Here is a 56,250-nt window from a genome sequence, read left to right on the forward strand (position 1 = left end):
ACGATCCCGCGCCAGTTGGTGAACTCCAGCTCGATCCCAGCGGACTTGAGCGTCGGCACCCCGGGGAGCGCCGCGACCGGCGAGGCCCCGGTCACCGCGAGGACCCGTAGCTGTCCGGCCTCGATCTGGTCGAGGAACTCCCCGAACCCGCTCGTACCGAACGCCACTTTCCCGTCGAGCAGCGCGGGCAGCAGCTCGCCGCCTCCCCCGTCGTACGACACGTACCGCACGTCCCGGGGCACGATCCCGACCGCTTTCGCGAGCCGCATCGGCAGCAGATGGTCGGGCCCGCCGGGCGAGGAACCGCCGCCCACGGTGACCCGCGCGGGGTCGGCCCGCCAGGCGTCGACGAGTTCCCCGACCGTCCGGTAGGGCGAGTTCTTCGGTACGACGACGGCGCCGGCCTCCTCGATCAGCCGGGCCAGCGGTGTCGTGTCGGCGACGGTCGCCTCGGGCCGCGCGAGGTGGGAGGCGCCGACGACGCCGAGGCCCATCTGGAGGGCGAGCCGCCCGTTGCCGCGTTCGTTGACGGTGCGCCGCAGGCCGACGGTGCCGCCCGCGCCGGGCAGGTTGAAGACCTGGACGTCGGACGCGATGCCGGCCCTGTCCATGACGCGGGCCATGACGCGGGCGGTGGTGTCGTAGCCGCCGCCGGGCGTGTTGGGGACCATGATGCGCAGCCCGTCGCGGGAGCCGTCCCCGCACGCGCCGGCCAGCAGGAGCGCGGGCAGGGCCAGGCGCAGGCGATTCCTCATGGCACCTCTCTTCCGCAACCCGCCGGGCGAGCGCCATGATTGTGCGCCACAGCAGCCGGTGAGATCGAGTGGGCGGTGGGTACCACGTTTCGTCGCCAGACCCTCGCGGGCGAGATGCTGGTGCTCCAGACGGCGATCGTGGTGGTCGTCCTGCTGGCGGTCGCCGCGATCTCGCTCACCCAGTCGGAGGCGACGTTCCACCGGGTGGAGGGCCGCCGGGTCGGCGCGCTCGCCGAGCAGCTCGGTGCGAACCCCCTGGTCCGCAGCCGCCTCGCGCGCCCCGCGCCGCAGGAGGCGCTCGCTCCGCTGGTCCACTCGACGCAGGCGCAGTCCGGGGTGACGTCGGTGACGGTGGCCGACGCGGGCGGCCGGATCGTCGCCGCGACGGACCCGACGCTGGTCGGCAGGCTCCTGCCGAAGGCCCGGCCGGGCCGGGGCTGGTCCGGTTCGCTGGCCCTGGACGGCAGCCGTGAACTGGTCGCCCAGGTCCCGGTGCTGGCGGAGACGCGGAGCACCGTCGGCGAGCACCTGGGGACGGTGATGGTCGGCGAGGCGTCCCCGACGGCGTGGCAGCGCCTGAGCGGCGCGTCCTCGTACCTGCTGGCCTACCTCGGCGTCGCCGGGGTCCTCGGTCTCGCCGGTTCCTGGCTGCTGGCCCGGCGCGTGAAGCGGCAGACGCTGGGCCTGGAGCCCCGCGAGATCGCCGGTCTCGCCGAGCACCGGGAGGCCATGCTGTACGGCATCGCCGAGGGCGTCGTCGCGCTGGACCCGCAGGCCCGGCTGACCCTCGTCAACGAGGTGGGGCGGCGGCTGCTCGACCTCCCCGAGGACTGCGTGGGCCAGAGCCTCGCCGAACTGGGCGTGGAAGGGCGGCTCCGGGACGTGCTCGCGGAGGGCGCCGACCGGCGGGACGAGGTCGTCGTACGGCGTGGCCGGGTGCTGGTGCTGAACCGGATGGCCGTGTCGAAGGACGGGCGGCTGCTGGGGTCGGTGACAACGCTCAGGGACCGTACGGAACTTGCCCGACTGGAGCGGGAGATCGGGGCGTTCCGCAGTTCGTCGGAGCTTCTGCGGGCGCAGGCCCACGAGTTCGCGAACCAGTTGCACACCATCTCCGGGCTGATCCAGATCGGGGAGCAGGAGGAAGTCGTCGACTACATCCGGGCGTTGAACCAGCGCCGCCAGGAGCTGGACGTGACGCTGAGCCGCCGGGTGCGGGACACGGCCGTCGCCGCGCTGCTCACGGCGAAGGCGTCGCTGGCGGCCGAACGGCGGGTCGGTCTGCGGGTGTCGGAGCGGACCTCGCTGGAGCGGCTGGCGCCCGAGGACGCCGCCGACGTCGCCACCGTGGTGGGGAACCTCGTAGACAATGCGGTCGACGCGGTCGACGCGGCGGCCTCGGGCGGCGACGATCCGTGGGTGGAGGTCGAGGTGCGGCAGGACGCGACCGGGGTGGAGATCGTGGTGCGCGACTCGGGTCCCGGGGTGGCGCCGGAGCTGGCGCGGGAGGTGTTCACGCACGGGTTCACGACCAAGGCAGCCGAGGGCGGCGAGCGCGGCATCGGGCTGGCGCTGACGCGGCTCGTGTGCGAGCGGCACGGCGGGGAGATCCAGGTCGACGGGTCGGTGTTCACGGCCCGGCTGACGGTCAGAGCGGCACAGGGAGCGAGCCGGTGATAGACGTCCTCGTGGTCGACGACGACTTCATGGTGGCCAAGGTCCACCGCACGTTCGTCGAGCGCGTCGAGCCGTTCCGGGTCGTCGGCGCGGTCGGCACCGGCGAGGAGGCGGTGCGGGCCGTCGAGGCGCTCCGCCCCGACCTGGTCCTACTCGACCTGTATCTGCCGGACGTCTTCGGCCTGGACGTCGTCTCCCGGCTGCGCGCCGCCGGTCACGACTGCGACGTGATGGTCATCAGCGCGGCCCGCGAGGCCGACACGGTGCGCGGGGCGGTGCGGCAGGGGGTCGTCGACTATCTGCTGAAACCGTTCGAGTACGAGGACCTGCGCCCGCGTCTGGAGCGGTACGCGGCGCGGCGGTCCCGTCTCCTGACGGCCGTCGTACGCGGTCAGGCGGACGTCGACCGCGTTCTCGCCGGGTCCTCCGTGCCGAACAGTGCGCTGCCCAAGGGGATGAGCGTGGAGACCGCCGAGCTGGTCGAACGCACGCTGCGGGACGCCGACGGGGTGCTGTCGGCCACCGAGTGCGCCGCGCTGACGGGGATCTCGCGGGTGAGTGCGCGGCGGTATCTGGAGTACTTCCACACGGTGGGGAGTGCGGACGTGACGCTGCGGTACGGGGTGACGGGGCGGCCGGAGCGGCGGTACGGGTGGCGGGTGTGAGCGCTACCGGCGCGGCCTGGGCGTCTCGGCCGACAGGTCGCGCCGGGACTGGGGGGCCTGGTCCACGCGTTCCGTGGGCACGCCCTCGAAGAGGCCGGTCTGGACGGCCTCTCCGACGGCGGTGACGGCGCGTCCGGCGATGTCGATCCCCTCGGGGGTGAGGTGGATCCAGGCGCTGCGGGCGTCCTCGGGGTCGGCCTCGCGGACGGCGTAGCCCCGGGCCGCCAGGCGGTGGGCGACGTTGGTGGTGCCGCCGGTGGAAAGCATGAGGAGGCGGGCGAGGTGGTTCGGCTTCATGCGGTACGGCTCGCCCGAGCGGCACAGGGCGGTCAGGACGTCGAACTCGGCGGGGTGAGCGGGAAGTCGGCGAGCGCCCGGCGCATCGCGGCGTCCGGCCCGGCGGAGAGGAACAGGATCCGTTTGGTCAGTTCCGTGGAGGCGAACACGGACTCGGGGAGTTCGGCGCGCCTGGAGTCGATCCAGGTGTCCACGCGGTCGGGTTCGGTCGTCACGTCCGGCACTGCATACGACGATCGCTGTTGATGGCTTTCTCGACAGCGATTGGCCGGGGCGCGGGCCCGTCAGGCCTCGGCGGCCAGTCCGGCGTCGTGTGCGAGGACGGCCGCCTGGACGCGGTTCGCGCAGTCGGTGCGGGTGAGGATGCGGCTGATGTGTGCCTTGACCGTGCCCGCGCTGAGGTAGAGGCGGTCGGCGATCTCGGCGTTGGAGAGTCCGGCGGCGAGCAGGCGCAGGACGTCGAGTTCGGCGGGGGTGAGGCCGGCGAGGCGGGCCTGGGCGGCCTCGGTGTCGCGGCCCGACCGGACGTGCCGGTCGAGGAGTTGGCGGGTGATGCGCGGCGCGAGGACGGGCTCACCGCGCGCCGCGAGCTGCACGGCGCGGATCAGGTCGGTGGGCCCGGTGTCCTTGAGGAGGAATCCGCTCGCGCCGGCTCGCAGCGCGCGGGTGACACCGGCCTCCTCCCCGAACGCGGTCAGCATGACGACACACGTACGCGGCGACAGCCGGGTGATGTCCTCGGCGGCTGCGATGCCGTCGCGGCCCGGCATCTGGATGTCGAGGAGGGCCACGTCGATCTCCTGGCCGCGGCACACCTCGGCGGCCTCGCGGCCGTCCCCCGCCTCGGCGACCACCTTGATGTCGTCGGCGTTCTCGAGGATCAGCCGGATCCCGGCCCGCATCAGCGCTTCGTCGTCGGCGACCAGGACTCGGATCATCGACTCAGTCTATGAGATGCCGCTCGGCTCACGAGACAGCCTGTACCCGCTCATCTGACGAACTCCGCGACCGCCAGGACCAGCAGGAACGCCACCGTCGGCAGCACGATCGTCACCGCGAGGCATCCCGATCCGAGCACGCGGGGCCAGGTCAGGATCTCGTCCGCCGCCGGGGTCCAGGCCGCTCGGCCGCCCGGGTCGAAAGCCGTCCCCGTGCCCTCCCCCGGCAGCCAGGCCGCGATGCGGAAGCCGCCGTCGGGCAGTGTTCCCGCCTCGAACTTTCCGCCGAGCAGCGAGACCCGTTCCTCGCAGCCGACCAGTCCGCTGTTGTTCCCGCCCCGGGACCGGACCCCGGTGCCCGGTGCCGCGTTCGTCACCGACACCTCGACCGCGCCGGCCGCGTCCCTGACGACCACTCCGGCCGGCGCTCCAGCCGCGTGTTTCAGCGCGTTCGTCAGTCCTTCCCGGACGACGCGGTGGATCGCCTGCCGGGTCCGGAATCCGATGTCGGCCGTGTCGGGGACGGACCAGTCCAGGTCGACGGTGCTGCCCGCTCGCCGGGACTCGGTGACGAGTGCGGTGATGTCCTCGCGTGTTCCGCGTTCCTCTCCCGCGAGGTCGGTGTGGCGCAGGACGCCGAGGATCTCGCGGAGTTCCCGCATCGCCGTACCGGCCGTGGTGCGCAGGAGTTCGGCCTGGCCGGACAGCGCGGGTGCCTGGCGGCCGGCGGCGAGTTCGAGGGCTCCGGCGTGGACGGAGATGAGGCTGAGGCGGTGGCCCAGGAGGTCGTGCATCTCGCCGGCTATCCGGTTGCGCTCCTGCATGCGCGCCGCCTCGTCGGTGAGGACGCGGGCCTGTTCCAGGTAGGCGTTGCGTTCCTTGAGGAGTCGCACCAGGGGGCGCCGTCTGCCGAGCAGCGTCCCCGCGAGAGCGGGGAGCACCAGGAGGATCACCGCCGAGGCCGCGCCGCCGCCGAGGTTCATCAGCAGGTCGCCGGACCAGATCAGCGACTTGGTGACGGTGAGCACCAGGACGAGAGCGCAGGAGATCCCGACGGTCCGCCACGGCCGTGCGACCCGGCGCGCGGCGGCGAGGACGACGAGGGGGGCGACCGCCATCGTCCACACGTTCTCGCCGACGACCAGCACCGAGGCGCCCAGGACGGCGGCGGTGGGCCGGAGCCGCCGGGCGGGGACGAGCAGGACCGCCACCGCCGCTTCGAGGACGGCCGACACCCGATGGACCGGGGGTGCGAGCAGCAGGGGCAGCAGGGAGAAGAGGGCGGCGAGCAGGCAGAGGAGCAGTTCGCGGCGGACCGTGCGCCGGTCGGCGCCGCGTACGGCCGACCTGATCGCCTCGGCTTCGTCGCGCAGCCTCGACACCCGTGCGTCCGCGAGCAGGTGACGCATGTTCTCCCTTCCGCCGCCGTTCTCCCAGGAGGAACGGTAGCCGTCGGGTGTCACGCGCCCAGCAGGGGAGTCAGGTCGGCGCGCAGGGCGGCGACGTCCAGGTCCAGGAGTCCTGCGGCGGTCTCGTCGTCGAGGAGGGCGGCCAGCATGTGGACCGTGCCGGTCGTGAGGGCGCCGTGCTCGGCGGCGGCCAGGCGGGCGACGTCGGTGACGCGCTGGGCTGCGGGGGTCAGCTCGACGGCGCCGTCCTCGGGAGCCGGCTCCTCGTCCTTGCCCGAGGTGCCGGAGGCGGGCGGGAGGGTGAGGGCGGAGGCGGTCAGGGTGTCCTGGCGTACGCCGTGCCGGCGCAGCAGGTCCACGGCGGAGTTGACGGCCTGGAGGTCATCGGGGAGTGCGAGGCCGGCGACGTGCAGGGCACGGTCGAGGGCGAGGATGCCCAGCAGTTGGTCCACCGGTCCCGCGAAGCCCCGGCCGTGCCGGGCCGCCTGCCGCTGGGCCTCGGCGTTGACCGCGCCCATGATCGGTGAGCCGTTCACACCGCTGCCCGAGACCAGGGAGCCCAGCACGCGCATCACGGGGTTCCTCCGCCTGCCGAACGCCCCGCCCATCCGCAGCACGTGGATACCGGCCGGCTCCGGGGCCTCGTCATCCGTGAGGGCGGCGAGCCTCTCCAGCGCGGCGGCCGTGTCGACGCGCTCCAGTGTCATCGCCTCCCGCGCACGGGTGCCGGGCACCTCCACCAGGGACCGGGCCACATCGCTCCGGCGCACCGCGGGCGCCCCTTCGGTGCGGGCCGACTCCAGGGCGCGGAGCAGGCAGGCACGCAACGCCCCTGTCATGCCGGGCAGTTCGGCGGGTTCGCGCTTCGCGAGGCGGTACCGCCAGCGCACCTCGCGCCAGACGGCGTCCACCTCACGGTCCTCGACGGCCTCGGCGTCGTCCTCGCTCACCCACCTTCCGCTCCCGGCGAGCGCCCGGATGTGCCCGCCGAGCGAACCGGCCTTCCGCATCCCCGAGACGATCGCCTCACCGGCGTCCGTCTCCCCCACCAGGGCCTCCAGCACCGTGTCCGTCCCCACTGCCGTCAGCTCGATCCGCACCGCCACCTTCAGTGCCCGCCCCAGCAGCTCCACGACGTCCGTGCCGAACTCCGTCGCCATTCCGTCGACCCGCTGCACCATCTGCGTCTCCCGTCCCTCGCGTCCTCATCCACCTCGAACGCTACGGACCACGCCCCGCCCCCCGCATCGGCCGAACGGCCAAGCCCCCGAGCCGATCGGCCCGAACGGGCTAGTGCCGTGTCAGGCGACGTTTGCCCGTCAAGGAGCGGCGTCCGGTGTGTGCTCTCGGCGTGCCGGCCGGAAGTCCTCGTACTGGACGTACGTGGGCTTTCGGCCGGTGCGGCGAGAGTGCGTGCCAGGCGTCGCGACGCCGCGGAGATCCATCAGAAGCGCCCTAGTCCTTCCGGCCGAGTCGGCCGGCGCAGGGTGTCCGACGCCGGTGGTCGCGGGTCACCCCTGCTGTCCGCCTTGCCGCCGGGTACGCAGCGCCCACAGATCCCGGCAGCCGTCGACGAACAGTCCCGTGCCCACCAGAGGCGCCAAGGCCGGGTACGGCTCTTTCGTGATCGCCCCGGACAGGCTGAGGATCACGATGGTCAGGCCGGACACGACCTGCGCCCCGGCGATCAGCGGCTTCCTCACCCCCGCACCAGCCTCGCCGTAACCGTCTTCGGCCGCTGATACTCATGCAGCGCCAGCACGCTCAGGTCCGTCCCGTGCCCCGACGCCCCCCGCCCGCCGTGCGGCAGCTCAGCCGTCTGTGCGAGGTGGCAGTTGAGCCACGTCTCCCCCGCGTTCAGCCGGCCGGCCAGCTCCAGCCCTGTCGTCAGGTCCCGTGTCCACACGCTCGCCGCGAGTGCCTGCGGAACTCCGTTCGCGAGGGCCACCGCCGCGTCGACGTCCTCCGCCTGCTGGACCGTCAGCAGTGGTCCGAACACCTCCTCCACGATCGCCGGGTCGTCGTCGGGAAGGTCGGCGAGGATCCGTACGGGACGCCAGTAGCCGTTCTCCTCGCCTGAGCCGAGGGCGAGTTCACCCGCGAGGGACCGTCCGGCCGCCGAGGACTTCACGATTCCGTCGTAACGAGCCGCCTGGTCCGCGTTGTTGAGAGGACCGAAGTCGCGGCCCGCTGCGCATTGCCGGGCCGCTTCGGCGAGTTCGGCGACCGTCTGTTCGTAGTTCTCGGGGAGCGTGATGATCCGTGCGGGTGCGGCGCAGCTCTGGCCGGCGTTGTAGGCGCAGGCGGCGACGAGCTGGGTCCAGGTGTCGGAGGGGGCGTCGGGAAGGACCAACGCGGGTGCGTTGCCGCCGAGTTCGAGGCTGACCCGGCGTCCGCCGGCCCGCGCGGCGACGTCGGTACCGGCGCGGGCGCTGCCGGTGAACGCGACCATGTCGACGTCCGCCGCGACGAGCAGCCGCCCCGTCTCACGGTCACCGGGAACCGTCGTCAGGACCCCCGGCCCCAGTGCCTGAGAAGCGTGTTCGGCGAGCAGCTCCAACGTGTCCGGCGTCGTCTCGGCGGGCTTGGCCACGACGACGTTCCCGGCGGCGAGGGCGGGCGCGCACCGCCAAGTGGCCATCATCAGCGGGTAGTTCCAGGGCACGACGACCCCGACGACCCCGAGCGGCTCCCAACGCACCCAGCTCTCATGCCCGTCGATCAACTGCCCGGCGGCAGGCGCGGTTTGGGCCCGCACGGCGGACGCGTAGAACCGGAACAGGTCGGCGGCCTGCGCCACTTCACCGGCGGTCTCGCTCGACGGTTTCCCGGTCCCGGCGTTCTCGCGGGCGACGTACTCGGCCGCGTTCTCCTCCACGAGCGCGGCGAGCCGCTCCAGCCGACGCGAGCGTTCCTTGGGAGTGAGCCCCCGCCAACTCGCCAGAGCCGTAAGGGCGTTGACGACCGCCTCGCGGACTTCAGACTCGCGCCCGATGGGCGAGGTGCCTCGGGTGCGGCCGGTGCGGGGGTCTATGAGGGTGGTGTTCACGTGCGCTGGTCTCCCTTTACAGGTCGTAGGCCCGGAGCCACAGCTCCAGGGTGAGGACGAGCCACAACTTGCCGCCCTGCCGGGGCAGCAGCGTGCCTTCGCCGCGCAGCCAGGTCCGTACGGTGTCGGTGCGGAACAGTCCCCGTTGCCGGGCCGCGCGTCCGAGCAGCAGGTCGCCGCCGAGGTCGCGCAGGGGTCCGCTCAGCCACTGCTGCACGGGCACCCGCATGCCGCTCTTCGGCCGGTCCACGACCGTCTCCGGCAGCAGGTCCCGTACGGCCTCCTTGAGGACCCATTTCTCCGCCGTGCCACGGAGTTTGAGGGTGGGCGGGACCGCGAAGGCGTGGTCGATCACACGACGGTCGAAGAGGGGGGCGCGGCCCTGGAGCCCTTGGGAGGCGCTGAGGCGTTCGACCTTGGTGAGGATGTGGTGGGCGCCCTTGGTGCGGAGGTTGCAGTGCAGGAGCTGGTTGAGGAGGTGCGGCATGCGGTCGGGGCCGGTGAGGTAGGGCTCGACGAACCGCTGTGGAGGCGGGGCGAGTTCGAGGGCGGCCAGCGCGTCGGCGGTGAGCAGGTCCGGGAGGTCGGTCCAGCACTTGCGGTACGAGCGCAGGTAGGCGGTGGCGCGGTCCTCCGACCAGGGCGCGCGCGAGTGCATCTCCTGGACCAGCATCGGGAGGTTCTTCGGCCCGCCGAACACCGGGTCCCCGCCCTCCCCGTTGAGGACGACCGTGTGCCCGTCCCCGGCGACCGCCTCGGCGAGCAGCAGGTTCGGGACGGTGAGCGGGTCGCCGACCGGGCTGTCGAGGAGGGCGGCGGTGTCGGCGAGCCGTGCCGCCACGGCCGTACCGGAGACCGACAGCACCCGGTGCCGGGTGTGGCAGTGGGCGGCGACGAGGCCCGAGTAGCCCAGTTCGTTGGGGAGTTCGTCGCCGAAGCTGATCGAGTACGTGTGTACGGGGTGGCTGTGCAGCTTCGCGGCGAGCGCGGTGACGAGCGAGCTGTCGACGCCGCCCGACAACAGGACGGCGACGGCCTCGGCCTCGGGCAGCCGCCGCGCGGTGGCCTCCTCCAGGAGCGTCCGCAGGGTGAGGACGGGGTCTCCGTCGGAGTCGATCCGCTCCTGCGGCTCCCAGTACACCGTCTCCGTCGTCCTCCCGTCGGCCGCGAGCCGCAGCACCCGCCCGGGCAGCACCTCCCGCACGCCCTCCAGGAGCGTCTCGTCGCCCGGCAGGTAGGCGAAGGTGAGGAAGGAGCGTACGGCGGAGAGGTTCACGCGGGTGCCGAGCGCGGGCCAGCGGCGCAGGGCGCGCAGGGAGGTCGCGGCGGCCCACGTCCCGTCTGCGCGGGCGTAGAAGAGGGTGCGGGCGCCGACGTGGTCGCGGATCAGGACGATGTCGTCGCCGTCCAGGACCGCCAGCGCGAACATGCCCTCGGCGAGCGCGACGCCCCGGGGGCCGAGGCGGGTCCAGCAGCGCAGGAGGAGTTCGCCGTCGGTGATGTCGGGCGGGACGGGGGCGTTGCCGGTGGCAAGGGCGGCTCGGAGTTCGGCGCGGTTGTGGAGGGTGACCTCGCCGACGGCCCGGCGTCCGTCCGCCTCGAACGGGCCGTCCGCGTGGCCCGGTTCGCCGGGGACGAGGCCGAGGCCCGGGGCGAGGGGGGTCACGCCCATCGCGGTGAGGTGCGCGGTGCCGGGTGCCGCGCAGACGCAGAAGCGTGCCATCGGGTGGGTGTCCTTTCCTGGGGGGAGTACGACCGGTGCGGTGGGCCCGTCACCCGAAGTCGTCGTCGCTCCAGCTCCCGTCGTCGTCCCCCCAGTCCCCGCCGTCCCACCCGCCGTCGCCGCCACCGCCGTCCCCGCCTCCGGACGACGAACTCTGCGCCTGCTGCCGCAACTCCTCTTCCTCCTCCGGCGTGAGCGACACCGGCGGCAGGTGCGCGGCCGTCACCGCGAGCCCCGCGATACCGATCCCGGCGAGCACCGCGCCCATCCGCCCGCCGAACGACGTCCGGTTGACGGTGAGCCGCTCGCCGCGTCCCCACAAGGTGCGGCCGTAGCCGATGTCCCGCCCGTACATGACCGTCCCGTCGGCGAGGACCCGCTTCACGATCCTGTCGCCGAGGAGTTCGTCGGTGCCGGTACCGCCCCGCTCGTCGCGCCACCGCACGACGCCGTCCGGCCGGCGGCGACGCCACTCCTGGCCGCCGTCCTCGTAGGTACGGTGGACGGTCCCGTCGGCCAGCAGTTCGTCGCGGTAGCCGGTCTCGCGTGGGCGGATCATGCGTGTGGGTCCTCGGTTCGGGGTCGGGTCAGGCATCGGGCCAGGTCATGAACCCGGCGGTACGCAGGTCGCGCAGCTCGCTCCAGGCGGAGGCGCGGGCGGGGCGGGGGCCCCGGGTCAGGCGCAGCACCGCCCGTACGAGCCGTGCCGGGGGTACGGCCGCGACCTCCGCGAAGCGGCCCGCCGCCAGCCAGTCCACTTCCGCCGCCTTCAGGCCGTGCGGGAGCGGGCCGATCGGGGGTACGCGGCCCGGCCTTCTGCCGGAGACGAGGTGCAGGGTCTGTGCGTGGCGGGGGACGAGGCCGAGGGAGACCACCCTCACGCCGGGGACCTGGCCGAGGGAGTCGCGCACCTTCGCGGGGAGGGTGATGCCGGTGGGGCTCGCGTCGTGCAGGACGTGCACGGTCGCCGCGCCCGCTCGGGCCAGGGCTCCTGTGAGGCGGGGGTACAGGGGGAGGTCGTCGGGTGCGGCGAGGATCGGGCAGGCCGCTTCCAGGTGGACGTGGTTGGCCAGCAGCATGCCGGCGATCTCGCGGTTCTGGCAGATCAGCAGGCGGGGTACGCCGTAGTCGTACAGGTCGGGTTCCCGTGCGGGGGCGCCGGTCGTCGGGGCGGGTTCCGCTGCGGGGAGGAGGCCCGGGAGGTCGAGGTCGTGCAGGGCTTCGGTGAAGTGGGGGAGGCGGACGGGTGGGGGCGGGCTGTACGGAACTCTGCGCAACGGGGCCGGGCGCGGGCGCAGTACCCGGCACGTCTCGTAGTACAGCTGGCGTTCCGTGAAGCGCAGGTCCCCGGGGGCGGCGGCCCGGCGCGCGGCCACGGTGATCGCGCGGCTCAGGAGTGGCCTCGGCATGTCAGTTCCCGTCCTTCTCTGAGGTCGGCCAGCTCATGAATCCCAGGGGGAGGAGGGTGGCCTGGCGTACGGCTCGTACCACTGCCGACTCCAGCAGGGCGGGTGGGACGGCGGCGAGGGGGCTGTACCAGCCTTGGCTGAGCCACTGGACCTCTTCGGTGGTCAGGTGGCTGAGCCGATCCGGGGTGGGGGTGGGCATGGGGGTGGGGGTGGCCGAGTGGCTGAGCCTCTCGGCCACTTCAGCGGCTGAGTGGCTGGACCTCTCGGCCTGCGCGGTGGACGAGTGGCTGAGCCTCTCCCCCTCGCCGGTGGCTGAGTGGCTCAGCCACTGCTCCACACCAGCGGCACCAGTGGTCGAGTGGCTCAGCCTCTCATCCACTCCCCCGCCCAACCGGCTCAGCCTCTCACTGGCCAAGTGGCTGAACCACTCATCCACCGCACCATGCAGCACCACCGCCCGCCGATTCCCCCTCACCGCCCGCACCGGCATCCCCGCGTCCACCACCACCTGCCCCGGCCACCGCTCCCGCACCTCGGCGACGAGCCGCACCCCCGACGCGCCGGCATCGTGCAGCACGACGACCGGCACCCGCCCCGACACCCCGTCGGGCCCGGCGACAAGGCGGAATTCCCAGCGGCCGGGCATCCCGTTCGCGGCGAGGAAGACGCGCGTCGCCAGGTCGGGGCAGAGGAGTTCGACCTTGCCGGCGATGCCCTCGCGGCGGGCCGCGTACGTCCGTTCGTCCACGATCCCGGGCGGCAGCCTGCCGTACGTCTGGACCCACCGGTGCCGCATCATCGACCCGAAGGCGGCCGGCGTGGGCGAGATGCTGGCGCCCGCGCCGACGGCGGGCCGGTACGGCTGCCCCCGCGCGATCCGGTAGCCGAGGACGACGAGCCCGAGGCCCGCGAGCCAGACAAGGCCCCCGGCGGGTACGTCCTTCACGGCGATACCGAGGGGGACGAGTCCGAGGGCCAGGAAGAATCCGGTGCCGCAGCCGATCCAGCCCTTGCGTCCCCGTTCCGGGGAGCCGGGCCAGGTGCGGTGGTCGGTGCGGGCCAGGTACCCGAGTTGGGTGATGGTGACCTTGCGGCGGCCGGAGTCGGTGGCGCGTTCGGCGATACGGCGGATGCGCAGGTCGTGCATGCCACGGCCGTGCACCTTGGGATCGAGGGCGAAGGCGCGCCCGCACTTGCCGCACACGCTGTTGGTGCGTTCCTTGCGCAGCACCGACTCCTGGCAGCCAGGGCAGATCACCCGCGCCCCCCGGCCCCGGTCTCCGGCACCTCGGGCCAGGTCAGGAACCCGACGGCGGCAGCCTCCCGCCGCGCCTCGACCTGCTCGACCGCCCGCGTCACGGCGGCCAGCAGCTTCGCCGGCGGCACCCCCACGAGCGGGAACCCCCACCCCCGCCCCAGCCACTTCACCTGCTCGGCGCTCAACTCCCCAGTCTCCACAAGAGACTTGATGGTGTCGGACCCCGGCCGCTCCCCCCGGACGGGTACGGCCTTCCGCACCCCGAACACGGCGTCCACCGGCACCCCGACGTCGACGACGACCCGCCCGGGATAGGCGCCACGGGCCCAGTGCGCGTACAGCACCCCGGCGGCGTCGGCGTCGTGGAGGACCAGTACGGGCACCCGGCCTGGCAGGGCGGACGGTTCGGTGACGACGTCGAGGCCCGCCGCGTCCAGGAAGACGGCGATGGACCGGTCGGGGCAGAGGACGACGGGCCTGCCCGCCGACCCCTCTCGCGGCAGCGGGGCGCGGCTGTCGTCGAGGATGCCGGACGGCAGGGAGCCGTAGACGATCCACCAGGTGGCCAGCGAGACGGTGCTGAACGCCGCCCGCTCGATCCGGGGCTTCCCCCGCCCCGCCCCCATGCCGTACGCGACGGCGAACCCGGCCGCCGCGAGGAGCGCGAGCAGGCCGATGACCTGGGCGGCGCCCACACCGTTGCTGAGTCCGAAGATCCCGGCGACCCCTCCGGCGATGAGCAGGGCGACCGCGCACCCCATCTCAACCCGGGGCTCACGCAGCGAGCGGCGCGCGAGGGCGTACCACAACTGGCCGGTGGTGCAGGGGAGTTGCCCGTTCCCCGTGAGGGCCGCCGCGACCCGGACGACCCGGAGGTCGTTGAGTTCGAGGGGGTTGGTCTTGGGGTCGAAGACGTACCGGCGCCCGCATTTGGAGCACCGGTTGTCGGGGCGTTCCTTGCGCAGGAGGGACTGCCGGCAGTGCGGGCAGATCATGTGCGGCCCTCCAGTCCTTGCGCGATGCGCCGCAGGCGGGCGGCGAGGCGTTCGCGGACGGTGGTGGTGCCGGTGCCGTGGACGCCTTGGTGGCGTTCGATGTCCCGCAGGGCGGCGGCGAGTCGGCCGAAGCCGCCGCGCCGTTCGGCCTCGTCCGCGGTGATCGCGTAGTCCTCGTGGTCGATGCCGTAGCCGGTGTTCGCGGCGAGGATGGTGAGCGGGTCGGTGTTCCGGTTGGCGAAGGAGTGCGGCATCATCTCGGGGATGCGGATCAACTCGCCGGGGGCGAGGGGGACTTCGGTGACGCGGTCGCGTTCGGCGTCGTACAGTCCGCAGGCGGCGTAGCCGAGGCTGAGGACGTGGTGCTCGCCGCCGTGGGCGTGCGGGGTGAAGGCGCTGCGCGGGCCGACGATGCCGAGTTTGACGGTGGCGTTGGAGGGGCGTTCGGGTGAGGTCTTGGCGTCGCCGACGAGGTAGTGGGCGAACTGGCCGTCGTCGATGAACCTCAACAGGTCCTTGTCGGGGCCGAGTTCGCGGGCGCCGTCGCGGTCGGCGAGGACGACGGTGCCGTCCGCGCCGATCCGGTACAGCCGGACCCCGGAGGGCAGTTGCCCCGCCCCCGCGAAACCTTCACGCATACCGCCGGACAAGCGCGCCTCCCCCATGTGCCGCTCACGTACGCGCATCGTAAGCCGCTGATCCAGAACGCGACGAGGTTGTGGACGGACCAACTTCCGGCATCAGGGCGAACTCTGGGTGAACAGCCGGGACCTCACCTGCGAGCCGGTCTCACCCTTCACGGGCGCCCACGGCTCAGCACCCCTCCCCCACGTCGTACCAGGTGCCCGCCCGCCACTCCCGCCCTTCCCACACCGCGCGCCGCTCCCCGTCGGGGTCGTTCTCCAGCCGACGGCCCTCGGCGGTGAACAGCATCGTCGCCCGCCCGGGCACCGCGTACGGCGTCCATCCCGCCGTCCCGGTCCTCACGAACTCCCCCCAGGCGGCGTGCAGTTGCCCCGCCGCGCCGGCTCCGCCCGTCCAGATCGCCGGGGAGTCGGAGCCGTGGAACGCGGGGAGCCCGCCGTACTCGGTGAGGGGACCGTCGTACCGGGAGCGCCAGACGGGAGCGTGGGTGCTCTGGGCGTCGGCGAGGCGGGTGGTGGGGACGGCGTACCGCTCGTCGGTCATGACGGCGGCCCGGTCGCCCTCGCCGTAGGCCGCGAGGATCTCAGCGCACCCGGCGGAGCCGAAGGCGTCCGTCAGAACCCGTTCGGCACGGGCGGCGGAGCCGGGGGCGCCGAGTTCGAAGAGGAGGCATTCGCTCAGGCAGTGCTGGGCGAGGAGGGGGATGCCCGTGGCGGCGCCGTCGGCGATGGCGTCGGTGGGCCGGCGGGGGATGGCGAGCCCGTCGACGGCGGGGCGCCAGACCCACGTGGCCTCCAGGCCCTGGGCGATGGCGTTCTGCGCGTCGAGGACGGCCGAGGCGGGCGCCTTCCGGGGATCGTCGGCGCCGAGTTCCTTGCGGAAGCGCTCGGCAAGGGCCCGGCTCTGTGCGGGAGTTGCGACGTGGTCGCCGCCGCTGCTGGTCGCGGCGCCGTGGATGAGCCCCCGGGTGAGCGGCGAGGCGATCAGGTTGGAGACGGACTTGGCCCCGGCGGACACGCCGTACACCGTCACCCGCCCGGGATCGCCGCCGAACGCCGCGATGTTGGCGTGGATCCAGCGCAGGGCGGCGATCTGGTCGTGGGTGCCGTGGGCGCCGGTGTGTTCCTCGTCCGGCAGGGAGAGGTAACCGAGCGCGCCGAGCCGGTAGTTGAGGCTCACGACGACGGCGCCGAAGTCCCGTGCGAATCCGGCGCCGTCGCCCGCGATGTCGTGCCCGTTGCCGACGTGGTAGCCGCCGCCGTGCAGCCAGACGAGGACGGGCGCGCGCTCGGCGCCGGCGGGGGCGGTGACGTTGAGGTACAGGCAGTCCTCGGAGGGCGGCGGTATCTCCAGGGGGCTCGCGGGGCCGGGCATGAGGGGCGGTGGCTGGATCGCGGGGTTGCCGGGGCGGGAGCCGTCGCGTACGCCGGTCCAGGGCTCGGCGGGCCGGGGCGCGCGCCAGCGCAGTTCCCCGACCGGCGGGGCGGCGTAGGGGATGCCGCGCCAGGACAGGACGCCGTCGCCGGACTCGACGCCCCGGACCGTCCCGCCGCCGGTTTCGATGATCTTCGTCATGGGAGTCTTCCGGACGCGATCCGCTGCCGTACCGGGTCGAGGGTAGCGGCCGAGGTCAAGTTCCGGCCTCGAAAGCGCTGGTCAGGGCGGCTGCCTCCCGCGCGAGGAGCAACGCCGCACGGAGCCGGCGGCCCGCCCTAGGGCCAGGCCACGTCCGTCTCCACCGACGCCGCGTAGTCGACGCCGGGCACGGCGAACCCGTACAGGCGCCGCACCTCCGCGTGGAACCAGTCGAGGGCGGCGAGATCGGCGATGGTGTCGGTCGTCGCCGCGTCCCAGCGTTCCGCGACGGCGGTCTGTACGGCGTCGGTGAGTTCCCAGGCATCGAGCCGGACCCGTCCCTCGTCGTCCAGGTCGAGCGGGGTGACGCCGGTCAACTGGTCCCAGAGGGCGGCGAGTTGGCCGATCGGCGAGACCATGTCGTCGCCGAGGACGCCGCGCAGCAGACCGGTGTAGAGGGCGATGCCGGGGATGGCCGTCGAGGACTGGGTGACGGCGGCGCCGTTCACGGAGGTGACCGCCTTGCCGCCGACCGCCTTGGCGAGCCGCTCGTCCAGGGTGCGGGCGGTGGCCTCCAGGTGGGCCTTGGCCGCGCCGATGGTGCCCTGCCGGTAGATGGCCTCGGTGAGGTGCGAGCCGATGTACGACAGGGCGGCGGTGGAGAAGCCCTCGGCGAGCAGGTCGCGCGCGCAGAGGTGGTCGATCCAGCGCTCCCAGTCCGCGCCGCCCATCACGGCGACCGTCTGCTCGACGTCGTCGCCCTCGGCGGGCGCGGTCTCGACCTCGCGGACCTCGGGAACGCCTTGGTCGTCGAAGACGAGGGTCTTCGTACGGCCTGCCTGTCCGATGGGCTTGAGGACGGACGCGTACGTCGTCCCCGTGTCGGGGTCCGTCCGGCGGGGCGCGGCGACGGAGTAGATCAGGTGGTCGAGCTTGCCGCCGAAGCGGGTCTCGATCAGGTCGGCGACCTGGTCCTTCATCCCGTCGGAGAACGCGTCGCCGTTCAGGAAGACCAGGTCTCGTCCGGCGGTGCGCGCGAGGTCTGCGGTGGCGGCGGTGCGGTACCAGCCGGCGGTGGCGGTACGGCGCTGCGTAGGGGCCTTCTCGAAGCAGACGGCGATGCCCCGGATGCCGGCGCGCTTGAGCCCTGCGAGGGTCGCCGCGAGGCCGTACCCGGCGGAGGAGCCGATGACCAGGGCGACCGGGCCGGTCTGTGCCGGGGCGGTGGCGGGGTCGGGGCACGCCTGCCACATGTCGGCGACGAGGCGCTCGCAGCCCGCCGGGTGGGAGTCGAGGAAGAGGAAGCCCCGGTTGCGGGGGGTGAGTACGCGCTCGCTCACGGATGCGGTCCTTGGGTCGACGGGGAGTCGGGTCGTCACTCCCTATCAGTCTGCGGCGGGGCGGACACGGACGGATCTCGTGCCGGACACAAGGATCTTGAGCAGGTGTTGGAGTTTCTCCACTACGCCTCTCGCCCCGAAGGGTGCGCCAGCTGCGACCGGTACGTCCAGGTCGGTGTCGGACCTCCTCGAAGAGGCTGCCGGACAGGGCACGTTCCGCGCGCTGCCGGCGTCCTGGACGATGCCGGCCGACGGACCGGGCGAAGTCTTATGTGCCCGTCGCGCCTTGGACGAATCCGCGAAGGTGCGCACGTACGGCGTCGGGCTGTTCCAGCCAGGGCTCGTGCCCGGCGTTCTCGATCCGCGTCAGTGGAAGGCCGAGCCGGGACGCGAGTGATTCGAGGGCCGGCAGCGGGCGGGGATCGTCGGCCCCGCCGAGGAGTTCCGTTCGCGCGGGCAGGTGCGCACGCAGGTCGGCGAGGTGCTCGTCCAGCGGGTCCGCGCGTCCTGCCGTGCCGAGTTCGCTGTTCATGGCCCAGTTGACGGGGCGCCGCTGCCGGGCATCCCGCGCGGCCCAGCGCCACCCGCGTCCGGGATCGGCGTGGTCGGTGAACCAGGCCAGCGTGAGCAGTTCGGCTTCCTGCTCCTCGGTGCGGCGCTGTGCCTCCTCCAATTCGCGGAGCCGCTCCTGCTGCGCCGCGGACATGCGGCGTTCGCGCTCCGCCCGGTACCCGGTGCGCCAGTCACCGACGAACGGCCCGCACATCAGCAGCAGCGCGGCGACCCGGTCGGAGTGCGCCAGACAGAACCGGCTCGCCAGGTCGGTGCCGTAGGAGTGCCCGATCAGCACGGCCTCGGGCACCTCCCACGCGTCGAGCAGTTCGGCGAGGTCGTCGACGTGCAGGGCGAGGGAATGGCGGCCCTCCCACGGGGACCGGCCGGTGCCGCGCTGGTCGTACCGGTACACGGGTGCGAGGTCCGCGATCATCGGCGCGACGTCGCCCAGGTAGTCCGGCAGACCCGGACCCCCATGGAGCATGACCACGGGCAGCCGCCGAGTCGTGTCCCCCAGCGCCGTCCAATGCACCTGCGCCCCATCGCTCATCGACGCGAGGCCCTGCGTCTCCATCAAGGTCACGGGGGAGAACCTACCGGTGCCGCTGGGGCTCCGCCGAGGGTTGGGCACGAGCTCACGGGAAGCGGGCCACTGACCTTCACCGCGGACCCCGGTACCCCTTCAACCCGTCGATGAGCTCCCCTTCGTCCCCGTCGCGCCCGCTCCCCTGCCCGCGCGAGCGCGTTCAGCAGGTCCACGTACTGCCGGGCCACCTCGTCTCCGCCGTCACCCTTGAGCGGTTCTCCGGGGATACGGCTCAGCACCAGGTATCCCTCGCCTTCGGCCCGCGGGAGCGGCGTACGGATACCGAGGCCGAGCGCGGCGGATGGCCGCCCGCGCGGGGAGGCGGCGCGCGGCGGCGTCCGTGCGGGCGTGACGGACGACCCGGTCGGGGCCGATGACGACTCGGTGGAACACCGCCTCATCGCCGGACCGCGCCAGTGCTGTGACCGGGAGCCTACGGACGGGGTCTGGTCGGTCAGTCCGGTTGTGCTGCTTGCCATCTCCAGGAGGTCTGGCGGGGAAGGCCGGCGAGTTCGCTGCGGCCGGTGCACCAGAGGAGTACCTGGGTGGGGTCTCCGGGCGGGGCCGTGGGGAAGAGGCGGGTGAGGACTGCTGCGCTCAGTGGTGCTGGGGGCAGCCAGTCCACGGACAGGCCCTGCGTGATGTCGTGGGTGTGCAGCAGGGTTTCGGCGACGCCCATCGCGGCGAACCCTCCGGGGTCGCACGGGCCCCAGTGCCAGGCCCTCAGGGCCGGGGCGGCTGTGGCCAGGGTGCTGCTGAGCAGTCCGCCGCAGGCGGTGGCGGCCTGGAGGACTTCGGCCGGTGAGGCGGTGGGGCGGACGTTCAGGTCGATGGGGAGGTAACTGTCGGTGGGCTGCGCGGCCAGCTGCGCCGCGTAGGCCAGCAGGTCGTGGCCGATGTGGGCTGCCGTCTCCCAGCAGGTCCATGCGAGCGGCCCGGCCGGCACCGTCCAGTCCTCGGCGGTGCGAGGGCCGAGCACCCGCAGCATCTCCGCCACAGCGGCGTCGACGTCCTTGTGGTCCATGCGGAGCTCCTCGCGACGGGGCCGGGCCGGTGTGTCGATCTTTCACGTCGCCGGGCGACTGGCACGTCCGCCTCTGGCAGATGCCGTTCTCGGGGTTGGGCATCGCTCGTCCTCCGCCCCCGACTCGGTGGGCGACACAGGCAGACCTGGAGCATGGACGCGACTGTGCCGCCTCCCGGCGACGGGCGCTCACGCCCCGCGCTTCGCGTACGCCGTCGCCCCGATCGCCGGGAGGAGGGTCAGGGCCAGGGCTCCCGACGTGAGGGCCAGGGTCGGGTAGCTCGTCGCCGTGACGATCAGGCCCGATGAGATGCCGCCGGTGGCACCCGCGAGGGAGATCGAGACGTCCACCAGGCCCTGGGTCTTGGCGCGGTTGGTGAGGGGGATGGACTCGGTGATGAGGGCGGTGCCGGAGACCAGGCCGAGGTTCCAGCCCAGGCCGAGGAGGGCGAGGGCCAGGGTGAGGAGGGGGACCGAGTTCTCCGGGGCCGTGGCGGCGACCAGGCCGGCGGTCAGGAGGGTGAGCGCGGAGGACGTCGCCATGCGGAGCGGGCCGAAGTGGTCGGTGAGGCGGCCGGTCAGCGGGGAGGGGAGGTACATGGCGCCGATGTGGACGGCGATGACCAGCCCGGACGCGGCGGTCCCGTGCCCGTGGTCGTGCATGTGGACCGGCGTCATCGTCATCACGGAGACCATGACGAGTTGGGTGACGACCATGATGAGCGCGCCCAGCGTGACGCCGCCTCCCTTGCGGGGTTCCGGCAGGGCGCTCACCGGCGTCTCCCCGGCCAGGGTCCGCGCCAGGACCAGCGGGTCCGGGCGAAGGCTCACCGTCAGCACCAGCGCGGCCAGCGCATACGCCCCGCCGGACAGCAGAAAGGGCCCCGCCAGCTCCGGAATCCCCAGCGCCGCCCCCACCTCCCCCATCGGCGCCGTGAGGTTGGGCCCGGCCACACCTCCCAGCGTCGTCGCGACCAGCACCGTCGACACGGCCCGGGCCCGATGCCCCGGCGCGGCGAGATCGGCTCCGGCGTACCGGGCCTGAAGGTTCGTCGCCGAGCCGGCCCCGTACACGAACATCGCGGCGAACAGCAGCACCGGACTGCCGAGGACAGCGGCGACGATCACCCCCGCCGCGCCGAGCACCCCCGTGAGATAGCCGAGCACGAGCCCGGGACGGCGCCCACGGTGGTGGGAGACCCGTCCGACGGCTACGGCGGTGAGCGCGGCACCCCCGGTCAGCAGCGCGCTCGGCAGCCCCGCGAGCCGTGTGGACCCCAGCATGTCCTGCGCCAGAAGGGCGCCCACGGTGACACCGGCGGCCAGCCCCATCCCGCTCAGGACCTGGGAGGCGACCAGTACCCGCAGGACGCGCCGCTGAGCCCGGACGGGATCCGTCGGGAGAGCCGTCGCGATGGCGGTCGTCTCCACGCCTCCCCCCTCGTGTCTCACGTCCGCTGCCCCCGATACCTCCGCAGCACCCCGGCGACCGCACACCGCAGACAGTCGTCGGCCGGCACCCGATGACACGGCACCGGCCCCCCGGCCAACGCCTCGAGTTCCGCCACCAGCCGCTCCGTACGCCTGACCTGCTCCGCGAGCACCCGCACCCGCGCACTCTGCCCGCCGACCTGCCGCCGGCTGGCGATCAACCGCTCGTACTCCGGGACGGTCAGCGCCACCGCCTCACGCCCGCCGAGGACGATCCGGCGGGGCCGTGGTGAGTTGGGCACGGGGTTCCTCCGCTCCACACCGGGGCCGGGAAACGGGAAACACGTGAGGGCCCCGCGGTCGAGGCCCTCAGGTGTCAGACGGTGACGGTCTCCCGCCGGGGCACGGGATCGGGCCGGAGCAGCCGGTGCGCCAACTCCCCGAAGGCGAGCCCGAATCCGGTCCACAGGGTCGCCTGGATGGCGAGCGCGGAGAGCCGGAACCGCCACAGGACGGTCGCGGGGAAGTCGGCGGGCACCTCGTCGACGGACGGCAGGAACGCGTACGCCAGCCCGGTCGCGGCGACGAACGCGGCCACCGCGACGACCGTCGCCCACCAGTTCCCCAGGTCGGGCGCGAGCCGCTTGCCGAGGAGGGTCGCGGCGACGGCGAGCAGGACGCTGAGCAGCAGCATCAGGAAGTACAGGGTGGTGCGCCTGCCGATGGTGTCGCCGTTGCCGACGGCGGGCGGGTTGGCCGGGTACTTGAGGAACGGGACGACGTAGACGGCGACCAGCGCGCAGCCGGAGAGGAGCAGCGCGGTGGCCCGGGGGCTGAAGCGTCCGACCCGGCCGAGGGCGAAGCAGTACGCGAGGGCCGCGATGCCGCCGAAGGCGACGCCGTAGAGGAGGACTCCGGTCGCGAGTCCTGCGGTGGACTGGAGGGAGCGGGAGACGAGTTCGACCTCGTGGCCGTGCTCGTGGGAGTGGGCCTCCTCGAAGCCGATCGCCTTGTCGACGGAGGGCTCGCCGAGGAAGTAGGCGACGATCAGGGCGAGCACGCCGGCCGCGAGACCGGCGAGCATGCCCCGCACGAGCAGGTTCCGTACGGTTGCGGAGTTCATGGGGGTGTCGGCGTCCCTCGGGTCAGTGGCAGGGGAAGCCGAGCAGGTGGCGGGCGTCGTGCACCCACTCGTGGACCTCTTCGCCGGAGAGGAGTGAGGTGGCGCCCTGCTCGGCGCCGACGAAGTACAGCAGGATCAGCATGAGGACGCCGAAGAAGACGGCCCAGGGGGCGATGGCCTTCAACGGCAGCTTGAGCGGGGTGGTGGCGGTGGTCGGCTGGGCGACGTGCTGCGCCATGCAGGGCCTCCTTCGGGAGTTCGCGTCCCGTCTCGGTGGTGCTCCGTACGACGGCTACGGGTCTGACTCACCTCTGCCTCACGGAGTGAGGAGGGGCACACAGTGGCGCGACCGTGCCGGGATTCCACCGGCTTCCGTTCTGCCGTCGATGTCGGAGCGACGATACCGCGTGACGTGTACCCGACCAACCCCGCGTCACCAGGCACTTTCCTCGACGCACCGCCGTACGACGCCTTCTCTGCCCGCGCGGCCCCCGTTCACAGGTCAGATCGGCCTGAGGTTCAGCTCCACGGGCGAGCGGTCGCAGTGCAGGACGCCGTCGACGACCGTGGCCGTGGCGACCTGGAGGGAGGACCGGCGGGTGCGGTGGGTGCCGTCGTCGTCGGTGATGCCGGGCGGGCGGCCGGGGTGGGTGAAGTAGAAGACGTACGCGGTGTCGCCCTGGACGACGACGTCGGCGTGGTGGGCGATGTTGCCGTCGTCGACGCGGTGGCCGGGGGTGTCGAGGACGAGGCCCTGGTACTCCCAGGTGGTGAGGTCGTCGGAGCGGAAGACGCCCTGGCCGCGCCATTCGTCGACGAGCATCCAGTGGGCGCCGCCGAGGGTGAAGACGTTGGGGCCTTCGTGCGGGCGGTGGTCGAGGACGACGCCGGTCGGCTTCCACTCGTACAGGTCGGGGCTGTCGGCGGCGCAGGTGGCCGAGCCCCTGGTCTCGTCCTTGAACCACATGCGCCAGCCGCCGTCGGGCAGGGGGTGGACGCAGGCGTCGATGACGCGCTCGGAGTCGAGGTCGAGGGGGCCGTGGTGGGTCCAGGCGAGGAGGTCGGGGCTGGTGTAGTGGCGGATGCTCGCGGGGGCGGCCCAGGAGTCGGGGACGCCCCGGATGTAGCTGACGTACAGGTGGTAGAGGCCGTCGTGCCAGATGATCTCCGGTGCCCAGAAGGTGTTGCGGCCCCACTCGGTGTCCAGGCCGGGGAGGGTGCCCCGGTAGGTCCAGGTGCGGCCGGCGTCGGCGGAGACGGCGACGCCGAGGTCGGTGCCGTGGACCCAGGCGGCGCCGGGGCCCTGCGCGGTGGTGCGGCGGTTGGTGTAGACCAGCCACCATTCCTCGGTCTCGCGGTTCCAGACGGCCGTCGGGTCGGCGGCGCCGTCGTGGACGGGGTCGCGGAAGAGGGGCGCGCGGTTCATCGGGTCTCTCCTTGCGGGCCGCCGGTCGACTCGCGGATCACGAGCGTGAAACCGCTCACGAATTCCTCGTACCGGGGCGGGGGTTCGTGCTGGTCGATGCGGGTGAGCAGGAGGGTGACGGCGCGTTCGGCCATGCCGTCGTGGTCGGGGTCGACGCTGGAGAGGGACGGGACGAGGTACGCGCTCTCGGCGATGTCGTCGAACCCGATGACCTTGACCTGGCCGGGCACCTGTACGCCGCTGTCGGCGAGGCCGCGCAGGACGCCCATGGCGAGGGTGTCGGTCACGCAGAACACGCCGTCGAAGTCCAGGCCCCCGGCGACCATGTCCCGCGCGCACCGGGCGCCCTCGGCGAGCCCTAACCGGCCGACCTCGCGGACCAGCCCGGGGTCGTACGGCACCCCCGCGTCGGTGAGGGCCTGCCGGTACCCGGCGTGGCGCAGGCTGGACGTGTCGATCTCGGCCGTCTGTCCGCAGACCAGCGCTATCCGTCGGCAGCCCCGCTCGACGAGGTGGGCGACGGCCGCCCGGGACGCCTCCAGGTTCGGCATGCCGACGTGGTCCACGGGCCCGCCGACGATGCGGTCGCCGAGCACGACCACGGGGTGCTCGACGGTGAGGCGCTCGGCGTCGGTCTGCGCCAGGCCGACGGCGCTGAGCAGGAGGCCGTCGTAGAGGCGGTTGCGGGAGAGGGAGAGGGCGTCGAGTTCGCTCTCCCGCGTGGCGCCGGTCTGTTCGATGCCGACGCGCAGGCCGTGGCGTCCGGCGGCGGCGATGACGCCGGCGGCGAGGCGGCTGTAGTACGGGCTGTCGACCTCGGGCACGGCGAGGCCGATCGTGCCGGTGCGGCCCTTGCGGAGGTTGCGGGCGGCGACGTTGACCCGGTAGTCGAGCCGGGTCATCGCCGCGAGGACCCTGTCCCGGGTCTCCCGCCGTACGTGGGGGTGGCCGTTGATGACGTTGGAGACGGTCATCGCGGACACCCCGGCCGCCTTCGCCACGTCCTGGATGGTCGCCACGGGTCAGTTCAGCGGGGCCTGGAACGTGAGGAAGGAGTGCGGCGGCAGGGTGAGGGTCAGGCCGTCGTCCGTCGTCTTCACCCCGTCGAAGGGGCGCGGCGCGACCGTGTCCCGCCGCTCGGGCGTGTTGTGGTCCTCGATCCGGCCGGCCGTCAGGAGCCGGGCGACCGGGGCGCCGAGGGTACCTCCCCGCAGATCGAGGGTGACCTCGGCCGGTTCTTCGGCGTCGAGGTTGGAGAGGGAGACGAGGACCTTGCCGTTCTTGACGCTGGCGGAGACGGAGACGGTCGTGAGTTCCGTCCCGGCGACGGTGCGTCGGGCCTCGTCGGCCTTGAGGTGGACTGCGAGTGAGGTGGCGTCCTGGTGGTCCTTGTTCATCTCGAACACGTGGTACGTCGGAGTGAGGACCAGTTGGTCGCCGTCGGTGAGGATCATCGCCTGGAGGACGTTGACCGTCTGGGCGATGTTCGCCATGTGCAGGCGGGCCGCGTGCTTGTGGAAGATGTCAAAGTGCGTGCTGGCAACGAGCGCGTCGCGCATGGTGTTCTGCTGGAAGAGGAAGCCCGGGTTGGTGCCCGGCTCGACGTCCCACCAGGTGCCCCATTCGTCGAGGACCAGGCCGACCGTGCGCCCACGGTCGTAGATGTCCATCACGGTGGAGTGTCCGGTGAGGATGTCGTCGATGCGGCGGGCCGCGAGCATCGTGCGGTAGTAGTCGTCGGTGTCGAAGTCGGTCGCGCTGCCTTTCGCCTCCCACGGTCCGGCCAGTGTGTAGTAGTGAACGGACACGCCCTGGAAGAAGTTCCTGGGCGTCGCGTCACATCCGAAACAGCTGATCTGCTGCATCAGCGTCTCGGTCCACTTGTAGTCGGCGTCCGAGGCGCCGGAGGCGATCCGGTACAGCTTGTTGTCGCCGTGGTCGCGGCAGTACGTGGCGTACTGGCGGGCCAGGTCGGCGGAGTACTCGGCGCGCATGTTGCCGCCGCAGCCCCAGGTCTCGTTGCCGATCCCCCAGTACCTGACCTTCCACGGCTCCTCGCGGCCGTTGTCCTTGCGCAGCCGCACCATCGGGCTGTCGCCGTCGCGGGTCAGGTACTCGACCCACTCGCTCATCTCCCGGACGGTCCCGGAGCCGACGTTCCCGCTGATGTACGGCTCCGCGCCGAGGAGTTCGCACAGCGCCATGAACTCGTGGGTGCCGAAGTGGTTGTTCTCCTCGACGTTCCCCCAGTGCGTGTTGACCATCCGGGGCCGCTCCTCGCGCGGCCCGATCCCGTCCCGCCAGTGGTACTCGTCCGCGAAACACCCGCCGGGCCAGCGCAGGTTGGGAATGTTCAGCGCGCGCAGTGCCTCGACGACGTCGAGCCTGATCCCGCCCTCGTTGGGTATGCAGGAGTCCTCCCCGACCCAGAACCCGCCGTAGATACAGCGCCCGAGGTGCTCGGCGAAGTGACCGTAGAGGTGCCGGCTGATCGTCGGCCCTTCGATGTCCAGGTTGACGACGGCGGTGGCGTTGGGCACAGCTGCTCCCCGGGAGGTATGCGGTGACTTGTACGACGTCGAGGTGATCGTTTGTAGCGATAAAAAGCTGCCATCGCGCCAGCGGGAGCGTCAAGGTCACCCGGCCCCACGGGAGTCACGGAAACTTTCGCTCCCGCGACGATCCCGTCCGGCACCGCGAACGGCCGGCGAAGCGCTCCCCGCCGGCCGTCCCGCGATCCGCTCAGGTCAGCTCTGCCGCCACCAGCTCCGCCGCGCGCGCGACCAGTTCGTTCTTCGAGGGCCCCTCGGCCGCGTACGTCGTCGTCAGCACCGCGATCACCAGCGGCGCCCGGCCGGGCGGCCACACCACGCCGACGTCGTTGGCGACGCCGTACGAACTTCCGCCGCCCGTCTTGTCGGCGAGGGTCCAGTCGGCGGGGAGCCCGGCGCGGAAGCGCGTGACGTTGGTGGAGTTGGCGATCATCCAGGAGGTGAGGCGGGTGCGGCCGGCGGGCGGGAGGACGTCGCCCAGGAGGAACTGCGCGTAGGTGCGGGCGATCGCGTGGGGTGTCGTCGTGTCCGTCTTCCGCCAGGGTTCGGCGGAGTTGAGGTCGGGCTCCCAGCGGTCGAGGCGGGTCACGGGGTCGCCCAGGGAGCGGGCGAAGCGGGTGACGGCGGTGGGGCCGCCGAGTTCGCGCAGGAGGAAGTTGGCGGCGGCGTTGTCGCTGTGGGAGACGGCGGCGGCGCAGAGTTCCCCGACGGTCATGCCGGTGTCGAGGTGCTTCTCGGTGACCGGCGCGTATCCCGAGTCCGTCAGCTCCTGCCGCGTGTAGTGGATGCGCCGCGTCAGGTCCACGCCGTCGCGCAGGACGGCCGCCGCGGCCGGCGCCTTGAACACCGAGCACATCGGGAACCGTTCGTCCGCACGGTGCGTGAGCGTCCTCCCGGTCGCCGTGTCGTGGGCGAAGACGCCCAGCCGGGCGGCGTACTCCTGCTCCAGGCCGGCGAAGACGTCCCTGGTGGCGGCGTGGGCCGAGGGCGCCACCGCCGCCGTCAGGGCCGCTCCGGCGCCCAGGGCGAGGAGGGTGCGGCGTCGCGGAGTGTTCGTTCGTGCCATGGTCGTCCGTCCTCACGGTCGTTGATCTTGGCTCAGTCGTTCAGGACGCGACCTCGGAAGGAACAGTTTCGATCATCGCGGACCCTGATGGAGAATCCCTGAACATGTCGATCATTCATCGCACCTGGCTCAAGCCGACCAAGCCCGAACTCCTCACCCCGTGGCTCCCCACGCGCGCGTGGTACCAGGGCGGTACGGCCACCCCGCGGCTCGCCAAGGCCGGGGGCTTCCGTCTCGACGACCCCGAGGGCGAGGTCGGCATCGAGTTCTTCGTCGCCACCGACGCCGAGGGCCCGCACGCCTACCTGGTCCCCCTCACCTACCGTTCCGCCCCGCTCCCCGGCGCGGACCACGCGCTGATCACGACCCTGGAGCACGGCGTCCTCGGACAGCGCTGGGTGTACGACGGCGTCCACGACCCGGTGCTGACCGGCGCCCTGGCGGCGTTCTTCGAGGGGCGCATCCCGGCCCAGGCCCAGAGCACGAGCGACGCCCTGGACGAGGAGGTCACCCACGCGTACGCGGGCGGGGCCCCGCTGCTGGCCGGCGAGGTGACGGTGACCGAGACGGCCGGGGGCACGATCCTCACGACGCCGGAGGGCCCCGCCGTCCGCTTCAACCGGCTCCTGACCGCCGTGGCGGACACCCCTCCGGCGGACGCGCTCGGCCATGTGACCGGCGCGTGGACCGACCTGGAGGGCAACCGGGTGCGCGGAGTGTTCGCGGTGGTCGAGGCGCGGGCCTGACACGGCCTTCGGCGGGCGGCGCAGCACGTGCCGGCGGCGGCGCTCCGGCCGAAGCACAGCGCACACCGGCAGCGGCACGCCGTCTGAGACGCACCGCAGCGCGCCGACCGGCCTCACCCCCCGGTCGGCATCCCCTCCGCCATCGAGTACACCGTCCGCGCGTGCAGTTCGAACATCCCGACGAGATCGATGTCCCCGCCGATCTCCTGCTGGACGAACAGCCCGTCGGACCCGGCGACGGCGTACGTGACGAGGACGGCCACAGCGCTCTCGTCCACCCCCGGGAACAGCGTCCGCACGACTTCGGCGATCCGCTGCCGCGCCGCCTCCCGGACGTCCAGGTAGACGCCCCGCCCCCGGGGTTCGACCGGCCGCCGCTCCAGCGCGAGCATCAGCCCGAGCCGCACGAAGTCGGGCGCGTCGAGCAGGGACCGTGCGATGTTCGCGGCCATGGTCGTGACCCGTTCCAGCGGGGTCCCCGCGTCCTCGCCGGGCAGTTCGACGGCCGTCAGCCAGGTCTCGAAGCTGCGCTCGATGACGGCGGCGATCAGGTCGTCCTTGTCCTTGAAGTGCCAGTAGATCGAGCTGGCGGGCAGCCCGCACCGGGCGCTGACGGCCGCGATCGACGTGCCCTCGTACCCCCGCTCCCCCGCGATCTCGACTGCCGCGTCGAGGATGCGCCGCCGCGACTCCACTCCGTTGGCACGCTGCTTGCGCTCGGGTCTCCCCCGGGTCATTCCGTGATTCTCCGTCTCTCAGAGGCGTACACCTCACTTTTCGGGGTACGCGTCGACGATCACCGCACTCTAGTCGGCCCGTGCGCCCGCTGACGATTTCCGGCCGCGTACCCCCATGAACATGGAGGGCGGGCGACTCGTTCCAGGCCCAACTCGGGGAGTCCTCACGGACGTTGGGCGTGTTCGTCGGCCTTTCGGAAGGGCCCCGCCTCACCCCGGGGCCGGCTCACCCATCAAGCATTCCGGTAAATATCGTCACGCAACGTGATCGCGGAGGCGGGGCACATCGCCGCCGCCTCCCGCGCCGCAGCCTCGTCCGACGAAGCCGGCGTCTCGGTGAGCAGCACCACGACCCCGTCGTCCTCGTCCTGGTCGAACACCCCGGGCGCGACGAGGACGCAGTTCCCGGCGCCGCAGCACAGCGAACGGTCGACGGCGACTCTCACCACGTGACCGGCACTTCACTCAGCCCGCCCACCAACAGCCCCTCCAGGCGCCGCAGTTCACCGACCGGTACGGCGAGCCGCAGCGCGGGCAGCCGCCTGAGCAACACCTCCAGGGCGACCTGGAGTTCGGTCCGCGCGAGGCTCTGTCCCAGGCAGGCGTGCGGGCCAGCGCCGAACGAGAGGTGCGGGTTGGGGCTGCGGGACAGGAGCATCAGGTCCGGGTCCTCGAAGGCCGCCGCGTCCCGGTTGGCGGCGGGCAGGGCGCACACGACGGTGGCGCCACGCGGCAGCACCGAGCCGCCGACCTCGACGTCCTCGGTGAGGTAACGCCGCAGCCCGAAGCCGAGGTTGACGTCCAGGCGCAGCGCCTCGTCGACGGTCGTGCGCACCAACTCCGGCTCGGCCAGCAGGAGTTCCCACAGTTCCCGGTCGGCCAGCAGCATTGCGACGGTCTTGCCGATGGCGTTGGCGGTCGTCTCGTGTCCGGCGACGAGCAGTCCCATGCCGGTGCGCAGCAGCCAGGCGTCGGTCACGTCCGGCTGGTCGGCGATGAGCATGCTGATCAGGTCGTCGCCGGGGTGCTCGCGGACGTGCGTGATGTGCCGGGACATGTACGCGTCGAACTCCTCGTACGCCGCCGCGCTCTCCTCCTTCGTCCACCGGCTGACGTTGAGGAAGGCATCGGACCAGTGCGCGAAGCGGTCGCTGTCCTCGGCGGGGACCCCGAGGATCGTACAGATCACGTACACGGGCAGCGGGAACCCGAACGCGCCCTTCAGGTCGGCGGGTTGGCCCTGCGCGGCCATGCTGTCGACGAGCCGGTCGGCCCGCTCGGTGATCGCGGGGCGCAGGGCGGTCATGCGTTTGGCGGTGAAGTACTTGCCGACCTGCCGCCGCCAGCGCTGATGGCCTTCACCCCGGTCGGGTATGACGTCCTGGAGTTCGCCGTCGACGACGGGGCCGCCCCCACCCTCGGGGGCGAGCCGGGCGGCGCCGTCCCCGGCGGCCGGGCGGGCGAAGCGGGGGTCGGAGAGCAGGGTGCGTATGTCGTCGTAGCGGGTCAGGAGCGTCGCCTCGTCGCCGCTGGGGAGCCGGACGGACGCGACCGGGCACTCACGGCGCAGGTCGGCCCAGGCGGCGGGCGGTTCCAGGGGGCCTTCGGCAGGTAAGGGGAGTCGGAGCTCGGTCATCGCGCACCTCCGTGGGGCGCTGTCGACGCTACGCAGGTGTGCATGATGCAGCAAGGAGCGGTTCGGCCGTCGTACGACGGGGTCGCGGCGGGGTCCGTGTACGGTCCACCCGTGGACTACCCGAATGATCAGCACCCCGGCGCTCCCGTCCGCGCCGGTGTCCCCGAGCACGGCCGTGTGCCCAAGTACTACGCGGTCAAGGCCCGTATAGACGACCTCGTGAGCGACCTCGGCGAGGGTGGTGTCATCCCCACCGAGCGGGATCTCTCCGAGCGGTACGACGTGGCGCGCGAGACGGTGCGGCAGGCACTGCGGGAGTTGCTGCTGGAGGGCAAGCTGCGCCGGCAGGGCCGGGGGACCGTCGTCGCGGGGCCGAAGCTGGAGCAGCCGCTCGCGCTGGCCAGCTACACGGAGGGCGTGCGCAGGCAGGGCCGGACGCCGGGCCGCAGCCTGGTCGCCCTCGACCGGTTCCCGTGCCCGGCGCCGCTGGCCGAGGAGACGGGGCTCACGCGCGGCGAGCCGGTGTGGCACCTGGAGCGGGTCCTGCTGGCCGACGACGAGCGGGTGGGCCTGGAGAGCACGTACGTCTCCGTCGCCCGGCTCCCGCGCCTGGACGCCGAGTTCGACCCGGACTCCTCGTTCTACGCCTACATGGGCGGCCAGGGCATCCGGCTCGGCCAGGCGGACGAGCGCATCGAGACGGTGCTGGCGACGCCGCGCGAGGCGCTGCTGATCGGGACTCCCCCGGCGCTGCCGATGCTGCTGATCCACCGGGTGTCGCGGGACGCGGAGGGCAGTCCGCTGGAGCGGGTGCGGAGCCTGTACCGGGGGGACCGGTTCTCGTTCTCGGCGCACCTCAAGAACTGAAATAACCCCCTTCACACCCCCTCCGATCATCACGAAAAGATAACGGGTCTAGCCCAAATGTGATGGCCGGTTCATGCTCACGTCGTCAGCCGGACCCTTCCGGTTTCCGCACAGCGAGGAGCGTGGCGGTCGTGAGAGTGATAGTCGTCGGAGCCGGCGTGGTGGGCACCCTGCACGCCTGGCAAGCACTGGAACGCGGCCACGAGGTCGTACAGATCGAGCGCGAGGCGGAGGCCCGGGGCGCGTCGCTGCGCAACTTCGGGCTCGTCTGGGTCAGCGGACGCGCGGACGGCGAGGAGCTGTCGGCCGCGCTGCGCGCGAGGGAGCTGTGGGAGGGGATCGGCGAGCGCGTCCCGGCGCTCGGCTTCCGTGCGAACGGTTCCCTGACCGTCGTACGCGGCGGCCTCGAACGCGCCGTCGCCGAGTACGCGGCGGCGCGGGGCGACGCGGACGTGCGGGGGTACGAGCTGCTGATGCCGGGCGAGGCGCGGGCGCTGAACCCGGCGCTGCGCGGGGAGTTCGACGCGGCCCTGTACTGCGCGCGGGACGCGGCGGTCGAACCCCGCACCGCGCAGCGGGCGTTGCGCGCCGAACTCCTCAAGTCCCCCCGCTACACGTTCCTCCCGGGCCGCGAGGTCCGTGAGGTGACCGGCGAGCACGCGGTCCGCGACGACCACGGCGACGTGCACACGGGCGACGCCGTCGTCCTGTGCACCGGCGCCTGGCTGGGCGGCCTGGTGCGGGAGCTGGCCGGGCCCGGACTCCCCGTGCGGCGCGTCCGGTTGCAGATGATGCAGACCGCGCCGCTCGGCGAACCCCTGACCACCTCGGTCGCGGACGCGGACAGCTTCCGCTACTACCCGGCGTACGCCTCCCCCGCCCTGGACGCCCTCAACTCCCGCCGGCCGCAGCCCGGTACGGCGGCCGAGCACCGGATGCAGCTCCTCATGGTGCAGCGCGCGGACGGCGGCCTGACCGTCGGTGACACCCACGAGTACGAGCACCCCTTCTCCTTCGACACCGTCGAGGACCCCTACGAGCACCTGACCGGCGTCGTCGAGTCCCTCCTCGGCCGCCCCCTCCCGCCGATCCGCCGCCGCTGGGCGGGCGTGTACGCGCAGTGCCTCGACACGAGCCGTGTCGTGCACCGCCAACAGGTCCGCGACGGCGTCTGGCTGGTCACGGGCCCCGGCGGACGCGGCATGACCTGCGCGCCCGCCATCGCCGAGACCACCGCAGACCAGTTGGGCTGGTGACTGACATGACCACCGACATCCGCCTCGTCGTCCTCGACATGGCCGGTACGACCGTCGCCGACGGCGGCCTGGTCGAACGCGCCTTCACCACCGCTCTGGGCTCGCTGGGCCTCGACCCCACCCCCGACCGGCTCGCCTACGTCCGCACCACGATGGGCGAGTCGAAGATCTCCGTCTTCCGGCACCTCCTCCGGACCGAGGAGACCGCCCAGCGCGCCAGCACCGCCTTCGAGCAGGCGTACGGCGACCTCGTCGCGGACGGCCTGATCGCCCCGCTCCCCGGCGCCCGCGAGGCCATCGAACAGCTCGCCGCCGAGGGCCGGACGGTCGTCCTGACCACCGGTTTCGCCCGCGTCACCCAGGACGCGATCCTCGACGCGCTCGGCTGGCAGGGCCTCGCGGCGCTCACCCTGTGCCCGGCGGACGCGGGCGGGCGCGGGCGGCCGTACCCCGACATGGTCCTGGAGGCGTTCGTGCGGACGAAGGCCGCCGAGGACGTCCGGCAGGTCGCGGTCGTCGGGGACACCTCGTACGACGTGCTCAGCGGGGTGCGCGCCGGGGCCGGGGTCGTCGCGGGGGTGCTCACCGGGGCGCACGACGCTCAGGCGCTGCGGGCGGCCGGGGCCGGTCATGTGCTGGGCTCCGTCGCCGAGTTGCCCGGAGTCCTGACGTGATCCGCTTCGACTCCGTGAGCGTCGCCTACGAGGGGAACACCGTCCTCGACGCGCTCGACCTGACCGTCGAGCCGGGTGAGGTGATGGCGCTGCTCGGGCCGTCCGGGTCCGGGAAGACGACCGCGCTGCGGGCCGTCGCCGGGTTCGTGCGGCCTTCGGCGGGGCGGGTGTTCCTCGGCGAACGGGACGTGACCGACGTGCCGCCGTACCAGCGGGGCATCGGGATGGTCGTCCAGCAGTACGCGCTGTTCCCCCATATGCGGGTCGAGGACAACGTGGCGTTCGGGCTCAAGGCGCGTCGCGCCGACAAGAGCGAGATCCGGCAACGGGTCGGTGAGGCGCTGGAGTTGACCGGGATGGGGGCGTACGCGCGGCGCCGTCCCCGGGAGTTGTCCGGCGGCCAGCAGCAACGCGTCGCCATCGCGCGGGCGTTGGCGATCCGCCCCGAGGTGCTCCTCCTGGACGAGCCGCTGTCGGCGCTGGACGCCCGGCTGCGGTCCGAGATGCTCGCCGAACTCGCCCGGCTGCACCGGGAGTTGCCGGACGTGACGATCCTGTACGTCACGCACGACCAGGTCGAGGCGCTGACGCTGGCGGACCGGATCGCGGTGCTCGACCGGGCCCGGTTGCAGGCGTGCGGGACGCCCCGGGAGCTGTACCGGGCGCCGGGGGACGAGTTCACGGCGTCGTTCGTGGGCGGGGCGAACCTGCTGCCGGTGCGAGTGGCGGACGGGGTCGCGGAGTTCGCGGGGACGCGGATGGAGGTCGCCGCGAAGGGCGTGACCGGTCCGGCGACGCTGTGCGTCCGGCCGCATCTCGTCGGGCTGGGCGAGGGGCCGAACCAACTCACCGGCCCCGTACGGGAGATCCAGTGGCGCGGCGCCACGCACCGGCTGTACGTCGAGGTCGCCGGGCACACGGTCATGGCCGACGTACGCGAGCTGCGGGACCCTCCGGTCCACGGCGCGCACGTCACCCTGCACTTCTCCCCCGAGGACGCGGTGCTGCTCCATGACTAGACGCCTGCTGTGGACCCTGCCTCCGGTCGCCCTCCTCGCCGTCTTCTTCCTCTATCCGCTGGCCCTGGTCGTCCAGCAGTCCTTCCAGCCCGACTCCGGCGGTACATCCCTCCAGCCGTACACGGACGTCTTCGCCTCGGAGGCGTTCCGGCAGGCGCTGTGGACGACCGTGTGGCTGGCGCTCGCCTCCACCGCCGGGTGTCTGGTGCTGGGGTTCTTCCTGGCGCTGGTCATCGCGTTCGTCCCGTTCCCCGGGGCGAAGGCGGTCGCGCGGTTCGTGGACGTGTTCCTGTCCTTCCCGTCGTTCCTGATCACGCTCGCCCTGCTGTTCATCTACGGCACGACCGGCATCGTCGGCTCGTTCCACTTCCTGACCACGCCCTGGGGTGTGCTGCTCGCGGAGGTCACGTACTTCACGCCGTTCGTGATGCGGCCCCTGCTCGCGGCGTTCTCGCAGCTCGACACCGCGCAGATAGAGGCGGCGTCGAGTCTGGGTGCGCGGGCGCCGAGGATCGTGCGGCGGGTGATCCTGCCCGAGGCGCTGCCCGCGCTCGCGGCCGGCGGGAGCCTCGTCCTGGTGCTGTGCCTCAACGAGTTCGGGATCGTGCTGTTCACCGGGGCGAAGGGTGTGACGACCCTGCCGCTGCTGATCTACAGCAAGGCGATCCTGGAGTCGGACTACGCGGGCGCGTGCGTGGTGGCGGTCGTCAACGTCGTGCTGTCCGTGGGGCTTTACGCGGTGTACCGGGTGGTGAGCCGTCGTGCTGGCGCATAGCCGTGGGGCCAGGTGGGCGGTGTGGGCGGTGTTCTTCGTCCTGTTCCTGCCGTTGTTCGCGCTGCCTCTCCTCGTCATCCTCGGCGCGTCGTTCGCGACGCACTGGTCCGGCGTCCTGCCATCGGGGCTGACGACCGCCAACTACCGTTCCGCGACGAGCGGCGACTCCCTCAAGGCCCTCACCACGAGCCTGTTCACGGCGACCGCCGCGAGCCTGCTGGCGCTGGCCGTCGGAACCTGGGCCGCCCTCGCCGGGGCCGCGCTCAAGAAGCGTCAACGGCGGTTCCTGGACGCCCTGTTCGTGCTGCCCGTCGCCGTGCCGTCGGTCGTGGTGGGGCTGGCGGTGCTGGTCGCGTTCTCGAAGCCGCCGCTGCTGCTGAACGGCACGCGGTGGATCGTGATCCTCGCGCACACCGTGCTGGTGGCGGCGTTCGCGTACCAGTCGGTGTCGGCGGCGCTGACGCGGCTCGACCCGGCGTACGAACAGGCGGCGGCCTCGCTCGGCGCGCGTCCCTCGTACGTGCTGTGGCGGGTCAGGCTGCCGCTGCTGCTGCCGTCGCTCACCGCCGCCGTGGGCCTTTGTTTCGCCCTGTCCATGGGCGAGTTGAGCGCCACGGTGATGCTGTATCCGCCGGACTGGACCCCGCTGCCGGTCCTGATCCACTCCGCCACCGACCGGGGTGCCCTGTTCGCGGGGTCCGCGCTCGCGGTGGTGCTGATGGCAGCCACTCTGCTCGTCCTGTTCGCCGTGTCCCGGGTCCGTACAAGAGCGTCGTACCGCTGAACATCTGGAGTCCAACCGCCATGCCCCGTAACGCCGTCAAGCTCAGCATCGCCGTGTCCCTCCTCGTCCTCGCCTCCGCCTGCGGGACCTCTGCCGCCTCCTCCGACGCCAAGGTCGTCACCGTGTACAGCGCCGACGGCCTCAAGGGGGAGAACGGCGACGGCTGGTACGACAAGGTCTTCGCCGACTTCACGAAGCGGACCGGTATCAAGGTCGAGTACGTGGAGGGGGGTTCGGGCGAGATGGTGCAGCGTGTCGTCCGCGAGAAGAGCAACCCGCAGGCCGACGTCCTCGTCACGCTCCCGCCGTTCATCCAACAGGCCGACGGCAAGGGCCTGTTGCAGAAGTACGCGCCGCAGGGGTCGGACACCGCGACCAGGGCGGCCGACGGGACCTGGACCTCTGTCGTCGACAACTACTTCGGGTTCGTCTACGACAAGAAGGAGTTGAAGCAGCCGCCGACGACGTGGCAGGAGCTTCTCGACGGCAAGTACAAGAACAGGCTCCAGTACTCGACGCCCGGTGTCGCCGGTGACGGAACGGCCGTGCTGGTCAAGGCGATGCACGACTTCGGCGGTGAGAAGCCCGCGCTGGACTACCTCAAGAAGCTCCAGGCCAACAACGTCGGCCCCTCCGCCTCGACCGGCAAGCTCGCGCCCAAGGTCGACAAGGGTGAACTCCTCGTCGCGAACGGGGATGTGCAGATGAACTACGCGCAGGCGAAGACGATGCCGAACCTGGGGATCTGGTTCCCGGCGCCGCAGAACAAGAAGCCGACCACCTTCGCCCTCCCCTACGCGGCCGGCCTCGTCACCAAGGCCCCGCACTCCGCGAACGGCAGGAAGCTCCTCGACTTCCTGCTGAGCCGCGAGGCCCAGCAGGAGGTCAGCTCGATCGGCGGCGGCTTCAGCGCCCGCAAGGACGTCAAGGGCACGGACGCCGACGCCACCGCGCTGGCCGAGCTGATGGCCGGGGTGGAGGTCTTCACGCCGGACTGGAACGACGTCTCCGCGAACCTGTCGACGTATGTGGAGAACTGGAGGTCGGCAACCGGGAGTTGAGGAAGACCAGCGGGGAGTCAACCCGCGCAGCACCCGTCCCGGTGCAGGATCTCCCCCACCGCGAGCCAGTCCGTCCCGGCATGCAGCGTGCGCTCCTCGTCGTCGAGCAGGTCCGCAGGGCGATGGACGGTGCCGTCGCGCATCGTCCACGCCGTGCGGACCAGGTCGTCGAAGTCGGCGAACGGGTTGCCGTCGACGGCCGTGAGGTCGGCCAGCTTCCCCGGCTCGACGGTCCCGAGATCGTCCGCGACCCCGAACACGCGAGCCGGGACAGATGTCGCGCTGGTCAGCGCCTGGACCGGCGTGAAGCCGCCGTACCGGTGCAGGGCGCGCAGCGACAGGTGGACGTGCAGGCCGATCGGGTTGAGCGGCGCGTCCGTGCCGAGCGCGAGGGTGCCGCCCTCCTCCACGACCCCGCGGTAGATCCCCATCTCGATGCCCAGGCCCCGGAGTTGGTCCGGCGTCGGCGCGGCCTGGGCCGCGTTGCGGACCGTGGCGACGTCCCACGGCGGCATCAGGTTCGTCACCCTCGGGTCCTGGGCGAGGTCGGGGTCTACCCCCAGCACGTACTGCGCGGCGAACGGGGTGACGATCAGCGCGAACTCGCCGCTCCGGTAGATCTCGTGGACGTCCTGGTAGGAGTGGCCGGTCGGGGACACCGCCCGGCTGTACTCCTGGCGCTGGGTGGCGAGCAGGTGGGTCGTGAGGGTCTGGCCCGTCTGGCGGCCGGGCGTGAGGAGGTGGCTGCCCGCCGCGACGCCCAACTCCCTTGCTGTGCGGGCGGCTTCGGCCATGGTCGAGGCGGGCGCGCGGACGTATGTCTTCACGAAGTCGTAGTCGAGGGCGCCGGCCCGTTCGAGGCTGCGGCGCACCCCGTCCGTCGTGGCGTGGGCGCGGCCCATGCTGTACGCGACCCGGCTGCCGTCGATCAGCTCGCCGGTCGTGAACAGGCGCGGCCCGTGCAGCGCGCCGCCGTCGGTCGCCTCCTTCAACCGGGCCTGCTCGTAGGCGAATCCGCCGAGGGAAGCGGTGCTGGTGATGCCATAGGCGAGGTTCAGACGGCTCTGCCGGCCGCCGTAGATGTTCTGGTAGGTGTGCGTGTGGGCGTCCCACAGGCCCGGCAGGACCGTCTGCCGGGACGCGTCGACGAGCCGTTCCCCGGGGCGGGCCGGGCGGTGGGGTTCGACGGACGTGATGCGGTTGCCCTCGATCACGATGTCGACGTCCTCGCGGACGCGTTCCCCGGTGCCGTCCCAGAGACGGCCCGCGTGGACGCGGACGACATCCGTGCGGGGCGGGAGGCGGCGGGCGGTGCGCAGCGGGACGGGGACGGTCCGGCCTCCGGTGCCGTCGACACCGGTCAACTTCAGTGCGGCGCCCGAGAGATGGAGCAGCCGTCGGGAGTCGCCGGACCAGGAGGGGTGGTCGGCCGGGTCGTCGGTGAGGCGGCGCGGTTCGCCGTCGGGAGTGCCGTCCGGCCGTACCGGCAGCACCCACAGCGCGGACTCCGCGATGTACGCGAGGTGCGTGCCGTCCGGCGACCAGACCGGGCCGCTGTCGTAGCGGTCGGCGAGGGAGGCGTGCGGGCTCGGCAGGTACGAACGGGACGTGCCGTCACGGGTGTCGACGATCCGGATGACGTTGTAGCCCTCGCGGAACCGCTGGTTGAGCCGGTTGCGGTCGCACAGCGCGAGATAGCGGCCGTCGGGCGACCAACTCGGCCTGCCGGGAAGGCCGTTCGCGCCGAGCGGTGCGGCGAGCAGTGTCTCGGTGCCGTCGGCGAGGTCGACGACGATGAGGTTGCCGGTGACGTCGTGGCAGGCGAGCCGTGAACTGTCCGGCGCGAGCGCGGGGTTGACCCGGCCGCCGGACGCGAGAACCGTGTCCGTGCCGTCGGCGAGGTCGACGCGGTGGACGGCGGCGAGGCCGTCGCGGTCGTGGACGTAGACGAGGCTGCGGCCGTCGCGGCTCCACGACGGCATCTGGACGTAGTGCGTGGGGCCGGACTCGACCAGTTCGCGGGGCCGCCCGCCGATCGGCAGGTGCCACAGGGCGCCCAGCGCGCAGAACGCGACCGAGCGGCCGTCGGGCGCGAGCACCGGGAAGTGCACGCCGCGTACGGCCCGTCGGCCGGTGGAGTCGAAGTCGCGCCGTTTGCCGGGGCGGGGCGTGCGGGTCACCGGGGTGCGCGCGGTGAACGGCACGACGGTCCTCGTGGCGCCGGTACGCCGGACGACCTTGCCGTCCGCGAAGTACACGAGCCGCCCGTCGGCCGTCCAGCTCGGCGGCTGCGGCGACACGTCCTCGTCCCCCGAGACGACCGTGCCGTCCACGACGAGCGAGGCGCTCTGCGAGTAGACGGCGACGGTCGGCGCGCTCAGCCACACGTACGCGAGCCGCCCGTCCCGCGCGACGGCGGGCCCGAGGAGGCTGCCGCTGTCGACGGTGCGTACGGCACCGACGTCGCCGCCTGTCGCCGGGACCGAGGCGATCGTGCGGGCGACGCCCTTCTCCGCGCGGACGAACAGGATGCGGTCGCCGTCGGGGTGCCACGCCGGGTCGTAGTCCTCGGCGTCCGGTGTGGACGTCAGCCGGGTGAGGCGGCCGGTGGCGACCTCGGCCGTCCAGATGTCGTACGAGCCGCCGGTGACGTCGCTGCTGCCGCGCTCGGAGGAGAAGGCGAGGTGCTTGCCGTCCGGGGACCAGCTGACACCCCGGTCGTCCCACGGTCCCGAGGTGAGCTGCCTCAGTTTGGTGCCGTCGGGGGCCATGGTCCACAGGTGGAAGCCGCCGCCCCGGTAGGCGCAGAAGGCGACCGCCGTGCCGTCCGGGGACCAGGCCGGGCGGGTGGGCTCCAGGGTCGCCTCGGTCAGCGCCGTGGCCGTGCCGCCGGTCCCCGGGAGGGACCACAGGACGCCCTGGACCTCGATGATCAGGCGCTGGCCGTCGGGGGCGGCGGTCACGCCCGCGTTGGTGCCCGACGTGAATGACAACGTTCTCCCGGGAGCGGTCGCGTCGGCGGGAGTGGCCAGGAGCAGCGCGGCTCCTGCTCCGGCGCCCGCTCCGATGAAACCCCTGCGGCTGATGTCGTACGCGCTTCCGTCCATGCGGATGTCCCCTTTTGTGACCCTACCGGCACCAAGGCCATGGGCATGTCAGCATTAGGCAGACAGTCATGAGATCAGACAGGTGGGGGGAAGTGCACCTACGCGTGCACCGTATGGCCGGAAAGCACCCCCGGAACGCTCGCGGCGATACGGCGCCCCCTCTTCACCCCGCGCGCTGCCGCCGAGGCCCCCCGCCGCTCCCCCCGAGCGGCAGCAGCGAGCTGAGCGTGGCCCCGTTGTTCCACGCGCCGAACAGGTCCCGGTTGAGGGCGACGATGTTGTGCCGGACCGCCAGGTCCCGCGCCGGATCGCTGAATTCGCAGGTCGCCACGAACAGGGCGACCTCCGCGCGGTGCTCGGCGAACGCCATCCCGACGAACTTCTGCACGTCCCCGCTGGGCACCTTGCGGTGGGGCGCGTAGTGCTTGACCTGGACGACGAGACGCCGCCCGTCGGGCAGCGCGCCGACGACATCCGCCGCGAGGTCGCCCGCGCCGCCGACCACGGTGATGCCGGTGCAGCCGTCGCGCCGGCACAGCTCGGCGACGTACCGCTCGAAGTCCTGCCAGGTCAGGGCGTCGACGGCGGCCATGGACCGCTCCAGGGCGACCCGGTGCTCGTGGCGCCGCCACGCGAGGTCGCCGAGCCGGGCGCGCCGGTGCGCGCCCCACAGGAACCATCCGGCGCCGCCGGCCACCGCGACCCCTGCGAGCGCCAGCAGCAGCCAGGGCCAGCGCCACGCCACGAGCGCGACGGCGGCGCCCGCCCAGAGCGCCGCCCTCCGACGCTGCCGTACCTTCTGCCGACGCCCTCTCCGCCTGGCCATCCGCCCCCCGCTCCGCCGCACTGCCGGTCAGTGTGGAAGGGGTCCAGGGGTGCGCCAAGGGGGACTTCTCGGCCAAGGAGCCGTACCACTGCGGTTTTCCTCGCCTCCGAAGGGACACCCGGGGTGCCGAGATCGCGTGGACCGGCAGGTGGTGAGGATGGCCGAGGACGACTGGAACGCCGAGCGTGCCCGTGTCACGCACGAACTCGTCGCCGGGGTGCGGGGGTTGCCCGCGTCAAAGGTGCCGGAGGCGCTGGGCCGGGCGTGTCTCGCGCTGCTCCCGGTGGCCTCGGGGCTGTCGGTGTCGGTGCTCGGCGACAGCGCGGACCTCGGGGTCGTGCTGTGCGCGAGCGACGCGGTCGCGGCGCGGCTCGCGGAGATCCAGTACACGCTCGGGGAGGGCCCCGGCATGGAGGCGGTGCGGCTGCGGGCGCCCGTGTTCGCGACCGACCTGACGCGTCCCCCGGCCGACCGGCGCTGGCCGCTGTTCTGCGTGCAGGCCGCGAAGGCGGGCGCGGAGGCCGCGTTCTCGCTGCCGCTGGCAGGCGGGGCCGGCGCGCTCGGCACCCTCGACCTCTACCGCGAGACGTCCGGTTCACTGAGCGACGCGCAGGTGCGGACGGCCCTGCTGGTCGCCGACGCCGTCGCACTCGCCGTGATCGCCCTGGACCACACGTATGCGGCCCCCGAAGGAGACGTGACGTGGCTGGCGGGAGCCGAGACGGACCGCGAGGAAGTGCACCAGGCCACCGGGATGACCATGTTCCGGCTGGGCGTCGACGCCCAGGAGGCGCTCCTGCGGTTGCGGGCACGCGCCTTCGCCGAGGGCCGCACCTCCGCCGAGGTCGCGCTGGGCATCATCGACGGCACGCTGGACCTCGGCGACGACTGAGCGGACGAGGATCTCGCTCGCGGCGAGCGCGGCGTCCCCCAGGCCCGGGGCCGGCACCGGAGCCCGAACCCGCGCCTGCGGGGCTGTCGGCGGTTCAACTCCCTTACGCGGCAAGGGAGTACGGGTATCGCCCGATGTGAGAATCCGGTAAGCGCCTCCCTATGCCTCTGTCCCGACAATGCCAACGGCATCTCCGCAAGTGCTTCACACAGGCTGCGCACGGCCTGTCGAAAGGCTCGCTAGCGTTCTCGCCGTTCGGCCCCCCGTGCGAACGCAGCCAGGCCACGGCGCAACGAGCCGATGGCGCAGTCGAGTCAGGAAGGCCACGGATGGACTACTGCTCCACGTGCCGTCGTCATCTCAACGGTGCCCTGGTGTGCCCCGGGTGCGGTGCCTACGCCCCGGACATCGCCCCGCTCCCCGGCGGAGCGCCCGCACAGATCGCGTCGAGCACGGCGGTACAGGTCCAGCACGCCTTCCCCGCCGAGACACCGCACGACACCGCGTACGACGCCGATCCCGCCGAGACCGCGTACGACGCCGACACCCCGTACGACGCCGCCGCTGCCACCCCCGACGGGCGTGCCGCGCGCCGCCGTCAGCGGGAGCGGTGGAAGAAGACCCAGCGCCGGGCCCTGGTCGCCACGGCGGTCGCCCTGGTCGGCGGGGGCCTCACGGTCGCCTCGATGAACCGGCAGACCCTGGCCCGCACGCAGGCCGCGTCCGCGCCGGACCGGGAGACGATGGGGGTCGCCGAAGAGGAGATCACCCAGTACACGCCGGGTACGACGGCGTCCGACGCGCAGCGGGCCACGCCGGGCACGACGCCGGGCCGCTCCTCTGCGGCAAGCGGTACGACGGGGGCCTCGGGGCACTCCGCGCCGACCGTGCACACGCCGGACATGCCGCGCGAGCAGTCCGCCGCGCAGCCGCAGGGCGCCCCGGCGAACCGGGGGCAGGCCGCTCCCTCCTCGCCGACACCTTCCACCGGGTCGCAGGGCACCGCCACGACGCCGGGCACCTCGGGCACGGCGACGGAACCGACGCCCACGCCGTCGCCGTCGCCTTCCGGGGGCAGTACGTCCGGGGGCGGCACCTCGGGCTCGGGGGCCTCCGGGTCAGGCACCTCCGGATCGGGGACTTCGGGGTCCGGCACCTCCGGCTCGGGAACGTCCGGATCGGGCACCTCCTCGGACGCCACCGACCCCGCCGGGCTCTGCCTGCTCGGGCTGGTCTGCATCACCTGATCACCGGCTGACGATCACCCGCTGGCGGGCCCCGCACTCCGCAGGGCCCGCCGGTCGCCGTAAGCACCACCGGGCCACGCGACAGCACCGCCGGGCCACGCGAACTCCCCGGCCCAGGCGAGCCCCACCGCCCCCGCCCCCGTCAACTCGCCGGTGCCAGAAGCTGCGTAGCCGCCAACCGCGCGTACAACCGGTCCCCGGCGAGCAGTTCCTCATGCGTCCCCACCGCCCGCACCCGCCCCGCCTCCATCACCACGATCCGATCCGCACGGATCACCGTCGACAGCCGATGGGCCACCACCAGGACCGTCGTCTCGCGAGCCGTCTCCTCCACCAGGTCCCGCAGGGCGAGTTCGTTGACGGCGTCGAGCTGGGACGTCGCCTCGTCCATGAGGAGCAGCCGGGGCCGGCGCAGCAACGCCCGTGCGATGGCGACGCGTTGGCGCTCGCCGCCGGAGAGGGCCGAACCCCGGTGTCCCACCGGCGTGTCGAGGCCGTCCGGCAGCCGGTCGACGAGGCCGGTGAGCCGCGTGCGGGCCAGGACGTCCCGCAGGTCGTCGTCCGTCGCGTCGGGCGCGGCGAAGAGGAGGTTCTCCCGCAGGGTGCCCGCGAGGACGGGCGTGTCCTGCTCGACGTACCCGAGGCCGGCGCGCAGGTGGGGCAGGGACCAGTCCCGTACGTCGGTGCCGTCGACGAGGACGCGACCGGAGTCCGCCTCGTAGAACCGTTCCAGCAGCGCGAACACCGTCGACTTGCCGGCGCCGGAGGGCCCGACGAAGGCGGTGAGTCCGGTGGCCGGGATGTCGAAGCTGACCCGGTCGTGGACCGGCGGCAGGCCGGGCCCGTACCGGAAGGAGACGTCCTCGAAGCGGACCGGCGCGGCCGGCGTCACGGCGGGCGGGGTTTTCGCCGGGGAGACCCGGGGTTCGACGGTGAGGCGTTCGGCCTGGGTGATCCGGGAGATCGCGGCGGCCCCCTCCTGGTACTCGGTGACGGCGTCGACCAGCCGGGACACCGGGTCGATCAGGTAGAAGAGGTACAGCAGGAACGCCATCAGCGTCGACACGGGGATCGCCCCGGACGCCACCCGCATCCCGCCGACACCGAGCACCGCGAGGAACGACAGCTGCACGGCGAGCCCGACCGAGGCGTCCGCTGCGGACGACCACTTCGCGGTCCGTACGCCGTGCCGCCAGGCCCGCCGTACGGCCGCCTCCGCGCGGACGGTCTCGCGCTCCTCGGCGCCGGACGCCTTGATGGTGCGGTACGCGCCGAAGGCCCGCTCCAGCACGGTGGAGATCTCCCCCACCGACTCCTGGGCGCGTTCGGTGGCCCGTGCGATCTTCGGCATGACCAGGGCGACGGCGCCGCCGATCACCGCGAGCACGCCGAGGGTGACGCCCAGCAGGACGGCGTCCAGGGCCGCCATCAAGGCGAGCGCGGCGACGAACGCGACGGAGCCGGTGGCCGCCGAGACGACCGCGTGGGTGGTGACGGCCCGCAGCAGCGTCGTGTCGGAGGTGACCCGGGACATGAGGTCGCCCGGCGGGACGCGTTCCACCTCGGCGAGCCGCAGCCGCAGCAGCCGTCCGACGAGGGAGCGGCGCGCCGCGAGGACGACCGACTCGGCCGTGCGCTCCAGCACGTACGCGCCGAGCGCCTCGGCCGCCGTGCCGAGCAGGACCAGCGCGGTCAGCGCGAGGAGGATCGCGGCGACGCCCTCGCCCGCCGACAGCCGGTCGAGGAGCGCCTTGGTGGCGAGCGGCTGCGCGAGCCCGCCCGCCGCGCCGAGGAGGGCGAGGAGCAGGCCGAGCGCAACGGCCCACCGGTGCGGGCGGACGTACGCGCGCAGCGCCTTCAAGGTCTCCCGTGCGGGCGGTTTCTCCGCCGTGGCCTCGGGTCCGACGCCGCTCATCCACCTGCTCCTCGCGCTCTGGTCCGTCCCTCCCATCCCAGCGCGTCGCGGGCCGTCGGTCATCCCCCCGGCCAGGGGGAGCACCCCCGCCGACCGGTGGGGATGCGGTCAGAGCGCGGTGAACGTCCAGAGCAGGTTGGTGCTGGTGCCGTACGTCCACTGCTTGGTGGCCGACCCGGAGGGGACCGCGCCGCCGCCGTCGAGGACGAGGCCGGTGGCGCGGTTGGCGATCGAGTGGCGGCCGTCGCCCCGGTGGACGATCTTCCACTGCTGGGCGGCGGAGCCGTTCCAGGCGGACTGCCGGGCGGCTGAGCCGTCGGTGGTGGCGCCCCCGCCGTCGACGACCATGCCGTTGGTCCGGTTGACCAGCTTGTACCAGCCGCCCCCGGCCTCGACCGCCTGCCACTGGAGGTTCGGGCTGCCGTCCCAGGTCCACTGCTTGAGGCCGGACCCCGAGGCGACGTCGCCGCCGCTGTCGAGGGCGAGGCCGCTGGTGACGTTGGTGATCCTGAGGTACGCCGACGGGACGAACTGGACCTTCAGGGAGCCGGCTCGGAGGCCGGAGGTGTCGGTGGTGACGGTCCGGGAGGTTCCCGTGAAGTCGTCCCCGGAGTAGCCGGTCACCTGGAAGCCGGGGGCCAGGCGTACGGAGGTGAGGTCACCGGGACGCAGCCCGGACGCGGTCAGGGCCTGCGCCGTGTAGTCGCCGACGGGGAGGACGGCGGCGGCCCGGTCCTGGTGGGCGACGGCGCCGGAGAGGGGGCGCAGGCTGGGGAGCGGGCCGGAGAAGGTGAGCTTGAGGACGTAGGCGCCCGCGCTGTAGGGGGCGGTCGCGGGCAGGGTGACGCGCAGTCCGGCGGGGCCCTGCGCCGGGGCGGGCAGGTCGAGGTAGGTTCCGGCGTCGGTGCCGAGGAGCTGTGTGGAGGCCAGCGTCGAGAGGTCGATGCGGTCGCTGCCGAGCGTGGTGATCGTGAGGGAGTCGCCGGGCCAGCCGAGGACGGTCGCGTACAGGACGCGGCCCGCCTTGTCGCGGGTGAAGCGGATGTCCTGCGCGGTCCCGGCGTGCGGCCGGGTGAAGGAGCCGCCGCCCATCTTGGTGGGGCCCTCGCCGTACGCGGTCCAGGCCCGGGTCGCGTACACGGACTCGCCGAAGCGGCGCAGGTGGTCGCCGATGCCGAGCAGGATGTCCCGCTGGGCCTGCGGGATGGTGCCGTCGGACAGGGGGGCGATGTTCAGCAGGACGTTGCCGTTCTTGCTGACCCGGTCGAGGAAGGAGTGGAGCATCTCCTGGACGGTGTAGTAGCCGATGCCTTCGGTGTAGCACCAGCTGCTGCTGGAGATGCTGTCGTCGGTCAGCCAGTAGGGGGCGGTGAGGTCGGCGGGGCCGCCGCGTTCGTAGTCGAAGACCTCGCCCTTGCCGTTCATGCCGTCCTTGTAGGTGGCGACGACCTCCTGGCCCCGGCTCTCGGCCTGGTTGTAGTAGTAGGCGAGGAAGTCGAGGCGCCGGGTCTCGTCGACGGCCGTCAGGTTGAAGTCCTGCCAGAGGATGTCCGGGTGGGCCCGGTCGATGACCTCCTTGAGCTTGTCGTACCAGAGCTGGTTCTCGGCGGCCGGGCCCAGCTGGCCGTAGAACTTGCGGAGGCTCGCGTCGCTCTGCGGGGGGACGTTCTCGTAGTAGCCGGTGAAGTTGTAGGCGTGGTGCATCGCCACCAGCAGTTTGAGGCCCTCGGCGCGCACGGCGTCCGAGAAGATCCGCAGGAGGTCGAGGCCCGGTCCCTGGTCCACCGAGTTCCACTCGCTGACCTGGCTGTCCCACATGGAGAACCCGTCGTGGTGCTCGGCGACCGGCCCGGCGAACCGGGCGCCCGCGTCGGCGAAGAGCCGCGCCCACTCCTCGGGGTCGAACTTTCCGCCCGCCGACCTGAGCTTCGGCGCGAACTTCGCGGGGCGGCCCGCCGCGTCGTCGTCGCCGGTGACGAAGTGGTGGTAGGGCCAGGCCGCGGGTTCGCCGTAGGTGGCGACGTGGTGGAGGTTGGCGCGGCTGCCGGTCTCGTACATGTTGCGCGGGTACCACTCGTTGTCGTACGCGGGGACGCTGAACGCGCCCCAGTGGAAGTAGATCCCGAACTTCGCGTCCCGGAACCACTCCGGGGCCGCCGGGTGCCGGTCGACCGAGTCCCAGTCGGGGGTGTACGTGCCCGGCGCGGCCTGCGCGACGCCGGGACCGAACACTCCGCCCGCGACCGCGGCGGCGGCCACGCAAGTGGAACCGGCCAGGAAGCGGCGCCTGTTGAACGAGTTCGACATGTGCACATCCCTGTTCCGGGGGTCTGTTACGCACGAAGGTCGTTCCTGCGGCGGGGGCGTGTCAACGGGTTTGAAGGGATGAATCATCGTTCATTCAAAGGAAGTTGACAGCTTTTCTGCTGGTTTCGGCCATCATGTGGACCGCCAGACATCGCATGTTTGACGGCACTATCATCGGGCGAGGGGATCAACGGGAGGGAAGCGGAATGTCGCTGACGGACAGGGCCATCGCGCAGATCCGCGAGCTGATCCGGACGGGCGCGCTGCCCCCCGGTTCGAAGCTCCCGCCGGAACCCGACCTCGCCGCCCAGCTCGGCCTCTCCCGCAACCTCGCCCGCGAGGCCGTCAAGGCGCTGGCCGTGGCCCGGGTCCTGGAGGTCCGCCGGGGCGACGGCACGTACGTCACCAGCCTCCAGCCGAGCCTCCTCCTGGAGGGCCTCGGCGGCGCGGTCGAGCTGCTCCAGGGCGACTCGGCGGCCCTGAAGGACTTCATGGAGGTGCGCCGCCTCCTGGAACCGGCCGCCACCGCGCTCGCGGCGACCCGCATCTCGGACCCGCAACTCGCCGAGGTGAAGCGGCATCTGGAGGCGATGCGGGAGGCCCGCGACGACGTCGAGCAGCTCAACGCGCACGACGCGGCCTTCCACCGCGCGGTCGTCACGGCCACCGGCAACGACACGCTGCTCACCCTCCTGGAGGGCATCTCCGGCCGCACCCTGCGCGCCCGGATCTGGCGCGGGCTGGTCGACGACCGGGCCTCGGGCCGCACCCTCGCCGAGCACGAGGCGATCTACGCCGCCCTGTCCACCCGCGACGCCGGGCTCAGCCAGGCCGCCGCGCTGCTGCACGTGAGCAACACCGAGCAGTGGCTGAGGGAACATCTGCGGTCGCACGCCTGAGGGCCCGGGGTCGAATTCCGTTCGACGGGGTGACAGGGGCAGCGGGGCCCCCTATAGTCCCGACCAACACGCTATGGGAGCGCTCCCACCGGGTGCGGAGGCGGGGGTTCCCAGGATCGGTGTCCTGTCTCCGGCCGTACCTCCGAAAGAGGCCCCGCATGCGACCGTCACCGCACTTCCCCCACTTCCCCCTGCTCGGCGCATTGATGACCGCGCTGGTCACCGTCGCCGCGCTCTTCACCATGACCCCGTCGGCGCAGGCCGACACCGTGCTGTGCGACGAGTTCGCGAGCACCACGATCCAGGGGCGCTACGTCGTCCAGAACAACCGGTGGGGCACGTCCCAGACGCAGTGCGTCACCGCCACCGACTCCGGGTTCCGGGTGACCCGGGCCGACGGCTCGGTGCCGACGAACGGGGCGCCGAAGTCGTACCCGTCCGTCTTCAACGGCTGCCACTACACGAACTGTTCGCCCGGGACCAGCCTGCCCGCGCAGCTGTCCCGGATCTCCAGCGCGCCGAGCAGCGTCTCGTTCGGGTACGTGTCGGACTCGGTGTACGACGCCGCGTACGACATCTGGCTCGACCCGACGCCCCGCAAGGACGGGGTGAACCGGACGGAGATCATGATCTGGTTCAACCGGGTCGGGTCGGTCCAGCCGATCGGGTCGCCGGTCGGCAACGTGACGGTGGGCGGCCGGAGCTGGCAGATGTGGCAGGGCGGGAACGGTACGAACGACGTGCTGTCGTTCGTCGCGCCGTCGGCCATCGGCAGCTGGAGCTTCGACGTCATGGACTTCGTACGGCAGACGGTCTCGCGCGGACTGGCCCAGAACAACTGGTACCTGACGAGTGTGCAGGCCGGGTTCGAGCCGTGGCAGAACGGTACGGGTCTCGCCGTCAACTCCTTCTCGTCCAGCGTGAACACGGGCAGCGGGCCGGGCAATCCCGGTGGCGGTACGGCCTGTTCGGTGACGTACGCGACGAACGTGTGGGCGGGCGGGTTCACGGCCAACGTGACGGTGGGCAACACGGGTTCGGCGCCGGTCACGGACTGGCGGCTGGCGTTCGCGCTGCCGTCGGGGCAGCAGATCACGAGTGCGTGGAACGCGTCCGTGTCGCCGTCCTCGGGGTCGGTGACGGCGGCGCCGGTGGCGCACAACGCGACCATCGCGCCGGGCGGCACGCAGTCGTTCGGGTTCCAGGGGACCTACAGCGGATCGTTCGCGGCGCCCTCGGGGTTCAGTCTGAACGGGACCGCCTGCGCGTCCGCGTGACCTGACGGGCGGCGTCGGGGTGACGTTGTGAGAAATCTGTGCGCCGTCGGAACCGATCGGTGGATCTTGTGCCTCTTGTGAGGTGTCTCCCCACCGCCGATCCTCACCGACGAGACAAGGAACCACGTTGTCGCACGCACGACGCCTCATCACCGGCGCCACCCTGATCGCCGCTCTCACCACCGGAGTCCTGCCCGCCACCAGCGCGTACGCCGCTCCGTCCCCCACCGTTCCCGCCGCTGACATGGAGGGCGTGGAGACCGCCCTCAAGGCGGCCATGGCCCAGGGCGCGCCCGGCGCGATGGCCCGCTTCGTCGGCCCGTCCGGCGTCCAGGTCCGCACCGCCGGCGTCCTCGACCGGGAGTCGGGCGCTCCCATGGACATCCACGCGCGCTTCCGGATCGGGAGCGTCAGCAAGACGTTCTCCAGCGTGGTCCTCCTCCAGCTCGTCCAGGAGGGCAGGCTGACGCTGGACGCGCCGGTGAACGAGTACCTCCCGGGCCTGCTGCCGGACGACCGGATCACGGTGCGCAACCTGCTGACGCACCGCAGCGGGCTCGCGGACTACACGGACGACATGTTCGAGCACACCGTCCCGGGCTTCGAGGCCGTCCGCAACCGGGTGTTCAGCTACCAGGAGCTGCTGGACCTGTCGCTGGCGCTGCCCCGGACCACGGAGCCGGGGGTGTCGTACCGGTACTCCAACACGAACTTCGTGGTCGTCGGGATGCTCATCGAGAAGCTGACGGGGACGCCGGTCGCCGCGCAGTACGAGAAGCGGATCTTCAAGCCGCTGGGGCTGCGTGACACGCTGTACGTCCACCCCGAGACGAAGATTCCCGGCTTCCACGTGCGCGGGTACCTGCACCCGGACGAGGCGGGCGCGCCGCTGGTCGACTCGACGGAGCAGACGGTGTCCTGGGCGCAGTCCGCCGGGGCGGTCATCTCCAGCCCGGCCGACCTCAACACGTTCACGACGGCGCTGATGCGGGGCAAGCTGCTGTCGCCGCAGATGCTGGACGCGATGCGGACGGTCACGCCGACCGACACGACCAACACGCGCTTCTACGGGCTGGGGCTGCGGCGGTACGACCTGACCTGCGGGGTCCAGGTGTTCGGGCACACCGGCACCGTCCAGGGCTTCTACACGTACACGTTCGCGACGAAGGACGGGAAGCGGGCGCTGTCGGCGATGGCGAACACGTCGAACAAGGGGTCCGCGAACACGGCGCTGGGCGGGACGCTGGAGGCGGCGTTCTGCGGCAAGAAGGCGCCGGCGAAGTTCAAGGCGGCCGATGTGGACATCGCAGAGCAGCGCTGAGTCCCGGCGGGGCCCCGCTTCCGGTCCGAGGTTCGGGCCGGGGCGGGGCCCTCGCCGTTCCCGGGCGACTCTTGGCCGTGACCGTTAATTATTATTTAATACCGCGTGTGTCTCCCACCGACTTCACCGCCCGCCTGGCCCACGACCGCCTCGCCGCGATCGTGCGCGGCCGGTCGGCGGACGCCGCGCTGCGTACCGTCCTGACCCTCGTCGAGGAGGGCGTCGGCCTCGTCGAGGTCTCCCTCAACACGGCGGACGCGTACGGGGTGATCGCGCGGGCGGTCCGTGCGGCGGGCGGCGACGCCCTGATCGGCGCGGGCACCGTCGTCACCCGGGACCATCTGCTGCGCGCCCGGGACGCGGGCGCGTCCTGGATCGTCACGCCGGTCCTGGGCGAGGGCGTCCACGCCGCCGTGGAGCAGGAACTCCCCGTCCTCGCGGGCGCGTTGACGCCGACGGAGGCGTACGCCGCGATGGCGGCCGGGGCCAGCGCGGTGAAGCTGTTCCCCGCCTCGCTGGGCGGCCCGGCCTATCTGCGGGCCCTCAAGGACCCGTTCCCGGACCTGCCGGTGGTCCCGGTCGGCGGCGTGGACGCCGATTCCGTGCCGGAGTGGTTCGCGGCCGGGGCCCTCGCCGTCGGCGTCGGCTCGCCCCTCGTGGGGGACGCGGCGCACGGGGGCGACCTCGGTGAACTCCGGTCGCGCGTACGGCGGTTCCGCGAGGTGGCGGCATGAGCGCCGACGTCCTGACCTTCGGCGAGACGATGGTGTCGCTCCAGGCCGAGGGCGGGCTGACCGTGGGCGCCGCCGCCCGTACGTCGGTCGCCGGGGCCGAGTCGAACGTCGCCGTGGGGCTCGCCCGGCTCGGTCACCGCGTCTCCTGGGCGGGGCGGCTGGGCGCGGACGAACCGGCCCGGGTGATCCTGCGGGCGCTGCGCGGGGAGGGTGTCGACGTCCGGCACGCCACGACCGACCCCGAGGCGCCGACGGGGGCTATGCTGCGGGAGCGTCTCGTGGGTGACGTGAGCCGCGTGCACTACTGGCGTACGGGGTCCGCGGCCTCCCGGCAGCGACCGGCGCACCTCGCCGCCGCGCTGGCCGACGGGGCGCGGCTGCTGCACGTCACCGGCATCACCTGCGCGATCGGTGCGGGCGACGCGGTGACGGCGGCCGTCGAGCACGCCCGCGCGTACGGCTGGACCGTCGTCCTCGACGTCAACCACCGTGCGCGGCTGTGGAGTCGGGACGCGGCGGCACAGTGCCTGCGTCGACTGCGCGGGCAGGTCGACGTCCTGGTCGCCTCGGACGACGAACTGCCCCTGATCGCCGACGACATCGGCGAGCTGCTGGCCGGTGGGGTGCGGGAGGTGGTCGTCAAGCGGGGTGGCGACGGGGCCGATCTGTATACGGCCGCCGGTGGCCGGCTGCGTCAACCCGCGTTCGCGGTACCGGTGGTGGACACCGTCGGGGCCGGGGACGCGTTCTGCGCGGGGTATCTCTCCGGGCTGCTGGACGGGCTGGCGCCGGGTGAGCGGCTGCGCCGGGCGGCTGTCGTCGGGGCGTTCGCGGTGGCCTCGCGCGGGGACTGGGAAGGGCTGCCGCACCGGGACGAACTCGCCCTGCTGGACGCGCCGTCCGGCAGCGCGATCCGCTGAAGGGGCGTGGGGGGACATGGCGGCCTACTCGGGCCGGGGTGTGCACGGTCAGGTCGTCCACGCGCTGGGGGCGCGCATCGTGGGCGGCGGGATCGCTGTGGGCGCGACGCTGGAAGTGGGCGCGCTCGGCGCCGAGTTGGATGTCAGCCAGACCGTGATGCGGGAGGCGTTGAAGGTGCTCGCCGGGAAGGGGCTGATCGACGCCCGGCAGAAGCGGGGCACGTTCGTCCGGGAGCGGGCGCACTGGAACCTCCTCGACGCCGATGTGATCCGCTGGCGCATGGAGACGGGTGACGGCGACCGGCTGCTCCGTGATCTCACCGACGTCCGCGCGATCGTCGAGCCCGCCGCCGCACGCCGGGCGGCGCTGCACCGTACGGACGCGGACCTGACCGCGCTCGACGCGGCCCTCGACGCGATGGGGCGGGCGCGGGGCGACGCCGCCGCCGAGGCGGACGCGGCGTTCCACCGTGCGCTGCTGACCGCCACCGGCAACGAGCTGCTCGCGCGGATGGACCTCCTTCTGGAACCCGGCCTGCGGGAACGGGATCGCATGGCCCACGCGCACGCCGACGTGGTCGACCCCGTCCCCAGCCACCGCGCGGTCCTCGACGCGGTCCGCGAACAGGACCCCGCCCGCGCCGAGTCCGCGATGCTGGCCCTGCTCGCGCAGGCCGCCGAGGACGTCGAGTCCGCCGGGATGCAGCCCCGTTCCTGAGGGGCGGCCCGTCTACGATCCCGGCATGACGATCACGTACGCCTGGCGGGGCCCCTTCGACAACGCCGCTCTCGACGCGCTGCACGCCGACGGTTTCGGCCATCCCGCCTCCGGGACCGACTGGGCGGAGCGTCTGACCCGCCACAGCCTCGGCTGGGTCTGCGCGTACGACGGCGGCACCCTCGTGGGATTCGTCAACGTCGCCTGGGACGGCGGCACCCACGCCTTCCTCCTGGACACGGTGGTCGCCCGGCACTGCCGCGAGCAGGGCATCGGTACCGCCCTCGTCGCCACCGCCGCGGAGAAGGCCCGCGCCGCCGGCTGCGCCTGGCTGCACGTCGACTTCGAGGAACCCCTCCGCGCGTTCTACGACGCCTGCGGCTTCCGCGAGACGGCCGCCGGGCTGCTCGCCCTCTGACCCGCACACCGGATTGACGTCGCGTGTGCTGGTCGCCGCGTCCGAGTGGACCCGCCGTCAGGACCCGCTCGAAGCCCTGGACCCGCGCGTGCGCACCGTCACCGACGGCGAGGAGATCTTCCCCGGTGTCCGTGCGCTGCTCGCCCCCGGTCACACGGCGGCCCACACCGCCTGCGTCGTCGAAGCGGGCGGGCAGCGGGTGATCGCCTTCGGTGACGCCTTCCACTCGCCGGGCCCGGCACGATCGGGTTCGGCGTCCACTTCGCCGACGTGGTCTTCGGCCGTGTCACGGTCGAGCACGGCCACCCCGTACGGCACCCCGTGGACGCCTGACCGGATCCGGACGCCCGCCGACGGGAACAGGCCGTTTCCCGGCCCCCGACCGGGCGGCCAACTGCTCCCGACCGCACCGGAGTTACGCTGGACAGCGCTCAACAGGATGACACGTCACCTTTCGGTGCCGATCACAGGAGGAGCACGTGCGCACAGGTTTCTCACTCCCCCAGTTCGCCACGATGGACCGGCAGTTCGACCAGATGGCCCGCTTCGCCCGGGAGGCCGAGGCGCTCGGCGCCGGCAGCCTGTGGGTCGGTGACCGGGTGCTCGCGGCGGTCGACCCGGTCGTCGGCTACGGCGGCACCGGCAACACGATCCCCCCGGAGCTGAACTCCGCGCTGGACCCGTTCGTCGCCCTGTCCGTGGCCGCCGCGGTCACCGAGAACGCGCTGCTCGGCACCTGCACCCTGATCGCCCCCTGGTATCCGCCCCTCCTGCTGGCCCGTTCGCTGAGCGGTATCGACGTGGTGAGCCGGGGCCGCCTGGTCGCCGGACTCGGCACGGGCTGGTCCCCGGACGAGTACGAGGGTGTCGGCGTCCCCTGGAAGGAGCGGGGCGCGCGCCTGGACGAGTGCCTCGACGTCCTGGAGGCGGTGTGGACGACCGCCCCCGTCCCCCGGCACGACGGCCCGCACCACTCCATCCCGGCCGCCCACATCGGCCCGAAGCCGGTGCAGAACCCCCGGCCGCCGGTCTACCTCTCCGCGTTCTCCCCCGCCTCGCAGCGCCGCGCCGCCCGCCGGGCCGACGGTGTCCTGCCGGTCGCGATGGTGGTGCCCGGCGGAAGCTACGACCCGGAGGCGGCCGTCACCGCGCAGCTCCAGCAGGTCCGCGCGCTGGCCGAGGCGCAGGGCCGCGACCCGATGGAGGTGGACGCGATCCTGCGGATCAACGCGGCGGCCGGGTCGACGCCGCGGGACATCGCGGACGTCGTCCGCCGCACCGAGGACGAGACAGTCGTCGACCACGTCTTCGTGGACCTCGGCTATCTGGTCGACCAGAGCGTGGACCAGTCCCTCGACCTGGCCGGGCAGATCCTCGAACTGTCGCGCTGACCCGCGTGGTTCGCGCACCGGCGGCGAACGTATCCTCCGCCCGTGACCACCGAACCGATGCGGCTGCCCGGCATGCCGCTGCACGATCCGTACGTCGTCGCCGACGCGACGTCCCGCACCTACCACCTGTACACGTCCAACGAGCCGTCCGTGTCGGGCGTGGACGGCGCCGGGACGATGGTCTACCGCAGTACGGACCTGCGTGACTGGGCGCCGCCGGTCGTCGTCTTCCTCGCCGCCGAGCAGGAGGGCGGCTGGGCGACCGACGGCGCGTGGGCGCCCGAGGTGCACGAACGGGCGGGCCGGTACTACCTGTTCACGACGCTGCACAACGAGGAGCGGCGGCTCGCGGAGGGGACGTACATGCGCGGCACGGTCACCGCCGTGTCCGACTCCCCGCTGGGCCCCTTCACGCTCCTCGACCCGTCCCGGCCGACGACTCCCGAGCACCTGATGGCGCTCGACGGGACGCTGTACGTCGACCCGGCGGGGCAGCCGTGGATGGTGTACGCGCACGAATGGCTCCAGACCGTCGACGGCACGATGGAGGCGATCCGTCTCACCCCGGACCTGTCCGGCACGGTCGGCGACCCGGTCCACCTCTTCCGGGGCTCGGACGCGTCCTGGCTGAACGAGCAGATCCCCGCCGGACTGCCGTACCGCCTGCCGCCGTACATCACCGACGGCCCCCAGCTGATCCGCGCCCCCGACGGCGCGCTCCTCATGCTGTGGTCGACGTACGAGAAGAACGTCCCCGGCGCGGACGGCTCGCTCTCCGGGGACTACGTCCAGACGTACGCCGTCTCCGGGTCCGGCGACCTCACCGGCCCGTGGACGCAGCGGCGCCCCCTGGTCCGCGAGGACAGCGGTCACGGGATGCTGTTCCGCACCTTCGAGGGCGAGCTGATGATGATCCTGCACCGCCCGTTCGAGAACGCGCGCGGCAAGCTGTACGAGATGCGGCTCCAGGGGCACGAGCTGAGCGTCGTACGGCAGCGCACGGACCTCGACGGCGACGCCTGAGGCTCACCAGCGTGACCGGCCCCGGTGCCTGCCGGGCCGGTCGGGGGCGTTGCCGAGGTCGTGCGGGGTGGGCCGGGAAGCGTCGTCCGGGAGCCGGGGGACCTCGTTCGGCTCCCTCGTCTGCCGGTGCTCGGACTCGTCGACCGGCCGCCGGGCCGGTTCCTGGGGCGGGAGCCGGCCCGGTGCCTGTTCGCGCCTGCGC

The 56,250-nt window shown here is 72.7% G+C and carries 56 protein-coding genes (2 of these 56 cut by a window edge); 22 read left to right on the plus strand and 34 right to left on the minus strand.

Annotated features, from left to right (window positions below):
- A protein-coding gene (locus ACQCO7_RS00240; RefSeq protein ID WP_464069799.1) for a Bug family tripartite tricarboxylate transporter substrate binding protein crosses the window boundary here: on the minus strand, positions 1–755 show its 5' portion. 202 nt of this gene lie to the left of the window's left edge; 755 of the gene's 957 nt are visible here — the first part of the coding sequence; it begins with the start codon at positions 753–755; its stop codon lies beyond the left edge, outside the window.
- A gap of 114 nt (positions 756–869) precedes the next feature.
- Here ACQCO7_RS00240 and ACQCO7_RS00245 point away from each other — a divergent pair, with 114 nt between their 5' ends.
- On the plus strand, positions 870–2,432 hold the full coding sequence (locus tag ACQCO7_RS00245) for a sensor histidine kinase (protein WP_464077118.1): 1,563 nt from the start codon (positions 870–872) through the stop codon (positions 2,430–2,432).
- Positions 2,429–3,097: a response regulator gene (locus ACQCO7_RS00250; RefSeq protein ID WP_464069800.1), complete on the plus strand. Its 669-nt coding sequence runs from the start codon at positions 2,429–2,431 to the stop codon at positions 3,095–3,097. The genes ACQCO7_RS00245 and ACQCO7_RS00250 overlap by 4 nt, the downstream gene beginning before the upstream one ends.
- Before the next feature lie 3 nt (positions 3,098–3,100).
- Here the strand turns inward: ACQCO7_RS00250 and ACQCO7_RS00255 are convergent, their stop codons facing one another.
- The 25 genes from ACQCO7_RS00255 to bla form a co-directional block, all read right to left on the minus strand.
- Positions 3,101–3,394 (minus strand): MarR family winged helix-turn-helix transcriptional regulator, encoded by a 294-nt coding sequence (locus tag ACQCO7_RS00255; RefSeq protein WP_464069801.1) that lies wholly within the window; start codon positions 3,392–3,394, stop codon positions 3,101–3,103.
- A gap of 32 nt (positions 3,395–3,426) precedes the next feature.
- Positions 3,427–3,609 (minus strand): hypothetical protein, encoded by a 183-nt coding sequence (locus ACQCO7_RS00260; protein ID WP_464069802.1) that lies wholly within the window; start codon positions 3,607–3,609, stop codon positions 3,427–3,429.
- Positions 3,610–3,678: 69 nt separating this feature from the next.
- Complete coding sequence (locus ACQCO7_RS00265) at positions 3,679–4,332, minus strand: response regulator (protein ID WP_464069803.1); 654 nt, start codon at positions 4,330–4,332, stop codon at positions 3,679–3,681.
- A gap of 50 nt (positions 4,333–4,382) precedes the next feature.
- The gene (locus ACQCO7_RS00270) at positions 4,383–5,741 is read right to left on the minus strand and encodes a sensor histidine kinase (RefSeq protein ID WP_464069804.1); all 1,359 of its coding nucleotides are present in this window, start codon (positions 5,739–5,741) and stop codon (positions 4,383–4,385) included.
- A 50-nt stretch (positions 5,742–5,791) separates the two neighbouring features.
- A complete protein-coding gene (locus ACQCO7_RS00275; protein WP_464069805.1) occupies positions 5,792–6,922 on the minus strand; it encodes a hypothetical protein in 1,131 nt (376 codons plus the stop codon).
- 330 nt (positions 6,923–7,252) lie between these two features.
- A complete protein-coding gene (locus ACQCO7_RS00280; protein WP_464069806.1) occupies positions 7,253–7,444 on the minus strand; it encodes a hypothetical protein in 192 nt (63 codons plus the stop codon).
- Positions 7,441–8,790, minus strand: a complete 1,350-nt coding sequence (locus ACQCO7_RS00285) for an aldehyde dehydrogenase family protein (protein ID WP_464069807.1) — start codon at positions 8,788–8,790, stop codon at positions 7,441–7,443. The genes ACQCO7_RS00280 and ACQCO7_RS00285 overlap by 4 nt, the downstream gene beginning before the upstream one ends.
- A 16-nt stretch (positions 8,791–8,806) precedes the next feature.
- On the minus strand, positions 8,807–10,513 hold the full coding sequence (locus ACQCO7_RS00290) for an asparagine synthetase B family protein (RefSeq protein ID WP_464069808.1): 1,707 nt from the start codon (positions 10,511–10,513) through the stop codon (positions 8,807–8,809).
- A 49-nt stretch (positions 10,514–10,562) separates the two neighbouring features.
- The gene (locus ACQCO7_RS00295) at positions 10,563–11,072 is read right to left on the minus strand and encodes a hypothetical protein (RefSeq protein WP_464069809.1); all 510 of its coding nucleotides are present in this window, start codon (positions 11,070–11,072) and stop codon (positions 10,563–10,565) included.
- A 28-nt stretch (positions 11,073–11,100) separates the two neighbouring features.
- Positions 11,101–11,922 carry a hypothetical protein gene (locus ACQCO7_RS00300; protein ID WP_464069810.1) on the minus strand — a complete coding sequence of 274 codons (822 nt, stop codon included), beginning with the start codon at positions 11,920–11,922 and terminating at the stop codon, positions 11,101–11,103.
- 1 nt (position 11,923) lies between these two features.
- Positions 11,924–13,153, minus strand: a complete 1,230-nt coding sequence (locus tag ACQCO7_RS00305) for a hypothetical protein (RefSeq protein WP_464069811.1) — start codon at positions 13,151–13,153, stop codon at positions 11,924–11,926.
- Positions 13,154–13,176: 23 nt separating this feature from the next.
- A complete protein-coding gene (locus ACQCO7_RS00310; RefSeq protein ID WP_464069812.1) occupies positions 13,177–14,175 on the minus strand; it encodes a hypothetical protein in 999 nt (332 codons plus the stop codon).
- Positions 14,172–14,813 (minus strand): cupin domain-containing protein, encoded by a 642-nt coding sequence (locus ACQCO7_RS00315; protein WP_464069813.1) that lies wholly within the window; start codon positions 14,811–14,813, stop codon positions 14,172–14,174. The genes ACQCO7_RS00310 and ACQCO7_RS00315 overlap by 4 nt, the downstream gene beginning before the upstream one ends.
- A 175-nt stretch (positions 14,814–14,988) precedes the next feature.
- A complete protein-coding gene (locus ACQCO7_RS00320; RefSeq protein ID WP_464069814.1) occupies positions 14,989–16,395 on the minus strand; it encodes a carboxylesterase/lipase family protein in 1,407 nt (468 codons plus the stop codon).
- Positions 16,396–16,532: 137 nt separating this feature from the next.
- The gene (fabV, locus tag ACQCO7_RS00325; RefSeq protein ID WP_464069815.1) at positions 16,533–17,735 is read right to left on the minus strand and encodes an enoyl-[acyl-carrier-protein] reductase FabV; all 1,203 of its coding nucleotides are present in this window, start codon (positions 17,733–17,735) and stop codon (positions 16,533–16,535) included.
- A 268-nt stretch (positions 17,736–18,003) separates the two neighbouring features.
- Positions 18,004–18,864 (minus strand): alpha/beta fold hydrolase, encoded by an 861-nt coding sequence (locus ACQCO7_RS00330; RefSeq protein ID WP_464077119.1) that lies wholly within the window; start codon positions 18,862–18,864, stop codon positions 18,004–18,006.
- A 466-nt stretch (positions 18,865–19,330) separates the two neighbouring features.
- Positions 19,331–19,900 (minus strand): DinB family protein, encoded by a 570-nt coding sequence (locus ACQCO7_RS00335; protein ID WP_464069816.1) that lies wholly within the window; start codon positions 19,898–19,900, stop codon positions 19,331–19,333.
- A gap of 189 nt (positions 19,901–20,089) precedes the next feature.
- Positions 20,090–21,331, minus strand: a complete 1,242-nt coding sequence (locus tag ACQCO7_RS00340) for an MFS transporter (protein ID WP_464069817.1) — start codon at positions 21,329–21,331, stop codon at positions 20,090–20,092.
- 17 nt (positions 21,332–21,348) lie between these two features.
- Positions 21,349–21,633: a hypothetical protein gene (locus ACQCO7_RS00345; protein WP_464069818.1), complete on the minus strand. Its 285-nt coding sequence runs from the start codon at positions 21,631–21,633 to the stop codon at positions 21,349–21,351.
- 74 nt (positions 21,634–21,707) lie between these two features.
- A complete protein-coding gene (locus ACQCO7_RS00350; RefSeq protein WP_464069819.1) occupies positions 21,708–22,454 on the minus strand; it encodes a CbtA family protein in 747 nt (248 codons plus the stop codon).
- A 22-nt stretch (positions 22,455–22,476) separates the two neighbouring features.
- Positions 22,477–22,692 carry a CbtB domain-containing protein gene (locus tag ACQCO7_RS00355; protein WP_010357447.1) on the minus strand — a complete coding sequence of 72 codons (216 nt, stop codon included), beginning with the start codon at positions 22,690–22,692 and terminating at the stop codon, positions 22,477–22,479.
- A 264-nt stretch (positions 22,693–22,956) separates the two neighbouring features.
- Positions 22,957–23,880 (minus strand): glycosyl hydrolase, encoded by a 924-nt coding sequence (locus ACQCO7_RS00360; RefSeq protein WP_464069820.1) that lies wholly within the window; start codon positions 23,878–23,880, stop codon positions 22,957–22,959.
- Positions 23,877–24,899, minus strand: coding sequence for a LacI family DNA-binding transcriptional regulator (locus ACQCO7_RS00365; protein WP_464069821.1), 1,023 nt, complete (start codon positions 24,897–24,899; stop codon positions 23,877–23,879). The genes ACQCO7_RS00360 and ACQCO7_RS00365 overlap by 4 nt, the downstream gene beginning before the upstream one ends.
- A gap of 3 nt (positions 24,900–24,902) precedes the next feature.
- The gene (locus ACQCO7_RS00370; RefSeq protein WP_464069822.1) at positions 24,903–26,420 is read right to left on the minus strand and encodes an alpha-N-arabinofuranosidase; all 1,518 of its coding nucleotides are present in this window, start codon (positions 26,418–26,420) and stop codon (positions 24,903–24,905) included.
- A gap of 202 nt (positions 26,421–26,622) precedes the next feature.
- Positions 26,623–27,498 (minus strand): class A beta-lactamase, encoded by an 876-nt coding sequence (gene bla / locus ACQCO7_RS00375; protein WP_464069823.1) that lies wholly within the window; start codon positions 27,496–27,498, stop codon positions 26,623–26,625.
- A gap of 104 nt (positions 27,499–27,602) precedes the next feature.
- Between bla and ACQCO7_RS00380 the strand changes: the two genes are divergently transcribed.
- A complete protein-coding gene (locus tag ACQCO7_RS00380) occupies positions 27,603–28,244 on the plus strand; it encodes a maltokinase N-terminal cap-like domain-containing protein (RefSeq protein ID WP_464069824.1) in 642 nt (213 codons plus the stop codon).
- A 113-nt stretch (positions 28,245–28,357) separates the two neighbouring features.
- On the opposite strand, the gene ACQCO7_RS00385 is transcribed toward ACQCO7_RS00380, so the two are convergent.
- The 3 genes from ACQCO7_RS00385 to ACQCO7_RS00395 all read right to left on the minus strand — a co-directional run bounded on the left by ACQCO7_RS00385 (position 28,358) and on the right by ACQCO7_RS00395 (position 30,617).
- On the minus strand, positions 28,358–28,981 hold the full coding sequence (locus ACQCO7_RS00385; protein ID WP_464069825.1) for a TetR family transcriptional regulator: 624 nt from the start codon (positions 28,979–28,981) through the stop codon (positions 28,358–28,360).
- A 233-nt stretch (positions 28,982–29,214) separates the two neighbouring features.
- Positions 29,215–29,430, minus strand: coding sequence for a ferredoxin (locus ACQCO7_RS00390; RefSeq protein WP_464069826.1), 216 nt, complete (start codon positions 29,428–29,430; stop codon positions 29,215–29,217).
- Complete coding sequence (locus ACQCO7_RS00395; RefSeq protein ID WP_464069827.1) at positions 29,424–30,617, minus strand: cytochrome P450; 1,194 nt, start codon at positions 30,615–30,617, stop codon at positions 29,424–29,426. Before ACQCO7_RS00395 ends, ACQCO7_RS00390 begins: the two co-directional genes overlap by 7 nt.
- 111 nt (positions 30,618–30,728) lie before the next feature.
- Between ACQCO7_RS00395 and ACQCO7_RS00400 the strand changes: the two genes are divergently transcribed.
- The 7 genes from ACQCO7_RS00400 (at position 30,729) to ACQCO7_RS00430 (ending at position 37,053) form a co-directional block, all read left to right on the plus strand.
- Complete coding sequence (locus ACQCO7_RS00400; RefSeq protein WP_409114234.1) at positions 30,729–31,484, plus strand: GntR family transcriptional regulator; 756 nt, start codon at positions 30,729–30,731, stop codon at positions 31,482–31,484.
- A gap of 131 nt (positions 31,485–31,615) precedes the next feature.
- Positions 31,616–32,740: a TIGR03364 family FAD-dependent oxidoreductase gene (locus ACQCO7_RS00405; protein ID WP_464069828.1), complete on the plus strand. Its 1,125-nt coding sequence runs from the start codon at positions 31,616–31,618 to the stop codon at positions 32,738–32,740.
- A gap of 5 nt (positions 32,741–32,745) precedes the next feature.
- Positions 32,746–33,414, plus strand: a complete 669-nt coding sequence (locus ACQCO7_RS00410) for an HAD family hydrolase (protein ID WP_464069829.1) — start codon at positions 32,746–32,748, stop codon at positions 33,412–33,414.
- Positions 33,411–34,433: an ABC transporter ATP-binding protein gene (locus ACQCO7_RS00415; RefSeq protein WP_464069830.1), complete on the plus strand. Its 1,023-nt coding sequence runs from the start codon at positions 33,411–33,413 to the stop codon at positions 34,431–34,433. The genes ACQCO7_RS00410 and ACQCO7_RS00415 overlap by 4 nt, the downstream gene beginning before the upstream one ends.
- Positions 34,426–35,208, plus strand: coding sequence for a 2-aminoethylphosphonate ABC transporter permease subunit (locus ACQCO7_RS00420; protein WP_464069831.1), 783 nt, complete (start codon positions 34,426–34,428; stop codon positions 35,206–35,208). Before ACQCO7_RS00415 ends, ACQCO7_RS00420 begins: the two co-directional genes overlap by 8 nt.
- Positions 35,195–35,992: an ABC transporter permease gene (locus ACQCO7_RS00425; protein WP_464069832.1), complete on the plus strand. Its 798-nt coding sequence runs from the start codon at positions 35,195–35,197 to the stop codon at positions 35,990–35,992. Before ACQCO7_RS00420 ends, ACQCO7_RS00425 begins: the two co-directional genes overlap by 14 nt.
- A 20-nt stretch (positions 35,993–36,012) precedes the next feature.
- Positions 36,013–37,053, plus strand: a complete 1,041-nt coding sequence (locus ACQCO7_RS00430; RefSeq protein ID WP_464069833.1) for a 2-aminoethylphosphonate ABC transporter substrate-binding protein — start codon at positions 36,013–36,015, stop codon at positions 37,051–37,053.
- A gap of 17 nt (positions 37,054–37,070) precedes the next feature.
- Here the strand turns inward: ACQCO7_RS00430 and ACQCO7_RS00435 are convergent, their stop codons facing one another.
- Both ACQCO7_RS00435 and ACQCO7_RS00440 read right to left on the minus strand, forming a co-directional pair.
- The gene (locus tag ACQCO7_RS00435; RefSeq protein WP_464069834.1) at positions 37,071–40,160 is read right to left on the minus strand and encodes an amidohydrolase family protein; all 3,090 of its coding nucleotides are present in this window, start codon (positions 40,158–40,160) and stop codon (positions 37,071–37,073) included.
- Positions 40,161–40,323: 163 nt separating this feature from the next.
- Complete coding sequence (locus ACQCO7_RS00440) at positions 40,324–40,986, minus strand: restriction endonuclease (protein WP_464069835.1); 663 nt, start codon at positions 40,984–40,986, stop codon at positions 40,324–40,326.
- 157 nt (positions 40,987–41,143) lie between these two features.
- On the opposite strand from ACQCO7_RS00440, the gene ACQCO7_RS00445 reads away from it, so the two are divergent.
- Positions 41,144–41,878 (plus strand): GAF and ANTAR domain-containing protein, encoded by a 735-nt coding sequence (locus ACQCO7_RS00445; protein ID WP_464069836.1) that lies wholly within the window; start codon positions 41,144–41,146, stop codon positions 41,876–41,878.
- A gap of 329 nt (positions 41,879–42,207) precedes the next feature.
- Entirely contained in the window at positions 42,208–43,125 is a 918-nt protein-coding gene (locus tag ACQCO7_RS00450; protein WP_464069837.1) for an SCO2400 family protein, read from the plus strand.
- A 142-nt stretch (positions 43,126–43,267) separates the two neighbouring features.
- On the opposite strand, the gene ACQCO7_RS00455 is transcribed toward ACQCO7_RS00450, so the two are convergent.
- Positions 43,268–45,040 (minus strand): ABC transporter ATP-binding protein, encoded by a 1,773-nt coding sequence (locus ACQCO7_RS00455; protein WP_464069838.1) that lies wholly within the window; start codon positions 45,038–45,040, stop codon positions 43,268–43,270.
- Between the two features lie 108 nt (positions 45,041–45,148).
- On the minus strand, positions 45,149–47,347 hold the full coding sequence (locus tag ACQCO7_RS00460) for an alpha-L-fucosidase (RefSeq protein WP_464069839.1): 2,199 nt from the start codon (positions 47,345–47,347) through the stop codon (positions 45,149–45,151).
- Between the two features lie 206 nt (positions 47,348–47,553).
- Here ACQCO7_RS00460 and ACQCO7_RS00465 point away from each other — a divergent pair, with 206 nt between their 5' ends.
- The 10 genes from ACQCO7_RS00465 (at position 47,554) to ACQCO7_RS00510 (ending at position 56,048) form a co-directional block, all read left to right on the plus strand.
- Positions 47,554–48,246 (plus strand): FadR/GntR family transcriptional regulator, encoded by a 693-nt coding sequence (locus ACQCO7_RS00465; RefSeq protein ID WP_409114247.1) that lies wholly within the window; start codon positions 47,554–47,556, stop codon positions 48,244–48,246.
- Between the two features lie 158 nt (positions 48,247–48,404).
- The gene (locus ACQCO7_RS00470; RefSeq protein ID WP_464069840.1) at positions 48,405–49,523 is read left to right on the plus strand and encodes a glycoside hydrolase family 12 protein; all 1,119 of its coding nucleotides are present in this window, start codon (positions 48,405–48,407) and stop codon (positions 49,521–49,523) included.
- 127 nt (positions 49,524–49,650) lie between these two features.
- Complete coding sequence (locus tag ACQCO7_RS00475) at positions 49,651–50,844, plus strand: serine hydrolase domain-containing protein (protein ID WP_464069841.1); 1,194 nt, start codon at positions 49,651–49,653, stop codon at positions 50,842–50,844.
- Positions 50,845–50,951: 107 nt separating this feature from the next.
- Positions 50,952–51,578 carry a bifunctional 4-hydroxy-2-oxoglutarate aldolase/2-dehydro-3-deoxy-phosphogluconate aldolase gene (locus tag ACQCO7_RS00480; RefSeq protein ID WP_464069842.1) on the plus strand — a complete coding sequence of 209 codons (627 nt, stop codon included), beginning with the start codon at positions 50,952–50,954 and terminating at the stop codon, positions 51,576–51,578.
- The gene (locus tag ACQCO7_RS00485) at positions 51,575–52,498 is read left to right on the plus strand and encodes a sugar kinase (RefSeq protein WP_464069843.1); all 924 of its coding nucleotides are present in this window, start codon (positions 51,575–51,577) and stop codon (positions 52,496–52,498) included. The genes ACQCO7_RS00480 and ACQCO7_RS00485 overlap by 4 nt, the downstream gene beginning before the upstream one ends.
- A 16-nt stretch (positions 52,499–52,514) precedes the next feature.
- The gene (locus ACQCO7_RS00490) at positions 52,515–53,216 is read left to right on the plus strand and encodes a FadR/GntR family transcriptional regulator (RefSeq protein WP_464069844.1); all 702 of its coding nucleotides are present in this window, start codon (positions 52,515–52,517) and stop codon (positions 53,214–53,216) included.
- 25 nt (positions 53,217–53,241) lie between these two features.
- A complete protein-coding gene (locus tag ACQCO7_RS00495) occupies positions 53,242–53,634 on the plus strand; it encodes a GNAT family N-acetyltransferase (protein WP_464069845.1) in 393 nt (130 codons plus the stop codon).
- Between the two features lie 88 nt (positions 53,635–53,722).
- On the plus strand, positions 53,723–54,229 hold the full coding sequence (locus ACQCO7_RS00500) for a hypothetical protein (protein ID WP_464077120.1): 507 nt from the start codon (positions 53,723–53,725) through the stop codon (positions 54,227–54,229).
- Positions 54,114–55,025 (plus strand): TIGR03619 family F420-dependent LLM class oxidoreductase, encoded by a 912-nt coding sequence (locus ACQCO7_RS00505; RefSeq protein ID WP_464069846.1) that lies wholly within the window; start codon positions 54,114–54,116, stop codon positions 55,023–55,025. The genes ACQCO7_RS00500 and ACQCO7_RS00505 overlap by 116 nt, the downstream gene beginning before the upstream one ends.
- Before the next feature lie 57 nt (positions 55,026–55,082).
- A complete protein-coding gene (locus ACQCO7_RS00510) occupies positions 55,083–56,048 on the plus strand; it encodes a glycoside hydrolase family 43 protein (protein ID WP_464077121.1) in 966 nt (321 codons plus the stop codon).
- Positions 56,049–56,051: 3 nt separating this feature from the next.
- On the opposite strand, the gene ACQCO7_RS00515 is transcribed toward ACQCO7_RS00510, so the two are convergent.
- Positions 56,052–56,250, minus strand: partial view of a DUF6479 family protein gene (locus ACQCO7_RS00515; RefSeq protein WP_464069847.1) — the 3' portion only. Its footprint extends 95 nt past the window's final position; the window shows 199 of its 294 coding nt (coding positions 96–294); its start codon lies beyond the right edge, outside the window; the stop codon is at positions 56,052–56,054.

It is taken from the genome of Streptomyces saintjeani (assembly GCF_055409605.1).

Coding starts and splice junctions, on each gene's coding strand:
- ACQCO7_RS00245 (WP_464077118.1), top strand. CDS start 870: ATGCTGGTGCTCCAGACGGCGATCGTGGTGGTCGTCCTGCTGGCGGTC.
- ACQCO7_RS00255 (WP_464069801.1), bottom strand. CDS start 3,394: ATGAAGCCGAACCACCTCGCCCGCCTCCTCATGCTTTCCACCGGCGGC.
- ACQCO7_RS00265 (WP_464069803.1), bottom strand. CDS start 4,332: ATGATCCGAGTCCTGGTCGCCGACGACGAAGCGCTGATGCGGGCCGGG.
- ACQCO7_RS00270 (WP_464069804.1), bottom strand. CDS start 5,741: ATGCGTCACCTGCTCGCGGACGCACGGGTGTCGAGGCTGCGCGACGAA.
- ACQCO7_RS00275 (WP_464069805.1), bottom strand. CDS start 6,922: ATGGTGCAGCGGGTCGACGGAATGGCGACGGAGTTCGGCACGGACGTC.
- ACQCO7_RS00290 (WP_464069808.1), bottom strand. CDS start 10,513: ATGGCACGCTTCTGCGTCTGCGCGGCACCCGGCACCGCGCACCTCACC.
- ACQCO7_RS00295 (WP_464069809.1), bottom strand. CDS start 11,072: ATGATCCGCCCACGCGAGACCGGCTACCGCGACGAACTGCTGGCCGAC.
- ACQCO7_RS00300 (WP_464069810.1), bottom strand. CDS start 11,922: ATGCCGAGGCCACTCCTGAGCCGCGCGATCACCGTGGCCGCGCGCCGG.
- ACQCO7_RS00310 (WP_464069812.1), bottom strand. CDS start 14,175: ATGATCTGCCCGCACTGCCGGCAGTCCCTCCTGCGCAAGGAACGCCCC.
- ACQCO7_RS00315 (WP_464069813.1), bottom strand. CDS start 14,813: ATGCGTGAAGGTTTCGCGGGGGCGGGGCAACTGCCCTCCGGGGTCCGG.
- ACQCO7_RS00320 (WP_464069814.1), bottom strand. CDS start 16,395: ATGACGAAGATCATCGAAACCGGCGGCGGGACGGTCCGGGGCGTCGAG.
- ACQCO7_RS00330 (WP_464077119.1), bottom strand. CDS start 18,864: ATGGAGACGCAGGGCCTCGCGTCGATGAGCGATGGGGCGCAGGTGCAT.
- ACQCO7_RS00335 (WP_464069816.1), bottom strand. CDS start 19,900: ATGGACCACAAGGACGTCGACGCCGCTGTGGCGGAGATGCTGCGGGTG.
- ACQCO7_RS00350 (WP_464069819.1), bottom strand. CDS start 22,454: ATGAACTCCGCAACCGTACGGAACCTGCTCGTGCGGGGCATGCTCGCC.
- ACQCO7_RS00355 (WP_010357447.1), bottom strand. CDS start 22,692: ATGGCGCAGCACGTCGCCCAGCCGACCACCGCCACCACCCCGCTCAAG.
- ACQCO7_RS00360 (WP_464069820.1), bottom strand. CDS start 23,880: ATGAACCGCGCGCCCCTCTTCCGCGACCCCGTCCACGACGGCGCCGCC.
- bla (WP_464069823.1), bottom strand. CDS start 27,498: ATGGCACGAACGAACACTCCGCGACGCCGCACCCTCCTCGCCCTGGGC.
- ACQCO7_RS00380 (WP_464069824.1), top strand. CDS start 27,603: ATGTCGATCATTCATCGCACCTGGCTCAAGCCGACCAAGCCCGAACTC.
- ACQCO7_RS00385 (WP_464069825.1), bottom strand. CDS start 28,981: ATGACCCGGGGGAGACCCGAGCGCAAGCAGCGTGCCAACGGAGTGGAG.
- ACQCO7_RS00395 (WP_464069827.1), bottom strand. CDS start 30,617: ATGACCGAGCTCCGACTCCCCTTACCTGCCGAAGGCCCCCTGGAACCG.
- ACQCO7_RS00410 (WP_464069829.1), top strand. CDS start 32,746: ATGACCACCGACATCCGCCTCGTCGTCCTCGACATGGCCGGTACGACC.
- ACQCO7_RS00420 (WP_464069831.1), top strand. CDS start 34,426: ATGACTAGACGCCTGCTGTGGACCCTGCCTCCGGTCGCCCTCCTCGCC.
- ACQCO7_RS00430 (WP_464069833.1), top strand. CDS start 36,013: ATGCCCCGTAACGCCGTCAAGCTCAGCATCGCCGTGTCCCTCCTCGTC.
- ACQCO7_RS00435 (WP_464069834.1), bottom strand. CDS start 40,160: ATGGACGGAAGCGCGTACGACATCAGCCGCAGGGGTTTCATCGGAGCG.
- ACQCO7_RS00440 (WP_464069835.1), bottom strand. CDS start 40,986: ATGGCCAGGCGGAGAGGGCGTCGGCAGAAGGTACGGCAGCGTCGGAGG.
- ACQCO7_RS00445 (WP_464069836.1), top strand. CDS start 41,144: ATGGCCGAGGACGACTGGAACGCCGAGCGTGCCCGTGTCACGCACGAA.
- ACQCO7_RS00450 (WP_464069837.1), top strand. CDS start 42,208: ATGGACTACTGCTCCACGTGCCGTCGTCATCTCAACGGTGCCCTGGTG.
- ACQCO7_RS00455 (WP_464069838.1), bottom strand. CDS start 45,040: ATGAGCGGCGTCGGACCCGAGGCCACGGCGGAGAAACCGCCCGCACGG.
- ACQCO7_RS00460 (WP_464069839.1), bottom strand. CDS start 47,347: ATGTCGAACTCGTTCAACAGGCGCCGCTTCCTGGCCGGTTCCACTTGC.
- ACQCO7_RS00465 (WP_409114247.1), top strand. CDS start 47,554: ATGTCGCTGACGGACAGGGCCATCGCGCAGATCCGCGAGCTGATCCGG.
- ACQCO7_RS00470 (WP_464069840.1), top strand. CDS start 48,405: ATGCGACCGTCACCGCACTTCCCCCACTTCCCCCTGCTCGGCGCATTG.
- ACQCO7_RS00485 (WP_464069843.1), top strand. CDS start 51,575: ATGAGCGCCGACGTCCTGACCTTCGGCGAGACGATGGTGTCGCTCCAG.
- ACQCO7_RS00490 (WP_464069844.1), top strand. CDS start 52,515: ATGGCGGCCTACTCGGGCCGGGGTGTGCACGGTCAGGTCGTCCACGCG.
- ACQCO7_RS00495 (WP_464069845.1), top strand. CDS start 53,242: ATGACGATCACGTACGCCTGGCGGGGCCCCTTCGACAACGCCGCTCTC.
- ACQCO7_RS00510 (WP_464077121.1), top strand. CDS start 55,083: ATGCGGCTGCCCGGCATGCCGCTGCACGATCCGTACGTCGTCGCCGAC.